The organism is Erythrobacter oryzae (genome assembly GCF_030271515.1).
Lineage (GTDB): Bacteria > Pseudomonadota > Alphaproteobacteria > Sphingomonadales > Sphingomonadaceae > Erythrobacter > Erythrobacter oryzae.
Map to the genome: position 1 here is coordinate 563,259 of NZ_JASCXI010000002.1, position 55,165 is coordinate 618,423.

56 protein-coding genes (2 of these 56 only partly in view) are annotated in these 55,165 nt (G+C 68.6%); 38 read left to right on the forward strand and 18 right to left on the reverse strand.

From position 1 onward, the window contains the following. From PFX90_RS07300 to PFX90_RS07310, 3 genes are all read left to right on the forward strand, one after another. Nucleotides 1-828 carry the 3' portion of an alpha/beta fold hydrolase gene (locus PFX90_RS07300; RefSeq protein WP_419180086.1) on the forward strand. The gene continues 147 nt to the left of window position 1, outside the view, so the window shows 828 of its 975 coding nt (coding positions 148-975); the start codon falls outside the window, past its left edge; its stop codon occupies nt 826-828. After that, nucleotides 825-1,934, forward strand: a complete 1,110-nt coding sequence (locus PFX90_RS07305; RefSeq protein WP_285711723.1) for an NAD(P)/FAD-dependent oxidoreductase — start codon at nt 825-827, stop codon at nt 1,932-1,934. Before PFX90_RS07300 ends, PFX90_RS07305 begins: the two co-directional genes overlap by 4 nt. Before the next feature lie 62 nt (nt 1,935-1,996). Next, entirely contained in the window at nt 1,997-2,173 is a 177-nt protein-coding gene (locus PFX90_RS07310; RefSeq protein ID WP_069309665.1) for a YegP family protein, read from the forward strand. Nucleotides 2,174-2,316: 143 nt separating this feature from the next. Here the strand turns inward: PFX90_RS07310 and rnhA are convergent, their stop codons facing one another. The 3 genes from rnhA to ispH are packed head-to-tail and all read right to left on the reverse strand — an operon-like array spanning nt 2,317 to nt 4,765. Next, nucleotides 2,317-2,775, reverse strand: a complete 459-nt coding sequence (rnhA, locus tag PFX90_RS07315; RefSeq protein ID WP_273982872.1) for a ribonuclease HI — start codon at nt 2,773-2,775, stop codon at nt 2,317-2,319. Between the two features lie 25 nt (nt 2,776-2,800). After that, nucleotides 2,801-3,772, reverse strand: a complete 972-nt coding sequence (locus PFX90_RS07320; RefSeq protein ID WP_285711725.1) for a homoserine kinase — start codon at nt 3,770-3,772, stop codon at nt 2,801-2,803. Nucleotides 3,773-3,787: 15 nt separating this feature from the next. Continuing rightward, complete coding sequence (gene ispH, locus PFX90_RS07325; RefSeq protein WP_285711727.1) at nt 3,788-4,765, reverse strand: 4-hydroxy-3-methylbut-2-enyl diphosphate reductase; 978 nt, start codon at nt 4,763-4,765, stop codon at nt 3,788-3,790. Nucleotides 4,766-4,837: 72 nt separating this feature from the next. On the opposite strand from ispH, the gene PFX90_RS07330 reads away from it, so the two are divergent. From PFX90_RS07330 to tatC, 9 genes are all read left to right on the forward strand, one after another. After that, complete coding sequence (locus PFX90_RS07330) at nt 4,838-5,488, forward strand: hypothetical protein (RefSeq protein WP_285711728.1); 651 nt, start codon at nt 4,838-4,840, stop codon at nt 5,486-5,488. A gap of 201 nt (nt 5,489-5,689) precedes the next feature. Further along, nucleotides 5,690-7,438, forward strand: a complete 1,749-nt coding sequence (gene argS / locus PFX90_RS07335; RefSeq protein ID WP_285711729.1) for an arginine--tRNA ligase — start codon at nt 5,690-5,692, stop codon at nt 7,436-7,438. A 28-nt stretch (nt 7,439-7,466) separates the two neighbouring features. Further along, nucleotides 7,467-8,192, forward strand: a complete 726-nt coding sequence (locus PFX90_RS07340) for an SPOR domain-containing protein (RefSeq protein WP_285712050.1) — start codon at nt 7,467-7,469, stop codon at nt 8,190-8,192. Between the two features lie 96 nt (nt 8,193-8,288). Beyond that, nucleotides 8,289-9,302, forward strand: a complete 1,014-nt coding sequence (gene nagZ / locus PFX90_RS07345) for a beta-N-acetylhexosaminidase (RefSeq protein ID WP_285711730.1) — start codon at nt 8,289-8,291, stop codon at nt 9,300-9,302. Then, on the forward strand, nt 9,299-10,084 hold the full coding sequence (locus tag PFX90_RS07350; protein WP_285711731.1) for a segregation and condensation protein A: 786 nt from the start codon (nt 9,299-9,301) through the stop codon (nt 10,082-10,084). The genes nagZ and PFX90_RS07350 overlap by 4 nt, the downstream gene beginning before the upstream one ends. Then, nucleotides 10,081-10,695: an SMC-Scp complex subunit ScpB gene (scpB, locus tag PFX90_RS07355; protein WP_285711733.1), complete on the forward strand. Its 615-nt coding sequence runs from the start codon at nt 10,081-10,083 to the stop codon at nt 10,693-10,695. Before PFX90_RS07350 ends, scpB begins: the two co-directional genes overlap by 4 nt. Nucleotides 10,696-10,806: 111 nt before the next feature. After that, nucleotides 10,807-11,058 (forward strand): twin-arginine translocase TatA/TatE family subunit, encoded by a 252-nt coding sequence (locus tag PFX90_RS07360; protein WP_285711734.1) that lies wholly within the window; start codon nt 10,807-10,809, stop codon nt 11,056-11,058. Nucleotides 11,059-11,102: 44 nt separating this feature from the next. Further along, on the forward strand, nt 11,103-11,516 hold the full coding sequence (tatB, locus tag PFX90_RS07365; protein WP_285711735.1) for a Sec-independent protein translocase protein TatB: 414 nt from the start codon (nt 11,103-11,105) through the stop codon (nt 11,514-11,516). Beyond that, on the forward strand, nt 11,509-12,318 hold the full coding sequence (gene tatC / locus PFX90_RS07370; RefSeq protein ID WP_285711736.1) for a twin-arginine translocase subunit TatC: 810 nt from the start codon (nt 11,509-11,511) through the stop codon (nt 12,316-12,318). Before tatB ends, tatC begins: the two co-directional genes overlap by 8 nt. On the opposite strand, the gene PFX90_RS07375 is transcribed toward tatC, so the two are convergent. Then, complete coding sequence (locus tag PFX90_RS07375; protein ID WP_285711737.1) at nt 12,319-13,968, reverse strand: amidohydrolase; 1,650 nt, start codon at nt 13,966-13,968, stop codon at nt 12,319-12,321. Between the two features lie 146 nt (nt 13,969-14,114). On the opposite strand from PFX90_RS07375, the gene PFX90_RS07380 reads away from it, so the two are divergent. The 4 genes from PFX90_RS07380 (at nt 14,115) to PFX90_RS07395 (ending at nt 23,001) form a co-directional block, all read left to right on the forward strand. Beyond that, on the forward strand, nt 14,115-15,377 hold the full coding sequence (locus tag PFX90_RS07380; RefSeq protein WP_285711738.1) for a threonine ammonia-lyase: 1,263 nt from the start codon (nt 14,115-14,117) through the stop codon (nt 15,375-15,377). Between the two features lie 223 nt (nt 15,378-15,600). After that, entirely contained in the window at nt 15,601-16,446 is an 846-nt protein-coding gene (locus PFX90_RS07385) for an arginyltransferase (RefSeq protein ID WP_285711739.1), read from the forward strand. A 43-nt stretch (nt 16,447-16,489) separates the two neighbouring features. Continuing rightward, entirely contained in the window at nt 16,490-18,784 is a 2,295-nt protein-coding gene (locus tag PFX90_RS07390) for an autotransporter assembly complex protein TamA (protein ID WP_285711740.1), read from the forward strand. Beyond that, nucleotides 18,784-23,001: a translocation/assembly module TamB domain-containing protein gene (locus PFX90_RS07395; RefSeq protein WP_285711741.1), complete on the forward strand. Its 4,218-nt coding sequence runs from the start codon at nt 18,784-18,786 to the stop codon at nt 22,999-23,001. Before PFX90_RS07390 ends, PFX90_RS07395 begins: the two co-directional genes overlap by 1 nt. An 18-nt stretch (nt 23,002-23,019) precedes the next feature. Here the strand turns inward: PFX90_RS07395 and PFX90_RS07400 are convergent, their stop codons facing one another. Further along, nucleotides 23,020-23,586, reverse strand: coding sequence for a lysozyme (locus PFX90_RS07400; protein ID WP_285711742.1), 567 nt, complete (start codon nt 23,584-23,586; stop codon nt 23,020-23,022). Between the two features lie 215 nt (nt 23,587-23,801). On the opposite strand from PFX90_RS07400, the gene PFX90_RS07405 reads away from it, so the two are divergent. Both PFX90_RS07405 and PFX90_RS07410 read left to right on the forward strand, forming a co-directional pair. After that, nucleotides 23,802-24,008 carry a helix-turn-helix transcriptional regulator gene (locus tag PFX90_RS07405; protein ID WP_285711743.1) on the forward strand — a complete coding sequence of 69 codons (207 nt, stop codon included), beginning with the start codon at nt 23,802-23,804 and terminating at the stop codon, nt 24,006-24,008. After that, the gene (locus tag PFX90_RS07410) at nt 24,005-24,661 is read left to right on the forward strand and encodes a hypothetical protein (RefSeq protein ID WP_285711745.1); all 657 of its coding nucleotides are present in this window, start codon (nt 24,005-24,007) and stop codon (nt 24,659-24,661) included. Before PFX90_RS07405 ends, PFX90_RS07410 begins: the two co-directional genes overlap by 4 nt. A gap of 78 nt (nt 24,662-24,739) precedes the next feature. On the opposite strand, the gene PFX90_RS07415 is transcribed toward PFX90_RS07410, so the two are convergent. Beyond that, a complete protein-coding gene (locus PFX90_RS07415; protein ID WP_285711747.1) occupies nt 24,740-28,135 on the reverse strand; it encodes an autotransporter domain-containing protein in 3,396 nt (1,131 codons plus the stop codon). A gap of 130 nt (nt 28,136-28,265) precedes the next feature. Next, complete coding sequence (locus tag PFX90_RS07420) at nt 28,266-29,225, reverse strand: calcium/sodium antiporter (RefSeq protein ID WP_285711748.1); 960 nt, start codon at nt 29,223-29,225, stop codon at nt 28,266-28,268. Between the two features lie 171 nt (nt 29,226-29,396). On the opposite strand from PFX90_RS07420, the gene PFX90_RS07425 reads away from it, so the two are divergent. Both PFX90_RS07425 and PFX90_RS07430 read left to right on the forward strand, forming a co-directional pair. Then, nucleotides 29,397-30,455, forward strand: coding sequence for a hypothetical protein (locus tag PFX90_RS07425; RefSeq protein WP_285711749.1), 1,059 nt, complete (start codon nt 29,397-29,399; stop codon nt 30,453-30,455). After that, on the forward strand, nt 30,436-31,119 hold the full coding sequence (locus tag PFX90_RS07430) for a hypothetical protein (RefSeq protein ID WP_285711751.1): 684 nt from the start codon (nt 30,436-30,438) through the stop codon (nt 31,117-31,119). The genes PFX90_RS07425 and PFX90_RS07430 overlap by 20 nt, the downstream gene beginning before the upstream one ends. A gap of 3 nt (nt 31,120-31,122) precedes the next feature. Here the strand turns inward: PFX90_RS07430 and PFX90_RS07435 are convergent, their stop codons facing one another. From PFX90_RS07435 to PFX90_RS07460, 6 genes are all read right to left on the reverse strand, one after another. Continuing rightward, on the reverse strand, nt 31,123-31,902 hold the full coding sequence (locus tag PFX90_RS07435) for an alpha/beta fold hydrolase (protein ID WP_285711753.1): 780 nt from the start codon (nt 31,900-31,902) through the stop codon (nt 31,123-31,125). A gap of 149 nt (nt 31,903-32,051) precedes the next feature. Then, a complete protein-coding gene (gene glnA / locus PFX90_RS07440) occupies nt 32,052-33,461 on the reverse strand; it encodes a type I glutamate--ammonia ligase (protein WP_285711754.1) in 1,410 nt (469 codons plus the stop codon). A gap of 64 nt (nt 33,462-33,525) precedes the next feature. Continuing rightward, on the reverse strand, nt 33,526-33,864 hold the full coding sequence (locus tag PFX90_RS07445) for a P-II family nitrogen regulator (RefSeq protein ID WP_066526030.1): 339 nt from the start codon (nt 33,862-33,864) through the stop codon (nt 33,526-33,528). A 218-nt stretch (nt 33,865-34,082) separates the two neighbouring features. Next, on the reverse strand, nt 34,083-35,006 hold the full coding sequence (gene argC / locus PFX90_RS07450) for an N-acetyl-gamma-glutamyl-phosphate reductase (protein WP_285711755.1): 924 nt from the start codon (nt 35,004-35,006) through the stop codon (nt 34,083-34,085). Between the two features lie 6 nt (nt 35,007-35,012). After that, nucleotides 35,013-35,375: a hypothetical protein gene (locus tag PFX90_RS07455; protein ID WP_285711756.1), complete on the reverse strand. Its 363-nt coding sequence runs from the start codon at nt 35,373-35,375 to the stop codon at nt 35,013-35,015. A 94-nt stretch (nt 35,376-35,469) separates the two neighbouring features. Then, nucleotides 35,470-36,855, reverse strand: a complete 1,386-nt coding sequence (locus PFX90_RS07460) for a leucyl aminopeptidase family protein (RefSeq protein ID WP_285711757.1) — start codon at nt 36,853-36,855, stop codon at nt 35,470-35,472. Between the two features lie 69 nt (nt 36,856-36,924). Between PFX90_RS07460 and PFX90_RS07465 the strand changes: the two genes are divergently transcribed. From PFX90_RS07465 to PFX90_RS07475, 3 genes are all read left to right on the forward strand, one after another. After that, the gene (locus PFX90_RS07465) at nt 36,925-37,773 is read left to right on the forward strand and encodes a DUF4163 domain-containing protein (RefSeq protein WP_285711758.1); all 849 of its coding nucleotides are present in this window, start codon (nt 36,925-36,927) and stop codon (nt 37,771-37,773) included. A gap of 32 nt (nt 37,774-37,805) precedes the next feature. Next, entirely contained in the window at nt 37,806-38,633 is an 828-nt protein-coding gene (map, locus tag PFX90_RS07470; RefSeq protein ID WP_285711759.1) for a type I methionyl aminopeptidase, read from the forward strand. A gap of 132 nt (nt 38,634-38,765) precedes the next feature. Beyond that, a complete protein-coding gene (locus PFX90_RS07475) occupies nt 38,766-39,119 on the forward strand; it encodes a hypothetical protein (RefSeq protein WP_285711760.1) in 354 nt (117 codons plus the stop codon). 49 nt (nt 39,120-39,168) lie between these two features. On the opposite strand, the gene PFX90_RS07480 is transcribed toward PFX90_RS07475, so the two are convergent. Genes PFX90_RS07480 through ccmA form a run of 3 tightly spaced genes read right to left on the reverse strand, consistent with a single transcriptional unit; the run spans nt 39,169 to nt 41,092 of the window. Further along, on the reverse strand, nt 39,169-39,831 hold the full coding sequence (locus PFX90_RS07480) for a hypothetical protein (protein ID WP_285711761.1): 663 nt from the start codon (nt 39,829-39,831) through the stop codon (nt 39,169-39,171). Further along, nucleotides 39,831-40,481, reverse strand: coding sequence for a heme exporter protein CcmB (locus PFX90_RS07485; RefSeq protein ID WP_285711762.1), 651 nt, complete (start codon nt 40,479-40,481; stop codon nt 39,831-39,833). Before PFX90_RS07485 ends, PFX90_RS07480 begins: the two co-directional genes overlap by 1 nt. Then, entirely contained in the window at nt 40,478-41,092 is a 615-nt protein-coding gene (ccmA, locus tag PFX90_RS07490; protein WP_285711764.1) for a heme ABC exporter ATP-binding protein CcmA, read from the reverse strand. Before ccmA ends, PFX90_RS07485 begins: the two co-directional genes overlap by 4 nt. Nucleotides 41,093-41,156: 64 nt before the next feature. On the opposite strand from ccmA, the gene PFX90_RS07495 reads away from it, so the two are divergent. After that, nucleotides 41,157-41,456, forward strand: a complete 300-nt coding sequence (locus PFX90_RS07495; RefSeq protein WP_285711766.1) for a 4a-hydroxytetrahydrobiopterin dehydratase — start codon at nt 41,157-41,159, stop codon at nt 41,454-41,456. A gap of 23 nt (nt 41,457-41,479) precedes the next feature. Continuing rightward, complete coding sequence (locus tag PFX90_RS07500) at nt 41,480-42,073, forward strand: hypothetical protein (RefSeq protein ID WP_285711767.1); 594 nt, start codon at nt 41,480-41,482, stop codon at nt 42,071-42,073. Nucleotides 42,074-42,083: 10 nt separating this feature from the next. On the opposite strand, the gene PFX90_RS07505 is transcribed toward PFX90_RS07500, so the two are convergent. Beyond that, entirely contained in the window at nt 42,084-42,887 is an 804-nt protein-coding gene (locus PFX90_RS07505) for an SDR family oxidoreductase (RefSeq protein ID WP_285711768.1), read from the reverse strand. A gap of 62 nt (nt 42,888-42,949) precedes the next feature. Beyond that, complete coding sequence (locus PFX90_RS07510; protein ID WP_285711769.1) at nt 42,950-43,567, reverse strand: DNA-3-methyladenine glycosylase family protein; 618 nt, start codon at nt 43,565-43,567, stop codon at nt 42,950-42,952. 106 nt (nt 43,568-43,673) lie between these two features. On the opposite strand from PFX90_RS07510, the gene PFX90_RS07515 reads away from it, so the two are divergent. The 13 genes from PFX90_RS07515 to murD form a co-directional block, all read left to right on the forward strand. Continuing rightward, nucleotides 43,674-43,991, forward strand: coding sequence for a 2Fe-2S iron-sulfur cluster-binding protein (locus PFX90_RS07515; RefSeq protein ID WP_285711770.1), 318 nt, complete (start codon nt 43,674-43,676; stop codon nt 43,989-43,991). A 24-nt stretch (nt 43,992-44,015) separates the two neighbouring features. Next, entirely contained in the window at nt 44,016-44,387 is a 372-nt protein-coding gene (locus PFX90_RS07520; RefSeq protein WP_285711772.1) for a DUF1905 domain-containing protein, read from the forward strand. 48 nt (nt 44,388-44,435) lie between these two features. Then, complete coding sequence (locus PFX90_RS07525; RefSeq protein ID WP_285711773.1) at nt 44,436-45,458, forward strand: cysteine synthase A; 1,023 nt, start codon at nt 44,436-44,438, stop codon at nt 45,456-45,458. Beyond that, nucleotides 45,455-45,877 (forward strand): hypothetical protein, encoded by a 423-nt coding sequence (locus PFX90_RS07530; protein WP_285711774.1) that lies wholly within the window; start codon nt 45,455-45,457, stop codon nt 45,875-45,877. Before PFX90_RS07525 ends, PFX90_RS07530 begins: the two co-directional genes overlap by 4 nt. After that, nucleotides 45,858-46,646 (forward strand): DUF4350 domain-containing protein, encoded by a 789-nt coding sequence (locus PFX90_RS07535; RefSeq protein ID WP_285711775.1) that lies wholly within the window; start codon nt 45,858-45,860, stop codon nt 46,644-46,646. The genes PFX90_RS07530 and PFX90_RS07535 overlap by 20 nt, the downstream gene beginning before the upstream one ends. A gap of 414 nt (nt 46,647-47,060) precedes the next feature. Beyond that, complete coding sequence (locus PFX90_RS07540) at nt 47,061-47,555, forward strand: division/cell wall cluster transcriptional repressor MraZ (RefSeq protein ID WP_285711776.1); 495 nt, start codon at nt 47,061-47,063, stop codon at nt 47,553-47,555. Next, complete coding sequence (rsmH, locus tag PFX90_RS07545; protein ID WP_285711777.1) at nt 47,555-48,499, forward strand: 16S rRNA (cytosine(1402)-N(4))-methyltransferase RsmH; 945 nt, start codon at nt 47,555-47,557, stop codon at nt 48,497-48,499. Before PFX90_RS07540 ends, rsmH begins: the two co-directional genes overlap by 1 nt. Next, on the forward strand, nt 48,496-49,047 hold the full coding sequence (locus PFX90_RS07550; protein WP_285711778.1) for a hypothetical protein: 552 nt from the start codon (nt 48,496-48,498) through the stop codon (nt 49,045-49,047). Before rsmH ends, PFX90_RS07550 begins: the two co-directional genes overlap by 4 nt. After that, nucleotides 49,044-50,813, forward strand: coding sequence for a peptidoglycan D,D-transpeptidase FtsI family protein (locus tag PFX90_RS07555; protein ID WP_285711779.1), 1,770 nt, complete (start codon nt 49,044-49,046; stop codon nt 50,811-50,813). The genes PFX90_RS07550 and PFX90_RS07555 overlap by 4 nt, the downstream gene beginning before the upstream one ends. Then, nucleotides 50,810-52,279 (forward strand): UDP-N-acetylmuramoyl-L-alanyl-D-glutamate--2,6-diaminopimelate ligase, encoded by a 1,470-nt coding sequence (locus tag PFX90_RS07560; RefSeq protein ID WP_285711781.1) that lies wholly within the window; start codon nt 50,810-50,812, stop codon nt 52,277-52,279. The genes PFX90_RS07555 and PFX90_RS07560 overlap by 4 nt, the downstream gene beginning before the upstream one ends. Beyond that, on the forward strand, nt 52,279-53,751 hold the full coding sequence (locus tag PFX90_RS07565) for a UDP-N-acetylmuramoyl-tripeptide--D-alanyl-D-alanine ligase (protein ID WP_285711783.1): 1,473 nt from the start codon (nt 52,279-52,281) through the stop codon (nt 53,749-53,751). The genes PFX90_RS07560 and PFX90_RS07565 overlap by 1 nt, the downstream gene beginning before the upstream one ends. Before the next feature lie 48 nt (nt 53,752-53,799). Next, on the forward strand, nt 53,800-54,870 hold the full coding sequence (mraY, locus tag PFX90_RS07570; RefSeq protein ID WP_285711784.1) for a phospho-N-acetylmuramoyl-pentapeptide-transferase: 1,071 nt from the start codon (nt 53,800-53,802) through the stop codon (nt 54,868-54,870). A 15-nt stretch (nt 54,871-54,885) separates the two neighbouring features. Then, nucleotides 54,886-55,165, forward strand: partial view of a UDP-N-acetylmuramoyl-L-alanine--D-glutamate ligase gene (murD, locus tag PFX90_RS07575; protein ID WP_285711785.1) — the start only. 1,088 nt of this gene lie beyond the right edge of the window; the window shows 280 of its 1,368 coding nt (coding positions 1-280); the start codon lies at nt 54,886-54,888; its stop codon lies off the right edge, out of view.

Sequence of the window (55,165 nt, forward strand, 5' to 3'; positions counted from 1 at the left end):
TCGATCCTGTTTCTCCCCGGTCGCGGCGATTTCTACGAGAAATATCTCGAAACGCTCGAGGAGTGGCACCGCGCCGGTTGGCAGGTGACCGGCTCGGACTGGCGCGGTCAGGCCGGATCGGGGCGGCTCGGCAAGGATGCGGTGACGGGGCACATCGAGGATTTCGGCATCTGGATCGACGATCTGGCGCTTTTGTGGGAGCGCTGGACCGCCGAGACGCCGGGGCCGCACGTCCTCGCCGCGCATTCGATGGGCGGGCATATCGTGCTGCGCGCGCTGGTCGAAAAGCGCATCGCCCCTGACGCCGTGGTGCTGAGCGCGCCGATGACCGGGGTCAACGGCCCGCCGCTGCCGCTCGCCATGCTCCACCGTGTGGCGCAGGCGATGTGCGCGGTGGGCGATCCCACGCGGCAGGCATGGAAGTGGAGCGAGAAGCCGGGCGAGGCGCCCTCGAAGCGCGTCAACCTCCTCACCCACGATCCCGAACGCTACGCCGACGAGATGTGGTGGCGCGAGCACCGCCCCGAACTCGTCATGGGCCCGGCCAGCTGGCGCTGGGTCGAGCGCGCCTATGCCTCGTGGATCATGCTCGAGGCCCCCGGCGCGCTCGAGGGCGTAGATGCGCCGGTGCTGATCGTCTCGACCGCGATCGACAAGCTGGTCAGCCACCCCGCCAATATCCGCGCCGCCGCGCGCCTGCCCAAGGGCGAGCTCCTCGCGCTGGGCGAGGAGGCACATCACGAGGTGCTGCGCGAGACCGATGCGGTGCGCGCCGGGATCATGGCGAAGATCGCCGATTTCCTCGACCGGGCGGCGCCGCAGCAATGATCCACGATATCGCCGTGATCGGCGCCGGCATGGCGGGCGCGAGCCTTGCTGCCGAACTCGCGCCCCATGCCCGCGTGCTGCTGCTCGAGGCCGAGGACGCGCCGGGCTACCACGCCACCGGGCGCTCGGCGGCGTTCTGGGAGGAGTGCTACGGCGGCCCCGGCGTGGTGCCGCTTACCCGCGCTTCGGGCGCATACCTTGCCGAGCACGGCTTTCTCACGCCCCGCGGTGCGCTCTATATCGGGCGGGAGGAAGACCGCGCGGCGATGGATGCCTTCCGCGCCAGCTATGACGGCACCGGCGTGGCGCTGGAACGGCTCACGCCCGCCGCGCTCGCCGACATCGTGCCGCATATCCGCCCCGCTTGGAGCGAGGCGCTGCACCAGCCGGCCTGTGCCGATATCGATGTGGCCAGGCTGCACCAGCATTACCTCGGCCTTGCCCGGCGCGGCGGGGTGGCAATCGCCTGCCGCGCGCGGGTCGCGGGGCTTGTGCGCGAGAGCGGGGCGTGGACCATCACCACCGAGCGCGGCGACACGCACCGCGCCGCCACCATCGTCAACGCTGCCGGGGCATGGGCCGACGAGATCGCTCGCGCCGCCGGGGTGCATCCTGTCGGCATCGCGCCCTTTCGTCGCACGGTAGCCGTGCTGCGGGTCGCCCCGCAGGCCCCGGCCGATCTGCCGCTGGTGATCGACGTGGGCGGCAGCTTCTATTTCAAACCCGACGCGGGCCGACTGTGGCTCTCGCCCCATGACGAGATTCCTTCCGAGCCCTGCGATGCCGCGCCCGAAGAACTCGATGTCGCCATCGCCATCGACCGCTTCCAGAATGTCACCGACTGGCGGATCGAAGCGGTCGAGCGCCGCTGGGCGGGCCTCAGGAGCTTCGCGCCCGACCGCATGCCGGTCTACGGCTTCGCGTCCGGGACCGAGGGCTTTTTCTGGTTCGCAGGGCAGGGCGGCTTCGGCATCCAGACCGCGCCTGCCGCCGCACGCCTGGCTGCGCAGCTGCTGCTGGGGCAGGGCGCGGACGCGATGACGGCGCGGATCGACGCCTCCGTCTATGCCCCCACGCGCTTTGCGGTAGCGCTACAATCGGCCTAGGCAAGCCGGCGCCCATCTGGCATTTCCCTAATGTGGATTAACCACGTCAGGAGGGAATACCGATGGCTCACACGTTCGAGATCTACAAGGATAACGCCGGCGAGTTCCGCGTGCGCTTCAAGTACAATTCGGAAGTGATGTTCTCGACGCAGGGCTATTCGAGCAAGGCGAGCGCTCAGAACGCGATCGATTCGATCAAGAAGAACGGCCCCGACGCCGCGGTCGAAGATAACAGCTGAGTTCCTCCCTCGTCATTGCGAGGAGCCGAAGGCGACGAAGCAACCCATGGCCTGAGCGCTCCGCCTTGGCGCGAGCCTGTTTCATGGATTGTTTGGCCAAGGCCAGCTTCGCTTCCGCTTCACTCGCAATGACGGGGGCAGGCCTAATGCCCGAAGGCGGACTTCGGATCGGCCTGCCGCACCGCTTCCTCGCTTGCCAGCGCATCGGCGCGTTCGTTCTCGGGATGGCCCGCGTGGCCCTTCACCCATTGCCATGAGACCTTGTGCGGCCGCACCGCCGCGATCAGCTCGCGCCACAGGTCCTCGTTGGCGACCGGCTTCTTGGCAGCGTTGACCCAGCCGCGCTTCTGCCAGCCGAAGATCCACTGGGTCATCCCGTCGATCACATAGCGGCTGTCGGTGTGGACGGTGACCGCGCAGGGTTCCTTCAGCGCGGTGAGGCCGCGCAGCACCGCGGTCATCTCCATCCGGTTGTTGGTCGTCTCGGGCTCGCCGCCGACCAGCTCCTTCTCGTGCCCGCCGCTGCGCAGGATCGCGGCCCAGCCGCCCGGGCCCGGATTGCCCTTGCACGCCCCGTCGGTGAAGATGTCGACCTGTTTCATCGCTGCCGCTTTGGCGGGCGCGGCCTCAGCCTGCAAGCAGGCCTGCGCCGTGCTGGTCGTAAAACTGCCAGCGCCTCGCGAACTGCATCGGGTCCTTGCGGGTGACGAGGGCATCGTCGGGCGTGTCGAGCCAGTCCTCGGCGCGACTGGCGACGAAGCGCAGGCACGCCCCCTTGGCGACATCGGCGAAGAGCGCGCGTTCCTCGGGTGTCAGGCGGCGGACCGACTGGTAGCCTTCGACCAGCGCCGCGCCGCAGTCCGCGCGATAGGCGTTCGCACCGTCGAAGCACCACGCGGCATGGGTCACCGCCAGATCGAGCACCATCGGGCCAGTGCAGGCGAAGTAGAAGTCGATCAGCCCCGTCACCCGGTCGCCCAGCATCAGCACGTTGTCGGGGAAGAGGTCGACATGGGTTTGCGATACGGGCAGCGCGGTCAGGTCGAGCGCGGCGGCGGCATGGGCCTCGGCGATCATGGCAGGCAGGCCCGCGTCGATCGTCGCCAGCGCGTCTGCCCCGCAGGTCTCGAGAATCGCCGCGCTCGCGGAAAAATCCATCGCGTTGGCGCGGGTGTGGGGGAAATCCTGCGCAGCCAGATGCAGGTTCGCCAACACCGCCCCGACCGCGCGCGCCTGCGCCGGAGTCGGACGGGTGGGCGAGACCCCGGGCAGAAACTCGATCAGCGCCGCCGCCTTGCCCTCGACCATCCGCCACGATGCGCCGCTCCGGTCGTGCATGGTGCGCGGCACCGGGCAGCCCTTGCCCGCAAGGTGATCGAGCAGGGCGAGGAAATAGGGTAGGTCGGCATAGTCGATCCGCCGCTCATAGAGCGTCAGGATGAAACGCGTGCCGGAATTGCCGGAGCCGGTCGTCTCGACCAGCCAGTTGGAGTTGGACACGCCCTCGGCGATGCCCTTGGCCATCACCAGATCGCCGACGTCATACTCGCCGATCAGCCGCGCGAGATCCTCCGCGCCGAGGTGCGTGTAGACGGCCATCCCCCCGCGAAACCCCTATTCGGTCAGCTGGCGCGGGAGCTTGAACACCATCTTCTCGACGGTGGCGGTGATTTCCTTCTCGTGGATCGTCCGGCGCTGGGCGAGCGCGGCGACCACTTCGCGCACGAGAACCTCGGGCGCCGAGGCCCCCGCGGTCAGCCCCAGCGTCTCGACGCCTTCGAGCCAAGCAAAGTCGATCTCGGAGGCGCGCTGGATCAGCTTGGCGGGGGTGCCGAGCCGCTCGGACACCTCGACCAGCCGCAGCGAGTTCGAGGAATTGGGCGCGCCGATCACCAGCACCAGATCGCAATCATGCGCGAGCTCCTTGACCGCCGCCTGGCGGTTGGAGGTGGCATAGCAGATATCCTCTGCCCGAGGCCCCGAGATGTTGGGATAGCGCCACTCCAGCGCCTGGATCACCTCGCGGGTGTCGTCCACCGACAGCGTCGTCTGGGTGAGGTAGGCAAGCTCCTCGTCGGAATCGAAGGGCAGCTTGTCGACGTCCTCGATCGTCTCGACCAGCGTCATCTGCCCGGGTTCGACCTGACCCATGGTGCCGATCACCTCGGGGTGGCCTTCGTGGCCGATGAAGATGATGTGGCGGCCCTTTTCGATCTGGCGTTCCGCCTGGCGGTGGATCTTGCTGACGAGCGGACAGGTGGCGTCGACATAGAGCAGCTTGCGGCGCTTGGCCTCGGCCGGAACCGCCTTGGGCACGCCGTGCGCGCTGAACACCACCGGCGCGTCATCCGGCACTTCGTCGAGTTCCTTGACGAAGATCGCGCCCTTGGCCTTCAGCTGCTCCACGACATATTTGTTGTGGACGATCTCGTGGCGCACGAAGACCGGTGCACCATACCGCTCGAGCGCCTTCTCGACGATCTCGATCGCGCGGTCGACCCCGGCGCAGAACCCGCGCGGGGCAGCGATCAGGAGGTTGAGGGGCGGCAGCTCGGCAGCCGGAGCGTCAGCGGCGGGAAAGGGCGCGTTCATGTCGCCCCCTCTAGCGCAAGCGCCGCGTCATCGCTAGGGCGCTCGGGATCGTTTAATTCGAGGACGGCTTTGATGAAGCTTCGCGCGCGCGCCCTTACTGCCCTTTCCGCCGTGGCGGCGCTGTCCGCCTGCTCGAACGAGGGCGAGCTGGTGATCGACCAGGGCGTCGGCATCGCCAGCGTGCTGACGCTGTGCCCGTCGGTCGGGATTCCCGACTACACCGGCGACGTCACCACCTTCAGGAACCCCGCCGACACCACCGTCGCCAGCCTCGATGTGAGCGCTTCGATGACGAACCTGCGCGCGACCTGCAACGACACCGCAGACAGGATCTATTCCGAGGCGACTTTCACCGTGAACGCCCGCCGCAGCGACACGCGCGGCGCGCGCACGGTCGAGCTCCCCTATTTCGTGACCGTCGTGCGCGGCGGGACCGCGGTGGTCTCCAAGCGTATCGGCACCGTCACGCTCGCCTTCGCCGACGGGCAGGAGTGCGCGACGGCGACCGGCAAGGCGGGCGGCTTCGTCAACCGCGCCGATGCGGCGCTGCCCGAGGACATCCGCCAGAAGATCACCAAGCGACGACGCGCGGGCGACGAGGAAGCGGCGCTCGATCCGCTCGCCGACCCCGAGGTCAAGGCGGCGATCGCGCGCACCCGCTTCGAGATGCTGGTTGGCTTCCAGCTGACCGAGGCGCAGCTGAAGTATAACGTGACGCGCTGATTGTTGCGGGGGCGCCTCCGCGCCCCCGTCCTCGGTGCTGTTCCTTCGCTGCGCTACGGGCACCTGCGGCTCGCGCGCGTGCGCTCGCGACGCCTCCGGCGTCGAACCGGTATTCCATTTTGCCGTCACCCCGGGCTTGACCCGGGGCTAGGCTTCCTTCTTTGCACGCGCGATCATCCGCGCCATCGCTACGAGAAACCGATGACCGAACCGAAAACCCTCTATGCCGCCTACGCGGCGCTGATCGAACAAGTGCTGACCGGGCTGGTCGGCGAAGGTCTGCTGCCCGCCGGCACCAGCTTCGCCAACGTCACGCTCGAGCCGCCGCGCGATGCCTCGCATGGCGACCTCGCGACCAACGCCGCGATGGTGCTGGCCAAGCCCGCGGGCCTCAACCCCCGCGCGCTGGCCGAGGCGATCACGGCCAAGCTCAGCCAGCACCCCGGCATCACCAGCGCCGCAATCGCCGGCCCCGGCTTCATCAACCTGTGCCTCGCCCCCGCTGCCTGGCTGAACGAGCTCGCCGCCATCGCCGCCCTTGGCGCCGAATATGGCCGCTCAGGGATGGGCGAGGGGCGGATGGTCAATGTCGAATATGTCTCGGCCAACCCCACCGGCCCCATGCACATGGGCCACTGCCGCGGCGCAGTGGTGGGCGATGCGCTCGCGGGTCTGCTCGAATTCGCCGGGCACCGGGTGACCAAGGAATACTACGTCAACGACGCGGGCGCGCAGGTCGATGTCCTCGCCCGCTCGGTGCACATGCGGTATCGCGAGGCGCTGGGTGAAGCGATCACCATCCCCGAAGGCCTCTACCCCGGCGAATATCTCAAGCCCGTGGGCGAGGCGCTCGCCGCCGAGTTCGGTGACAAATATGCCGCCGCGCCCGAGGCCGAGTGGCTGATCCTATTCCGCACCCGCGCGGTCGCGGCGATGATGGACATGATCCGCGAGGATCTGGCGACGCTCGGCATCAAGCACGACCTTTTCTCCTCCGAGGCCGAATTGCAGGCCTCGGGCAAAGTCGATGCGGCCGAGCAATGGCTGCGCGACCACGATCTTGTCTATGACGGCGTGCTGGAAGCCCCCAAGGGCAAGGCCCCGCCGGAAGACTGGGAGCCGGTCTCGCTCCCGCTGTTCCGCTCGACCAGGTTCGGCGACGATCAGGATCGCCCGATCAAGAAGTCGAACGGCGCGTGGACTTACTTTGGCGCGGATCTCGCATACCACTTCCAGAAGGCCCAGACCGCCGACGCGCTGGTCGACATCTGGGGCGCGGATCATGCCGGCACGGTCAAGCGCATCAAGGCCGCCGTCGCCGCGCTGACCAGCGCCGATGGCGCGGCGCCCAAGCCGTTCGAGGTCAAGCTGGTCCAGATGGTCCAGTTGATGAAGGGCGGCCAGCCGTTCAAGATGTCGAAGCGCGCGGGCAACTTCGTCACGCTCGCCGATGTGGTCGAGATGGTCGGCAAGGACGTGGTGCGCTTCACCATGCTGACCCGTAAGCCCGACGCGCAGATGGACTTCGACTTCGACAAGGTGGTCGAGGCCTCGAAGGACAATCCGGTCTTCTACGTCCAGTATGCCCACGCGCGCATCCGCTCGACGCTGAGGAAGGCCGCGGACTTGGGGATCACACCTTCGGACGCTGCGCTGGACAAGCTCGGGGCCGAGGAGCTGGCGCTGGTCGCCCGCGCCGCGCAGTTCCCGCGCGAGATCGAGGCGGCGGCCCGGGCGCGCGAGCCGCACCGGATCGCTTTCTACCTCTACGATCTCGCCGCCGACCTCCATTCCTACTGGAACCTCGGTAATGACCGCCCGGAAAAGCGCTTCATCGTGGAACAGGACGCGCAGCTCACGGCGGCAAGGCTTTTCCTCGGGAGCGCAATCGGGCAAGTGATCCGCAATGGTCTCGGCGTGCTCGGCGTCGAGGCGGTCGAGAGCATGTAGTCTGCCTTAGGGGGGCACCAGGTCCGTGATGGTCGATGCCGAATACGAAGAGCTGAACGAGGGTGAGGACGCGCTCGGCGACGAGCTCGGGCTCGGCGAACCCGACAGCCTGCCGTGGCTCGAATCCGACGAGGAGGACGAGGGTGCGGGCGGGGTCGACACCGGCCAGATCATGCTGTTCGCCGCGGGGCTGGTGGCACTGCTCGGCGTGGTGGTGGCGGGCGTATGGTACGTCAGCAACCGTGCGGCCAGCAGCGAGGTGGTCGCCGACGGCAGCGTGATCGCCGCGCCCGAGGGGCCGATCAAGACGCGGCCCGACGATCCGGGCGGCAAGACCTTCGACGGCACCGGCAATGTCGCCCCCGTGGTTGGCGAGGGCGGATCGCGCCCCGGCGTAGTGGCAGAAACCCCGCTTCCGGGCGCGACGCCCGCAGCAGGCCAGCCTGCCGCGCAGCCCTCAGCGGCGCCGACTAAGCCGGTGCCCGCCGCCTCGCCCGCTGCCGGGCAGGCACCCGCGACCGGCGGCGTCGGCGTCCAGCTCGCTGCCTACGGCACCCGCGCCCGCGCTGAGCAGGGCTGGAGCGACGCCCAGCGCCGCACCGATGCCCTGAAGGGCATCAAGTATCGCGTGGTCGAGGGCAAGGTCGACATCGGCACGGTCTACCGCCTGCAGGCCGTGGTCGGCAGCCGCGCCGAGGCCGACCGTCTGTGCGGTGCCCTGAAGGCCGACGGGGTCGATTGCCAGGTAAAGTGAACGGACTCGAAGTAGCTGGGGATTGGCGGGGGCTTTCTCCCGCCTTGCCCCACTGCCGCCCTTGCTAGCCCCCGCGCACGGTGCGACGTTACGCGCATGATTCCGGCGATCTTCGGCATTTCGGGCCCGCAGCTGACCGCGGACGAGCGCGCCTTCTTCCGCGACTGCGATCCGGCGGGCTACATCCTGTTCGGGCGCAATTGCGTCGATCCGGAGCAATTGCGCGCGCTCACCGATGATCTCAGGAGCCTCCACGGGCGTGACCGCCTGCTGGTCTCGATCGATCAGGAAGGCGGCCGCGTCGCGCGGCTGCGCCCGCCGCATTGGGCGGGCTATCCTGCGGGCGCGGCGTTCGAGGCGCTCTATGACATCGCCCCCGCCAGCGCGATCGAGGCGGCGCGTGCCAATGCCACGGCGATGGCGCTCGAACTCTCGGCGATGGGCATCACGGTCGATTATCACCCCCCGCTCGACCTGCGCGTCCCCGGCGCGCATGACGTGATCGGCGACCGCGCTTTCGGGAGCGATCCGATGCAGGTCGCCGCCTTGGGCCGCGCGGTGCTCGAAGGGCTGGCGGCGGGCGGGGTTGCGGGCTGCATCAAGCACATGCCGGGGCATGGCCGCACCGATGTCGACACCCACAAGGCGCTCCCCACGGTCACCGCGAGCGCCGAGGAACTTGAGGACGACCTCGCCCCGTTCCGCACCCTGAACCACGCGCTGATCGGCATGACGGGACACCTGGTCTTCACCGCCTGGGACGCCGAGAACCCCGCCACCCTGTCCGAAACGGTGATCCGCGACATCATCCGCGGGCAGATCGGCTTCGATGGGCTGCTGCTCACCGACGATATCGACATGGAGGCGCTGGGCGGCTCGATCCCCGAGCGCGCCGCGCGTGCCCATGCGGCGGGGTGCGACATCATCCTCAACTGCTGGGCGAAGATGGGCGACATGGAGGGCATCTGCAACGTGCTCCCCGCCATGCCCGAGGCGACCGCCGCGCGGCTCGACCGGGCACTGGCGGGCACCCGTATCGCCGAGAGCGTCGCTCCGCAAGCTGCCGAACTCCTCGCCAAGCGCGACGCTCTGCTGGCGCTGACCGCATGAACGCGACCGACCAGCCCTTCATGTTCGCGCCCGACGCCGGACGGCAGGACGCCGATGCGCTCTATCTCGAGCTTGACGGCTGGGAGGGCCCGCTCGACCTGCTGCTCGATCTGGCGCGGCGGCAGAAGGTCGACTTGCGCCAGATTTCGATCCTCGCGCTGGTCGACCAATACCTCAACTACATCGAGCGCGCGGGCGCGCTGAAGCTGGAGCTGGCGGCCGATTACCTCGTGATGGCCGCGTGGCTAGCCTACCTCAAATCGGCGATGCTGCTGCCCAAGGCCGAGCAGGAAGACCCCTCGCCGGAGGAGCTGGCGCTGCGCCTGCAACTGCGCCTGCAACGCCTTGGCGCGATGCGCGAGGCGGCCGGGCGGCTGATGGGCCGCGACCGGATCGGGCGCGACGTGTTCCTCAGGGGCGCGCCCGAGGGCCTGCGCACCGACCGCAAGACCGTTTGGCGCTCGGACCTCTTCAGCGTCATTCAGGCCTACGGGCAGGTCAAGGCGCGCACCGCCCCGCGCATCTACCACGTCGCCAACCGCCCGGTGATGACCCTCGATTCGGCATTGGAGCGGGTGTCCTCGATGCTCGGCGTGACGCTCGAGTGGATGGAGATCCGCGACTTCCTCCCGCCCCACGCCTCGCCGGCGTTGAAGCGCTCGGCGCTGGCGTCGAGCTTCGTGGCTGCGCTCGAGCTGACCAAGCGCGGGCGGGCGGAGATCGAACAGGACGGCGCCTTCGCCCCCTTGCGCATCCGCCGCCTGAAGGATGCGGCGGCATGAGTGAAGAGCCCGGCACGCTCGAACGCGCGGTCGAGGCGACGCTGTTCGCCGCCGAGACGCCGATGGGCGTCGAGGCGCTCGCCGCCCATCTCGGCGGGCTGGCGCCCGGCGATGTGCGCGAGGCGCTCGTGCTGCTCGAGGCGCGCTATCGCAATCGCGGCATCCACCTGGTCGAGCGCGGCGGGCGCTGGCATTTCGAGACCGCGCCCGATCTCGCCCACCTGCTGCGCCGCGAGAAGGAGCAGGTCCGCCGCCTCAGCCGCGCGGCGACCGAAGTTCTCGCGATCATCGCCTATCACGAGCCGGTCAGCCGCGCCGAGATCGAATCGATCCGCGGCGTGCAGACCAGCGCGGGCACGCTCGATGTGCTGATGGAGGCGGGCTGGGTGAAGCCCGCCGGCCGCCGCGAGGTGCCGGGGCGTCCGGTCATCTACGCCACCACGCCCGACTTCCTCGACCACTTCGGCCTCGCCAGCCGCCGTGACCTCCCCGGCATCGACGAATTGCGCGCCGCGGGCCTGCTCGATCCGGTCGACGAGGCGCTGGAGGCGGCGATGCAGTTCGAGCCCGACGAAGACAGCACGCCGGACGACGAGAATCTGGCGGACTGACTCGCAATTGCTGCAGAACGGGCCTAAATGGGCGCATAACGAACGCCGGGCCCCAAGCCTCGGCCTTGCGGCATTACCCCAAGCCCCCGCCGCAGTTCAGGAGTTGAGACAATGGGTATTGGTTCGCTGTGGCACTGGATCATCGTTCTCCTGATCGTGCTGGTCCTGTTCGGACGCGGCCGCATCTCGGAGATGATGGGCGATTTCGGCAAGGGCATCTCGAGCTTCAAGAAGGGCCTTAACGAGACCGAGGACACCGTCTCCAAGGCCGCCCGGATCGATCCGCCCGCCGCTCCGCCCGCTGCCCCGGTCGAGACCCCGGCCGCCGCTCCGGCCGAGAAGACCGACGGCACCGGCGCCTGAGCCAGCGGCCCTGACCTCCTGACGGCAGCCGAGGCGCCCATTCCATGTTCGATGTCGGCGCCGGAGAGCTGCTGGTCATCCTGATCGTCGCGGTGATCGTGATCGGTCCCAAGGACTTGCCGCTGGCGATGCGCACCGCCGGTCGCTGGATCGGCAAGATGCGGCGCGTCTCGGCCCATTTCCGCTCCGGCATCGACGCCATGGTGCGCGAGGCCGAACTCGAGGAAATGGAGAAGAAGTGGAAGGCGCAGAACGAGGAGATCATGCGCCGCTCCGCCGCGCTCACCGCCGCCGAGGCCGGCGCGCCGGTGATGACGGGCCCTCCGCCCGTGGAGACGCCGCCCGTGGAGCCGCCGCCGGTCGAGACGCCGCCGCCGCTCCCCTCCGAGACGCCCGCGACAACGGCCGCACCCGAGGCGCCCGAACCCGCCCCGAAGGGCTCCAGCGCCGATGTTTAAGGTCGACGACCTCGACGAGACCCGTGCGCCGCTGCTCGACCATCTGATCGAGCTGCGCACCCGCATCGTGCGCTCGCTGCTGGCGTTGGGGGTGGGCTTTGCGATCTGCCTCTATTTTGCCGACGAGATCCTCGGCATTCTGGTCCAGCCGCTCAAGGACGCCTTTCCGGAAGGCAAGGGCCAGCTGATCTTCACCAAGCTTCCGGAAGTGTTCTTCGTCGAGCTCAAGGTCGCGCTGTTTGCCGGCTTCATGGTCAGCTTTCCGGTGATCGCCAACCAGCTGTGGGCCTTCGTCGCGCCGGGGCTCTATGCGCGCGAGAAGAAGGCCTTCCTGCCCTTCCTTCTGGCCACCCCGGTGCTGTTCACCGCGGGCGCATCGCTCGCCTATTTCGTGGTGATGCCGGTCGCCTTTACCTTCTTCCTCGGCTTCGGCGGGATGACCGGGGGGCTCGACGTGCAGGCGCTGCCGAGTGCGGGCGATTACCTCAATCTGGTGATGCAGTTCATCCTCGCCTTCGGGCTGACCTTCCTGCTGCCGGTGCTGCTGCTGCTGCTCCACCGCGCCGGGATCGTGACGCGCGACCAGATGGTCGCCGCGCGGCGCTATGTGATCGTCGGCATCTTCATCATCGCCGCCGTGGTGACCCCGCCCGATCCGGGTTCGCAGCTGGTGCTGGCGATCCCGCTCTGGCTGCTGTTCGAGGCCTCGCTGGTGCTGATGCGCCTTCAGGAAAAGGCCGTCGCCGCCGACAAGGCCGCGCGCGAGGCCGAGGAAAACGCCGAGGCCGCGGCGGCGGAGTAGTTAATCCTCCCCGCGCACCTTCACCCCGCCGATCCACACCTGAAGCACCTTCGTCTCGCGCAAGCCCTCAGGCGAGGCGAACAGCGGGTCGCGGTCGACGAACAGGAAGTCCGCGCGCTCGCCCGGAAGCAGGCGGCCGAAGCGGCCATCGGCGAAGCCCGCAAAGGCGGCGTCGGCGGTGAACCCGGCAAGCGCCTGCTCGCGCGTCACGGTCTCCTCGGGGTGCCATCCGCCGAAGGGCTCGCCCCTGGCGTCGGTGCGGCTGATCGCAGCGGCCATCCCGGCCCACGGATTAGCGGGCTCGACCGGCGCGTCCGAACCGAAGGCGAGGCGTCCCCCGGCCTTGAGCACGCTCCGCCACGGATAGGCCCCCGCCAGCCGATCCGGCCCCAGCCGCGCCTCGGCCATCAGCCGGTCGGAGGTCTGGTGGAGCGGCTGCATCGAGGCGATCACCCCGTGCTGGCCGAGCCGCGCGATGTCCACCGGGTCGACGATCTGCGCATGCTCGATCCGCCAGCGCCGGTCGCCCTTGTAGCTTTCCGAAAGCTCCTCGATCGCGCCGAGCACCTCGGCATTGGCGGCGTCGCCGATGGCGTGGACCGCGGTCTGGAAGTTGTCCATCGCCGCGCGGCTCATGAGGTTCCTCAATTGCGAGGGGCTGAGCAGCGGTAGGCCCTTGGCGCCCGGATCGTCGTGATAGGGCGCCTTCAGCGCCGCCCCGCGCGATCCCAGCGCGCCGTCGAGATAGAGCTTGATCCCGCCCATCCGCAGCCGGTCGTCATAGAGCCACACGCTTGGCTCGGGCCCGGCGACGGTCTCGAGCGTCTCGATACTGTCGGCATAGGACATGATGCGGATCGCCAGCCGCCCGGTGTCGCCCGCACGGCGGAAGGTGTGCCAGTCGGCAAGGCTCGTCCCCATGTCGGCGACTGCGGTGACGCCGTAGCCGAGCAGCACCTCCTGCGCCTTGGCGAGCGCGAGATCGCGGTCCTCGGGGCGCGGGGCGGGGACTTCCTTCTGCACCAGCAGCGCCGCGTTGTCGACGAAGACGCCCGCCGGATTGCCCTTGGCATCGCGGATGATCCTGCCGCCGGCCGGGTCGGCGGTCTTGGCGGTGACGTTCGCGGCCTTGATCGCGAGGCTGTTGCCCCAGGCGGCGTGGCCGTCGACCCGCTCGAGCCAGACCGGCCGGTCGGCCACCACGGCATCGAGCTCGGCGGCGGTGGGGAAGCGTCCGAGGCCCCATTTCTCCTGGTTCCACCCGCGCCCGAGGATCCACGGGCGGCCCGCGTTCTCTTCGGCGAAGGCCTTGATCTTGGCGAGCGCCTCCTTGAGCGAATTGGTGTCCGACAGGTCGAGCGTCAGCGCGCCGAAGCCGATGCCCATCACATGGACATGGGCGTCGATCATCCCCGGCAGCATCACCTTGCCGCCGCCATCGACGAGGTAATCGGTCCGCGGGCGCTTGTCGGAGCGGTCGAGCACGGCGGTGATCGTCCCGTCGTCGTCGAACACCAGCCCGGAGAAGCGCTTGACCTTGCCCTCGGCGTCGATCGTCACCCCGTCGACATTGTCGACCAGCGTATCGGCCATCGCGGGCGCGGCAAGGGCAAGGGCGGAGACGGCGGCGAGAACGGAAACGAGGCGCATGGCGATCCCTGAACAGGCGTGAGGGCAAGCTGCCTATCGCCTTCCCGCGCGCTTGCCAACTTTCACCCCCAGACAGAATTCCTTGGGCGCCTGCGGGCCAAGCCGCATTGCCCTTGCGCGTGCAAGGTTCTAATCGCCTCGGCACCATGTTGACGCAAAGCCTCGCATCGAACCCCAAGGGCGCCGCCGCCACGCCGGCCGACCTTACCCTCGACGACGTCCGCGCCGCCGCCGCCCGGATTGGCGATGCGGTGGTCAACACGCCGATGATGCATTCGATCACGCTGTCGGAAATCACCGGCGCGGACATCTGGCTGAAGTTCGAGAACCTCCAGTTCACCGCCGCCTACAAGGAGCGCGGGGCATTGAACGCGCTGCTGCTGCTGACCGAGGAACAGCGCGCGCGCGGCGTGATCGCGGCCTCGGCGGGCAACCACAGCCAAGGGCTGAGCTACCACGGCACGCGGTTGGGCGTGCCCGTCACCATCGTCATGCCCAAGCCGACGCCGACCGTGAAGGTGATGCAGACCGAGAGCGTCGGCGGCAAGGTGGTGCTCGAGGGCGAGACGTTTGACGAGGCCTATGCGCACGCCCGCAAGCTCGAAGGCGAGCTTGGCCTCACCTTCGTCCATCCCTTCGACGATCCGCATGTCGCGGCGGGCGCGGGGACGGTGGCGCTCGAGATGCTGGCGGTGAAGCCCGATCTCGACTGCATCGTCACCCCCATCGGCGGGGGCGGGCTGATCTCGGGCATGGCGACCGTCGCCAAGGCGATCAATCCGAAGATCGAGGTGGTGGGCGTGCAGGCGGGCCTGTTCCCGAGCATGTTCGACCGCATCAAGGGTGCGAACCTGCCCTGCGGCGGCGATACCCTCGCCGAAGGGATCGCGGTCAAGGTGCCCGGCGACTTCACCTCCAAGGTGATCGCCGAGCGGGTCGACGACATCGTGCTGGTCGACGAGCCCGCGCTGGAAAAGGCCGTCGCGCTGCTGCTCCAGATCGAGAAGACCGTGGTCGAGGGCGCGGGCGCGGCGGGGCTGGCGGCGGTGCTGCGCAATCCGGCGCGCTTTGCGGGCAAGAAAATCGGCCTCGCGCTTTGCGGCGGGAATATCGACACGCGCCTGCTCGCCAACGTGCTGCTGCGCGATCTCGCCCGGCAGGGCCGCCTCGCGCGGCTTCGCATCACGCTCCAGGACCGCCCGGGCGCGCTGTTCCGGGTGATGCGCCTGTTCGACGAGCACAACGTCAACATCATCGAGATCTACCACCAGCGCATCTTCACCACGCTGCCGGCCAAGGGCCTGATCACCGACATCGAATGCGAGGCGCGCGACGCCGAGCAGGTCGAGCGGCTGGTCGAGGGCCTGCGCGCCAACGGCTATTCGGTGCAGCTGGTCGAACTCGGCTGATTTCCAGCACAATTCGGTGACGCGGGCCGGGGCCAATGTCCCGGTTTGCACCATTGCGGGCGCGGTTTGCCGCCGTCGCGCGCGCACCCATGTCGTTTTCGCGACATTTTCGTGGTTAAGGGACTTTTACCGGAGCGAAGGTGTGGGCATAAGATTTTCTTAACACTTTCGCCCACCCGCGATTCACGCGCGTGGCCATGGACACAAGGGACAGGCCCCACCCGTGACGGCACCGATCCGCTTCCCCCGCTTCTTCGTGACGAGCCCCGCGCCGTGCCCCTATCTGCCGGGCCGCAGCGAGCGCAAGGTGTTCACCGAGCTGAAGGGGCCGCATGCCGACCAGCTCAACGAGGCGCTCGGCCGGATCGGCTTCCGCCGCAGCCAGACGGTCGCCTATCGCCCGTCCTGCCTCGATTGCCAGGCCTGCGTGTCGGTGCGGGTGGTGGCGGGCAAGTTCAAGCCCTCCTCGACCCAGAAGCGCGACCTCAAGCGCAACAGCGACCTCATCGTCACCGAATGCCGCCCCTGGGCGACCGACGAGCAGTTCGAGCTGCTCGCCCGCTATCTCGGCCAGCGCCACCCCGATGGCGGGATGTCGGCGATGGACGAGCTCGATTATGCCGACATGATCGAGCACACGCCGGTCACCAGCGTCGTCACCGAATATCGCGAGCCGCTGCCCAACGGGAAGCCGGGGCGGCTGGTGGGTGCCTGCCTGACCGACCGGCAGGGCGACGGCCTGTCGATGATCTACTCCTTCTACGAGCCCGATCACCCGGAACGCGCTGGGCTCGGCAACTTTATTATCCTCGATCATATCCGCCGCGCCGCGGCTGAGGCATTGCCCTACGTCTATCTCGGATATTGGGTCGAGGGCTCGCCGCGCATGCAATACAAGGTTCGCTATCGCCCGCTCGAGCGTCTGACGCGCGAAGGCTGGCAGCTGATGGAGGAGGGCGAGCAGCATCGCCTGATCGCCGCAGCGACAGCGCCGCGCCGGCCGCAGGAGGAAAGCCTTGCCGGTGCGCGGGGCAAGGATGGCCAGCCTGTCAAGTTCCCCGCGACCTGAGGCGCACAAGCGTCTCTCGCTCGGTCTCGCCATTGCCGCAGGATTGGGTCACAGCGCGCTCGCGCTGAACGCCGCACCGCTGGCGGCGGCTTCGCTTGCCGCACAACCTGCCGCGCAGGAGGCCGACGAGGCTGACGAGGCAGCTCCGCCCGCTGCTGCCCCGCCGCCTGCTCCCGTTCTCGCACCCGAGCCCGAGCCCGAGCCCGTTCCCGATTCGCTCGACGCGCTGATCCCCGAAGCCGCGCTCGCCGATCCCGAGGGCTGGGCGGCCGGCGGCGTGGCCAACCCTGCGGGCGCGCCCGACACGCTCGACCCGCTGGCCGCCGCGCCCGATCCCGCCTTCGATGCCGCTTTCGGCGGGCTGGAGAGTGCACCCGACGGCGCGCCGCTGCCCGAGGGCGAAGCCGCGCTTGCCGAACTCGCCATCCCCGATCCCCAGCCGCTCCCGCCCGATCCCGAGCTCGAGGCGCTCGCCAGCATCGATGCCCCGGTGCTCGCCGCCGCGCCCGAGCTGGCCGAGACGCGGGTCAGCTCGACTTTGGTGCTCGCGCTCCCCGCCGACCCCGAGGCCTTCCCCGAGAAGGACGAATTTGTCGGCCGCTTCCGCGACCTCTCCACCCTGCGCGAGCTTGACGATGGCGAGGAGGCGATCCCGCAGGTCGCCGCGCGCGCCCGCGCCGACGAGGAACTGCTCGGCGATATTCTGCGCACCTACGGCTATTACGACGGCGAGATCGTGCGCCAGCTTTCGGGCGGGCGGCGCGCGGGTGAGGCGGCGGGCGAGGCCGAGGCCGAGGCCGCATCGCGCGAGCCGAGCGTGCGGTTCGACATCCTGCCGGGCCCGCGCTACCGCTTCGGGCGGATCGACCTCGGCGAAATTCCGGCGCTCCCCGAACCCGATGCCAGCCGGTTGATCGAGGCTTTCGGCATCAAGACCGGCGACCCGCTCTATGCCGACCGCATCGTCGAGCGCGAGCTGGAGCTGCGCGTCGCGCTCGGCGAAAGCGGCTATCCCTTCGCGAAGGTCGAGGAGCCGCAGCTGCTGATCGATCACGCGCGCGAGGAAGGCGATCTCACCCTCGCCGCGCGCCCGGGGGGCAAATATGTGTTTGGGCAAGTGGTCAGCAACGACCCGCGCTTCCTGTCGGGCAGGCATCTGGCGCGCATTGCCCGCTTCGATGCGGGCGACACCTTCCAGCAGAGCCTCGAGACCGACTTGCGCCGTGCGATCATCGCCACCGGCCTCGTCTCGAGCGTCACCGTCACCCCGCGCGAGACCCGCGCACCCTCGGAGGGCCAGCCCGGCGAAGTCGCGCTCGACGTGGAGATGGAGCGCGCGCCGCTTCGCACCATCGCGGGCGCGATCGGCTACGGCACCGAGGACGGCTTCAAGCTCGAGGGCCGGTGGGAGCACCGCAACCTCTTCCCGCCCGAGGGCACGCTGCGGCTGCGCGGCATCCTGGGCACGCGCGAGATGCTCGGCAGCGTCGGCATCCGCCGCAACAACTTCCTCGGCCGCGATCAGGTGCTGACGGTCGATCTCTTCGCCAGCGACATCACCACCCAGGCGGTGGATTCGCGCGGCGGCGGGGTGCGCGCGACCTTCGAGAAGGTCTCGAACATCCTGTTCCAGAAGGAGGTCAGCTGGCAGGTCGGCGGCGAAGTGATCTATTCCGACGAACGCAACCGCAATGTCCGCACCGCGCCCGGCGCGGTGGTGCCGCGTCAGGCCTATCTGATCGGCGGGCTGTTCGGCAGCATCACCCTCGACGAGAGCGACGACCTTCTCGACCCGAGCGAAGGCTGGCGCGCGACTGTGTTCCTCGCCCCCGAGGTCTCGCGCCAGGGCGGGGCGGAGAGCTTCTATCTGCGCGCGCAGGGCGATGCGAGTTACTACCAGTCGCTCGGCGATCTGGTGCTGGCGGGCCGTGTGCGCGCGGCGACCATTCAAGGTGCGGCAGTCGACAGCATCGCGCCCTCGCGCCGGCTTTACGGAGGGGGCGGGGCCTCGGTGCGCGGCTACGGGTTCCAGGGCGTGGGCCCGCGCGATACGCTCGGCAATCCCACCGGCGGGGCCTCGCTGGTCGAATTCTCGGCCGAGGCGCGCATTCCCACCCCGCTGTTCGGCGGCGCGATCGAGGTCGTGCCCTTCGTCGATGCAGGCTCCGTGAGCCGCGGCTCGACCCCGACCTTCGGCGACATCCGCTGGGGTGCAGGGCTGGGGATCCGCTACAAGACCACCTTCGGCCCGATCCGCGTCGACGTCGCCGCCCCGCTCAACCCGACCGAATTCGACAGCCCGGTGGTGGTCTATGTCAGCCTGGGGCAGGCGTTCTGATGGCCGAGGGGGCGCAGAGCGCGGTGCCTGCACCGGGGCGGCGGCGGCGCTGGGGCAAGCGCGTGGGCTGGGCGCTGGGCCTGCTGCTCGCGCCCTTCCTGCTCGCCGCGCTGTTCTTCGCCACCCCGATCGGCAAGCGTTTCATCGCCGATCAGATCGCAGCGGCCGCGCCCGCCTCGGGCTTGAGGTTCACCGTCGGGCGGATCGAAGGCGACATCTACGGGCAGGCGGTGCTCCGGCAGGTGACGGTGAGCGACCCCAAGGGGGCCTTCCTCACCATCCCCGAAGTGCGGCTCGACTGGCGGCCGCTCAATTGGCTGTGGAGCGGGCTCGACATCCGCGAGGTGACCGCGCGGCGCGGGCGGCTGGCGCGGCTGCCCGAACTCAACCCCGGCGATCCCGATGCGCCGCTGCTCCCCGATTTCGACATCCGGGTGGACAAGCTGGTGATCGAGGACCTGACCATCGCCAGGGGCCTCGCCACCCCGCGCGACGAGCGGGCGAACCTCAGCGCCAAGGTCGACATCCGCGAGGGCCGGGCGCTGGTGGATGCGCAAGGGCGGCTGGGCGCGCGTGACCGTTTCGCGCTGCTGCTCGATGCCGAGCCCGATGGCGACAAGTTCGAGCTTTCGGGCGACGCGCTTGCGCCTGCGGGCGGCGTGCTGGCGGGGCTCGCGAAGCTCGAGCGGGGATACTCGGCGCGGATCGTCGGCGACGGAACGTGGAAGCGCTGGCGCGGCGCGGCGGTGGCGCGGGCGGTCGACAGCGCCGCCGAGAAGCCGGTCGCCGCCTTCCGCATCACCAATGACGCGGGCCGCTATGGCCTGCTGGGCGAGCTGCGCGCGGGGCTCGGCGCCCAGACAATCACCGGCCGCGCGCTGGGCGACACCACCGCGCTGGCCGCCAGTTTCACCCTCGTCGACAGCGTGATCGAGGGCCGCGCGGCGGTCGTTTCCGACGGGCTCGACGCGCGGGTGAGCGGCGGGGCCGACCTCGCCGACAAGGTGGTCGATGGCGCGCGGGTGCGCCTCGCGCTTCGCAATCCCGATCTTTTCGGCGAGAGCCTCAGGATCGAGGGCGGAACGCTCGCCGCCAGCCTGACGGGGGCGTTCGACGATCTCGGGATCAAGCACGAAATCGCGGTGGGGCGCCTCGTCGCCACCTCCGTCACCGCCACCGGCCTCGCGCAGGAAGGCAGCGCGCGGCTCGAGGGATCGGTGCTGAGCCTGCCGCTCGCGCTCACCGCCGAACGGGTGACGACCGGCATCGCCCAGGCCGATCCGCGGCTGGTGAAGGGACGGGCGAGCGGCCTGCTCACCTACGATTTCGCCAAGGGCGTGCTCGCTGCCGACCGCACCGACATCACCTTCCCGGGCCTTGGCGCCCAGCTCAGCCTCCAGGGCGATATCCCCGCAGGCGCCTATGCCATCGCCGGGCCGGTCACGGCCAAGGGCCTGCGGGTCGAAGGTGCGGGCGAGGTCACCGCCAACGCCAAGATCCTCGCCAAGTTCGGCCCCGCGGTGCCGTGGAGCCTGCGCGCCAATCTTGCGGGCGTGCTGAGCCGGATCGGCAATGCCACCATCGTCAACCTCGCGGGCGAACAAGTGCGCTTCAAGGGCGAGCTCGGGATGGGGGCGGGCCAGCCGATCATCTTCCGCAACACCACCGTCACCGCCCCGCGTCTCACCGCGCGGCTCGACAGCAAGGTCGTGACCGGCGGCGGCGTAACGCGCACGGTGCTCGCGGGGCAGGGGAGGCAGGCGCAATACGGGCCCTTCCGCTTCGACGCCGAGATCGCCGCCGATGGCCCGCGCGCGGTGCTGGTGCTCGCCGATCCCTATCCCGCCGCGGGGCTGAAGGATGTCCGCATCGCGCTGGCGCCGAGCGAGGAGGGCTTCGGGCTGGACGTTGCAGGCCAGTCGCTGCTGGGCGAATTCGACGGCGCGCTCGAGCTGTTCCTGCCCGAGAACGCGCCGACGCGGATCGCGATCAACCGCCTCGACGTCTATCGCACCAATGTCACGGGCGAGGTCGTGCTGCTGGACGAAGGCGTCTCGGGCGATCTGAGGCTGGCGGGGGGCGGGGTCAACGGCACGGTGAACTTCCGGCCGCAGCCCGGCGACGCGATCGGCTTTGCGGTCGACCTCGCGGTGCGCAATGCGAGCTTCGGCGGGGCAACGCCGATCTCGATCGCCCGCGCCGATATCGATGCGACCGGCCGGATTGCGGGCGGCAGCGCCACGGTGGATGCCGACGTCACCGCGAGCGGCTTCGAATATGGCGGGCTCTACTTCGCCAACCTCACCGCCAAAGCGGCGGTGGCCAACGGGCGGGGCAAGGTCACCGGCCAGATTTCGGGGCGGCGCGCGGACCGCTTCGCGCTCAATTTCGACGCCAATGTCGCGCCCAGCCAGATCGCGGCGGCGGCGCGCGGGCAATATGGCAATGCCGAGATCACCATGCCGCGCCGTGCGGTCCTGACCGCGCAGGAGGAGGGCGGCTGGAGCCTCGCGCCGACCCAGATCGGCTTCGGCGGCGGCTTCGCGGTTGCCGAGGGGAGCTTCGGGGGCGGGGCGACCGTCCTCAACCTCCAGCTTTCGAAGATGCCGCTGCGGCTGCTCGACCTCGCGGGCGCGGACCTCGGGCTTGGCGGACGGCTGACGGGGATCATCGACTATCGTCAGGCGGGCCGCGAGCCGCCGACGGCGCGCGCGCGCGGGCGGATCGAGCGGTTCAGCCGCGCAGGGCTGGTGCTCTCGTCCAAGCCCGTCAATGTGCTCGCCGTGGTCGACCTGCGCGCCGACCGCCTCACCGCCGCCGCGCGCCTGTTCGAGGGCGAGGAGCGGCGCGGCGACGTCTCGCTCGCGGTGCTCGGCCTTGCCCCCGACGGCGCGCTGGCCGACCGCGTGATGCGCGGGCGCCTCGGCGCGCGGCTGCTGTTCGACGGGGCGGCCGAGACCCTCTGGCGCCTCGCCGCGGTCGAGGCCTTCGACCTGGCCGGCCCCGTCCGGATCGACGCACGCGCGACCGGCACGCTCGCCGATCCGCGCATCACCGGCAATGTCGCGAGCGACGACATGACCGTGCAGAGCGCGCTCACCGGCACCCGCATCACCGGGGTCAAGGCGCGCGGACGGTTCGCCGGATCGCGGCTCGAACTCGCCAGCTTTGCCGGGCAGACCCGCGGCGGCGGCACGGTCAGCGGCAGTGGCACGGTCGACCTTGCGCAGATGAGCGCCGCGCGCGGCCCCACGCTCGACCTGCGCGCCGCGGTGAAGGGAGCGCGCCTGCTCGATGCCAACGGGCTTCAGGCGACCATCACCGGCCCCTTGCGGATCGTCTCGAACGGCATCGGCGGCACCATTGCGGGCCGCGTGACGGTCGACCGCGCGCGCTGGGCGCTGGGCAATGCCGCCGAGGACAAGGCTCTCCCGCGCATCGCCACGCGCGAGATCAACGGCGAGGACGGGCGCGTGCGCGCGGAGGCCTCGGGCCGCGATGCAGTGTGGCGCTACCTCGTCAATGCCAGCGCGCCGGGGCGCGTTGCGGTGGAAGGGCTGGGGCTGGAGAGCGAGTGGGGCATCGACATCGCGCTGCGCGGCACGGTTGCCGATCCGCGCATCGGCGGCACCGCGCGGCTGGTGCGCGGCGACTACACCTTCGCGGGCACGCGCTTCGATCTGACCCGCGGGCGCATCCTGTTCGACGTGGGCGAGCCGATCAACCCGCGGCTCGATATCCTCGCCGAGACCGCCAAGAACGGCACCAATGTCGACATCGCGATCACCGGCAACGCCCAGTCACCCAGCATCGCCTTCTCGTCCGATCCCTCGCTGCCCGAGGAGGAGATCCTTGCGCGGCTGCTGTTCGGCGGGTCGGTCACCTCGCTCTCGGCGACCGACGCGGTGCAGCTGGCCGCGGCGCTGGCGGCCTTGCAGGGCGGGGGCGGGGGGCTCGATCCGATCGGCAGCTTGCGGCGCACGATCGGGCTCGACCAGCTGCGCATCGTCAGCGCCGACCCGCTGACCGGGCGGCAAACGGGCATCGCGATCGGCAAGAACATCACCCGGCAGATCTATGTCGAGCTGGTGACCGACGGGCGCGGCTACAGCGTGACCCAGGTCGAATATCGCATTACGAGCTGGCTCGCGCTGCTCGGCACGGTGTCGACCATCGGGCGCGATTCGGTGCTGGTGCAGGTGAGTAAGGATTATTGAGTTGGGGGTGCGAGGGGCTCAGCCACCCTCGCTCATATACAATTCCGCCTCGGCCGCCCGCCTGCGCACCAGCCCCTGCAACACCCGCCCGCCGGCCCTGGTCCAGCGCGAGAATTCGTGCGCCGCGCCGGCGTAGTCGCCCGCGATGTGCTTCTTCGTCAGCGTCGCGGTGCGGATCGCGCCGGTGTTGTAGTGGAAGCTGACCATCGCATCGAACTGGCTCTGGGTGGTCGGTGCCGAGCCGATCGCGACGGCGACATCGGCGGCATAGCGGACGAGGTCTTCCGCCAGCCGTGCATCGCACTGCGCCTGTGTCCAGCGCGTGCCGGGGCCGATGGCGGAGCCGCTGAATGTGTCGCGCCCGGTCGCGCCCCAGCCGATCGTCCACGGATCGCCCCCGGTGCCCGGATCGGGATAGGCCTCGACCGTCCCGTCACCGCGCAGCCGCGCGCAGCCCTCGAAACGCTTGATCAGCGCGATTCCCGCCGCACCGACGCAGCGCGTCGAGGACACGCGCGGGATGGCAGGGAGGGACGCAAGCCGCCGCAGATAGTCGAGCAGCGTTGGCGAGTGCGGGATGGACATGGGAGCCTCCGGTGATGCGTGAGGCGCAGCGATTCAGCACGTTTTGCACGTGTAGGAAAATGGTTTCGTGCAGGGCGGCAGCGAGGGGGTGACAAGAGCTCTTGACTGACAAGAGTTCTTGTCTGTAAAGAGATCTTGTCAGGCAGCGGGTGATTCGGACCGGATCGCGCCTCTGAGCCTGAAAGTAGTTCATCAACTTGTAGTCGGAAGCCACCGTGGAAAACCGTCTGAAACACTACCGCGACGCGATGGGCTGGAGCCAGGGCGAGCTTGCCCGGCGGCTCGGCGTCTCGCGGCAGACGATCAACGCGGTCGAGACCGACAAGTACGATCCCTCGCTCCCCCTGGCGCTGCGCATGGCGCGCCTGTTCCAGGTGGCGGTGCCGGATCTGTTCATCGATCACTGGGAGCCTGTAGAATGATGACCGACGAGAAATCCCCCGAGACCCCGAAGTGGGTGAAGAAGCTGCTGATCCCGGCGCTGTTCGGCGGCGTGGCGGGCTTCGCCACATCCATGGCGGCCATGCAGTTCATCGACAGTCCCGCGGTCGGCGGGCTCGGCAAGTCGGCCACCATCGCCGCGCTGGTGGGGGTGCTCTATATCCTCATCGGCCTTGCCGTTGCGGTCGGCACCGCCAGCCCCAAGGCGGGGGCGCGCTTCCTCAATGTCGAGGATGCCGACGAATTGCGCGAGCAGAAGAAGGTGCTGATCTGGTCGGGCGGCGGGATGGTGCTGAGCGGCCTCAGCCTCATCGCCCTCGCGTTGGCCGCGCCCGACGGGCCGGTGCCGCAGGCTCTGGCGCTGGCGCTGGGCGTGGGCGGCACGGTGGTGAGCATCCTCGTGTCGGTGGTGGTCTATCGCCAGTCCGACGAGCTGATGCGCGCGGTCACTCTCGAAGCGAGCGCGATCGGCTACGCGCTGGTGACGCTGGTGATCGGTGTGTGGGCGATGCTCGCGCACCTCGGCTATGCCGCCGCGCCGGCCCCGCTCGATCTGTTGACGCTGTTCCAGGTGCTGGTGCTGTTGGCGAGCTTCGTCGCCGCCGGGCGGCGCGGGATGCTGGCACCGCGCTGAGCCGGCCTCGGGGCAAAGCAAAGAAAAGGGGCGCCCGCCGGCTGGCGGGCGCCCCCTTCTTTTGTCCGTGAGCGGGGCTCAGAACTTGTAGGACGCGGTGGCGCGGATGACCTGCGCGTTGGCATCGCTGCGGGCGATGGTCGAATCGAACGCCGCGCCGATCTGGAACGGCCCGTTGCCAAGCGTGGCGCTGATGCCCACTTCGCCCCAGGTGCGGTCGTTCGCGCCGAGCACGAAGTTGGCGCCCGCCCCGGTGCCGGCGACGAAGTTCGCCCCCAGCACGGTCGGCCCCTGCTCGAGCTCGCGCACGATCTGGGCATTGGCGTTGAAGGTCACCTTCTTGCCCTGCTTCTCCCAGTCGAACCCGCCGCGCAGCTGCGTGCTCTTGTAGGTCTGGCGGTCGAGGCTCAGCGCCAGCGTGCCGCCGGTTTCCTGCACGCGGTCGAAATCGATGCTTGCATAGCGACCCTCGATCCCGGGCGAGATCGTGCCGAGCGAGGTCTCGAGGTCGTAGGACACCCCGAGCGCGCCGGTGAACAGCAGGTTGTCGGTGCTCGACTCGAGCGTCTGCGGCGTGCCGAGGAAGCTCACCCGCCGGGTGGTGTCGAAACCGACGCTGGCGAGGGTGACCTGACCGTCGATCACCAGACCGCTGTCGAAGTCCTGCCGCATGTAGAGCGAGGCACCGTAGGTGTCGTTCTCGACCTGCTGGCTGAGCGGCGTATCTGCATCGAGCGTGACATAGTGGCCGGCAATGCCCACCATCGTGTTGTCGCCGAGGAAGAACTCCAGGCCGCCCGACAGATACCAGCCCGAATAGTCGGTGGTGTCCGCCTGAAACACGCCGCCCGGCTGGGTGCCGGCGGTGTAGCCCGGAAGCGAGTCAGCGTCCCCGAAGATGTGGCCGCCCGAGAGGAACACCGCGACATTGTCGGGCAGGTTCGTCTCGGTGATCTCGGTCTCGCCTTCCTGCGCTGCCATCAGCGCGCTGCCGCCGAGCGGCTGCATGCCGGGCGCGAGGCCCATCTGCGCCAGATCGAGCGGGCGGCCGGTGACGGCAACCTTGCCGCCGGCGCTGTCCCGGTTCGATTCGCGCAGGCGCGCATCGTTGAGGTTCTGGAGCAGGTTGATCGACTGCGCCGCCAGCGAGCGCACCGCCTGTTCGTTGACCGGGGCGAGCTGCTGGAAGGTGCTGCGGATCGTGTCGGTCGAAGCGAAGTCGAGCGCGTAGAGCGTGCTCAGCGCGCCGTTCCCACGGTTCTGGTCGAACAGCCGGGCATAGGCGACCTGCACCGGATCATTGGCGTTGATCACGGTGTTGTAGCTCGCCGCGTTGACCTCCATCAGCACCGCGTTGGCTTGGTAGATGAAGTTCTGGCTCAGGAGCGGAGACAGGGCGCGCGCGGTGAAGGTGCCGGTGACGCCCTCGGCCGCGGTGAGGATGGTGTAGCGCTGGCCCTGGCCGTTGACCCGCTGGGTCACGCCGGTGCCGATGCTCACCACGCCGCCGATATTGGCCTCACCCGTGACCGCAAGACGGTCCGAGGTGGCGCCGCTGCCGAGGTCGACGAGGAAGTTCGTGCCCGAGGACATGACGAGCGTGCCGTCGATCGTCAGCGTGCCGGTGGTGCCCATGGTCGCGGGCGAGAAGACGCCCGTGATGCTGGTCAGGAACGGCGCGGTGACGGTGCCGGTGCCGCCGAGCATCCCGGCGAACAGGGTGTAGTCGCCCACCGACGCGAGGTTGCCGTTGACGTTCACGACGCCGCCGAACTGGTTGATGTCGATCAGCGAGGTGAGGTCGCCCGCAGCCGCCACGGTCAGCCCGGCCTGGCCGCGCACGGTCAGACGGTCGATGGTGACTTCGCTGCTGAGCGTGGTGGTGCCTGCCTGGCTGAGGGTCACGTCGAAGAAGCGCGGATCGACCCGGGTTTCTCCGTTGGTGACGGCATCGACGTTATTGGCAACGAAGCCGGTCGCGCCCGGCAGGCCGTTGGCGAGCGTCGGCGCGGGCAGGACGGCGCCTTCCGCGGCGGCCTGCGGGGCGACTTCCGAGGTCAGCTGCGCGCGCGGGTCGCCGGTGGTGGTCGCGGTGCCTTCGCCGTTGCTGACAGCGGCGAGGTTGAAGGTGGCGCCTTCGCCACCGATCACTTCGAGCGAAACCTGCTCGCGGCCGTTGGAAACGTCGCGCGTGTCTTGCTGCGGCGGCGCGGTGTCGATCTCTTCACCGGTCCGCTGGTCGACGCAGCCGTCACCGGGCGCTTCGAATTCGACGCAGATCTGGCCGAAATCACCGTCGGTGCCGTTCGGCCCGAGCTCGGGCGTGGTCGGCAGGCCGTTCACGACCTGGCCCTGCGCGTTGATCACGCGGTAGGCGGGGTCGAGCAGCGTCACCCAGCGGGTCGGGTCTTCCCAGTTGCCGTTGCCCGCGACCGTGCCGACATAGCGGTATGGGTTGTTGGCGGCGATATACTGCCAGTAGAGCGAGAGCGGCTGGTAGAAGCTGGTGGTGCCGATCGAGCTGAACGGCTGGCTGGCGCCGAAGAAGCGCGAACCGCCCGACAGCACGCCGATCACGAGGTCTTCGTTCGAGAGGGTGTTGTTCGCCGCATCGAGGATCAGCGGACCGCCCGAATCCCCGCCCGCGGTGGTGCCTTCGTTGGGAAGGGCTTCGTCGCGGTGGATGTTGATGTCGCGGACCGGAGCGCGGTCCTGCGAATCGAAGTCGAACTGGTAGAGGTTCTGCGGGAAGGTCGTCTCTTGCGGGCCGAACAGGACAGAGTTCTGGTCATCGAGCGAGAAGAAGCCGCCGAGCATGTTCTCGGCCGCGCGGCGACGGAAGTCGGCTCCGCCGCGCGGGCCCTGCACGGAGTTGCCGGTGCGGCCGTAGCCGACCATGTTGACGTGATAGCCGGTGCCGGTGACCGGATCGATGGTCTCGGGCGCGGGCAGGGTGGTGAACAGCAGCGCCCAGGTCGGGATGTCGGCCGCCGGGGTATCGAGCGCGGCGAGCGCGATGTCGGCCTGGATGAAGCCGAGCCCCAAGGGATCCTGCAGCGAGCGCTGGTCGTAGAAGATGCGGCTGATGTTGTAGACCGCAAGGTTCGGGTTGGACTGGAAGTTGTTGGCGAACCAGTTCTGGAAGCCGGGCAGCGCGTTGACGTTGAACGAGAAGGCGGCCGGGATGCCGTCTTCGGTGTCGGTGTTATAGGCCTCTTCGGGCAGGTCGTTGACGCAGTGCGCGGCGAAGATGACGGTGCGCGGGTTGATCAGCGTGCCGGAGCAGATGAAGCCGTCGGCGCGGAAGAACATGCCGACGCCGCGATATTGGTCATTGGTGTCGACGATCGCTTCGGAATTGGTGGTCTCGTTCGGGATGACCGCGTGCGCCGGCGTGGCGACGGCGGCAATCGCAAGTGCAGCAAGGGCCGAGCCCGCCAGGAACTGGCGGCGCGGGGCGGACAACGTCTTCATGGGCGTTCTCTCCACTGGGATTCGGTCGCGGGATCGACCGGCTGGCCGCATCCTAGGACCGCTTAAGCGCTTCCGACAATTGGGCTTTGCGAGTGTGGCTGCAAATGTATCCCACTGTTGCACAAATGTGTCAGCGTGTCGCAAGGATCAGCGAATATCCGATATACAAAGCAACCAGCAGCGCGCCCTCGATCCGCGACAGCCGCCATCCCGAACGCAGTTGCACCAGCAGCAGGGCAGTGACGCCGAGCATCACCCAGATGTCGAAAGCGGCGATCTCGGCCGGCACTTCGATCGGCTTGATCACCGCGGTGATCCCGAGAATGCCGAGGATATTGTAGATGTTGGAGCCGACGATGTTGCCCAGCGCCACATCCTCGTGCTTGCGCAGCACCGCGACGATGCAGGCGATGAGCTCGGGGAGGGACGTGCCGACCGCGACCACGGTGAGGCCGATGACGCTCTCCGACACCCCCGCTGCGCTCGCCAGCACCACCGCACCCTCGACCAGCCACCCGGCGCCGATGATCGCCGCCGCGAGCCCGGCGACGATCATCGCGCCGAGTGCCAGCGGGCCGGTGCCCGGCGGCACGGGGCGGTCCTCGGCCTCATGCTCGTGCCGCGCGCCCTCCGGGCATGGCGCGGCGCTCTCCGACTTGTAGGCCCACCAGATATACCCCGCGAGGGCCGCGATCAGGGCGATGCCGATGACCGGGCCGAGCACGCCGTAAACCACCGCTCCCGTGCACAGCAGCGCCGATCCGCCGAGCGCGATCGAGTCCCTCTGGAACGAGGCAGGGTTGACGCCGAGCGGCAGGATCACCGCCGAAAGCCCGAGGATGAACAGGATGTTGGCGATGTTCGACCCCACCACATTGCCCACCGCGATCCCCGGCGAGCCCGCCAGCGCGGCCTGCACGCTGGTCGCGAGTTCCGGGGTCGAGGTGCCGAAGCCGACGATCGTCAGCCCCGCAAGCAGCGGCGAGATGCCCAGCCGCGCCGCCATCCCCACCGCCCCGCGCACCAGCAATTCGCCGCCGAGCGCGAGCAGCACCAGCCCTCCGGCGACAAGCAGCAGCGATCCGGTCATTGGCGACGTCCTTCCTTGCGATACCTTGTATCCTCCTAGCGAAGGTCAGGCGCCAAAAGAAGAGCGGTCGCGCCCGCTTCGCGCCTGCGGGGGCTGTCGGGTTTTGCCAAGGATGGGGGGAGCACCCGGTGGTAAATGACCGAGGGGATGCACTGGAACCTAGGGGGGGACATGGGCGGAAGCGATTGGGATCGGCGGTCGGTGCTGCACGGCGGCATGGGCGTGATGGGGGCACTGGCGACAGGCGGATTTGCGGCCAGTCCGGCGCAAGCAGCCGACCGGATGGTGCCGCTCGCTGGAATGAGCGCCAAGAACTACTTCCAGACCATGGCCAAGGTGCTGGCGCGGACCGACCGGATTGCGGTGCCGTCCTACCGGTTCGGGCTGGTGATGCGCAACGGCATGGGGGCGAGCGGCGGGTCGGGCACGACCAAGGTCGATCTCACCGCCGATCTGGTGGGCGTCGATCCGGCGATGATGCGCCAGCTTGCCCATCTCGTCTTCAGCGACTTCATCGAGCGGCTGCGCGCCACGGGCCGCACCGTGCTCGGCTGGAACGAGATCAGCGCGAGCGAGGGCTTCAGGAAGCTCGAGCCGACGCCCGCTCCGTTCCTCAAGAAGCCCTTCGCGGATTCGCGCACCGTGGCGGTGGTCAGCCCCGAATATCTGCCCCTGCTGACGATCGGGCCCGAAGCCCCCCTGTCCGACCGCTCGCCGTTCAATCTCAAGAACGCGCGGGCAATCAATGCCATGTCGGCCGAGCTCAAGTGTCTGGTGATGACGCCGAGCCTGGTGCTCGATTTCGCGGCGCTCTCGGGCAGCGGGCACAGCGTCTATGGCGACGGCGCGAATGTCGACATCAAGCCCGGGCTGTTTCTCGTGCCGCTGTTCACCCATTTCAACTTCTACCACGCCAAGATCGCGCTGGCGGGCGAGGGCGGGCGGCTGATCCTTGAAGACCGGGTGGCGGTCGGGCAGGCGGGGCAACTGGTGCAGACCAGCAATTTCAACAACAATGCCGAGATAGAGGAGTGGAACGCCTATGTCCGCTCCAACGCCTGGTGGACCGAGCCGAACATGGCGGCCCCGTCGCGCCCGACGCTCGGCTACAATTATTCCACCTACCAGTACCGCGTCGATCCGCCGCTGTTGCAGGCCGCCGTGATGGATGCGGCGCGCGCGACGCACGGCCTTTACATGGGAGTGATCAATGCCAATCGTCCGGCCTAGTCTTGCCGTCGTAGCCGCGCTGATGGCGCTGACAGCGCCAATCGCCGCGCAGACCAATCCGCTCGCAGGCGATACCCAGGCGCCCCAGGCGGCGGTGATCACGGATGCCTTCGGCGGCCTGATCATTCCGGCCGAGCAGCGCGGGCAATTGCGACCCGATCCCGCTTCGGCCGACACGGGCGGCGTCGCCTTCGCCGACGAGCTGGGATGGTACCGCTTCACCATGGCCGACGGCGGCACGACCAGCCTCCAGGGCACGATGCGCAAGTTCGAATTCCCCGCCGGGACGATTCCCACCACCTGCTTTGCCGTGCGGGTGCCCGATGCCTCCTTCGCCAGGTTTCCGCTGAGCCAGATCCAGGCCGAGCTCGACACGCTCTACACGCCCTTCGATCCGCTGATCGTCAATGCCGGCTTTGCCATCGAGGCCCGCCAGACGCTGGTGCTCGACGCCCCCGGCCAGCGCAGCGCCGCGCCGCTCAAGCTGCTCGGCTGGGATACGCGCAACGCCGATGGCCTGCGGGCGACGTGGACGCTGATGCCCTCGCAGGTGGGCAACCTGCTGTTCACCTGTTCCGGCGCCGAACCGGCGCACCAGCGCGAGGTGATCCAGCGCTACCTGCGGATCGGCTCGGCGATGACCTCGGGCGGCGCCGGCAAGTAAGGGTCAGCGCCGCAGGCCGAGGAACTCGGCGATCAGGGCGTTGAATTCGTCCGGCTGCTCGAAATAGGGCGAGTGGCCGGCCTCCGGCACGATCACCATGCGGCCGTCGGCGAAGTGCGGGAGGATCCCGGCGAGGGCGGCAGGTGGCCAGATCGGGTCGTTCTCCCCTGCGATCATGAGCATCGGCGCGGTGATGGTCGCCAGCGCAGCGGGGGGGACGAGCACCTCGGGGGTGAACAGCCGCGCGGCGGCGGCGGGGTCGGCATGCGGGTTGAAGGCGCCGAGCTGGCGGTAGATCGAGGCCTTGAGCGGATTGGCGGCGATGAAGTCCTCGGTCAGCCCGAGCGCCGCCGGGCCGCGCGTGCCCATCAGCTTGCGCGCCTCGGCGAAGGAGGCAAGGCCCGGGGGATGGGCGATGCCGCCCAGCGTGCAGGCGAGCACCAGCTGCTCGACCAGATCGGGCCGCGCGAGCGCAAGCCGCACCCCCGTCCACCCGCCGAGCGACTGGCACACCACCTTGGCGCGGGTCGCTCCGGCCGCGGCGAGGACGTCGACCGCGGCGGCGATTGCCTGCTCGACCAGGTGCTCGGCGTCCGCCGCGTCGGATTCGCCGAAGCCGCGCAGGTCATAGGCGATCACGTGATGCGATGGCGCGAAGGCCGCGAATTGCTGCCACCACGCCGCGCGGTTGGCGCCCGCGCCGTGGATGAACAGAAGGCTCGCCTCGCCCTCGCGCGCCTGCCCTTGGGCAGACCAGCGCACGCCCCCTGCAATGCCTTCCATGATTGCTTAGTTCCCCGTCCGTATTCTCGGCCCCGCGCCGCAGATTCGTAGCGAGTGCTACACTATCGCGCGGCCAAGGCAAGCCCAAGCAAAAGGGCGGAAGGATTGCTCCTCCCGCCCCTGCGTGTTCGAACGATGCCGCCTTGCGGTTACATCGAATAGTACATGTCGAATTCGACCGGGCACGGCGTGGTTTCGGTGCGGATCACCTCTTCCCACTTGATCTCCATGTAGGCCTCGATCTGGTCCTTGGTGAACACGTCGCCCTTGAGCAGGAAGTCGTGATCGGCAGCCAGCGAGTCGAGCGCCTCGCGGAGCGAACCGCACACGGTCGGCACTTCGGCGAGTTCGGCCGGGGGCAGATCGTAGAGGTTCTTGTCCATCGCCTCGCCGGGGTGGATCTTGTTCTCGATCCCGTCGAGACCCGCCATCAGCAGCGCCGAATAGGCAAGGTAGGGGTTGGCCATCGCATCGGGGAAGCGGAATTCCACGCGCTTGGCCTTCTCGCCCGCACCATAGGGGATGCGGCACGAGGCCGAACGGTTGCGCGCCGAATAGGCCAGCAGCACCGGCGCCTCGAAGCCCGGCACCAGACGCTTGTAGCTGTTGGTGGTCGGGTTGGTGAAGGCGTTCAGCGCCTTGGCGTGCTTGATGACGCCGCCGATGTAGTAGAGGCACATTTCCGACAGGCCGGCATATTCATTGCCCGCGAACAGCGGCTTGCCGTCCTTCCAGATCGACATGTGGGTGTGCATGCCGCTGCCGTTGTCGGCCTTGATCGGCTTGGGCATGAAGGTCGCGGTCTTGCCATAGGCCTGCGCGACCATGTGCACGACATACTTGTAGATCTGCATGCGGTCGGCGGTCTGCACCAGCGTGCCGAAGGTCAGGCCGAGCTCGTGCTGCGCGGCGGCGACTTCGTGGTGGTGCTTGTCGCAGGGCAGGCCCATCTCGAGCATGGTCGAGACCATCTCGGCGCGGATGTCGACGGCGCTGTCGACCGGCGCCACGGGGAAGTAGCCGCCCTTTGCGCGCGGACGGTGCGCGAGGTTGCCCGCGTCATATTCCTTGCCGGTGTTGGTCGGCAGCTCGATATCGTCGATCGAGAAGCCCGAGCCCGAGTAGCCATCCTCGAAGCGCACGTCGTCGAACATGAAGAATTCGGCTTCGGGGCCGACATAGACCGTGTCACCGAGGCCGGTCGACTTGAGATAGGCTTCCGCGCGCTTGGCGGTCGAGCGGGGGTCGCGCGAATAGAGTTCGCCGGTCGACGGCTCGACGATGTCGCAGTTGATCACCAGCATCGGTGTGGCGCTGAAGGGATCGACCCAGGTCTCGGTGAGATCGGGCTTCAGGATCATGTCGGATTCGTTGATCGCCTTCCAGCCGACGATCGAGGAACCGTCGAACATCAGGCCGTCCTCAAGCTCGTCTTCGCCCATCACGCCCGCGACCATGGTGAGGTGCTGCCACTTGCCCTTGGGATCGGTGAAGCGCAGATCGACCCACTCGATTTCCTCGTCCTTGATCTTCTTCAGGACGTCTTTTGCTTTCGACATTTCGGTATTGCCTCCAAGTATTTGGTGCCGGCCCGCCCCCGTGGCAGGCTGGAGAGGAAAGGGGTCAGATGGCGTCGTCGTTGGTTTCGCCGGTGCGGATGCGCAGCGCGCTCTCGATCGCGGTGACGAAGATCTTGCCGTCGCCGATGCGCCCGGTCTGGGCGGCGCTGGCGATGGCTTCGACCACGCGCTCGGCCTGATCGTCGGCGACGACCACTTCGAGCTTTACCTTGGGCAGGAAGTCGACGACATATTCGGCGCCGCGGTAGAGTTCGGTATGGCCCTTCTGGCGGCCGAAGCCCTTGGCCTCGGTGACGGTGATGCCGGACACGCCGATTTCGTGCAGTGCCTCCTTCACCTCGTCGAGCTTGAAGGGTTTGATGATCGCTTCGATCTTTTTCACGTGGTCCCCATCCGCGCCTGGCTGATTGCTGACCGATTCTTAACAAGAATCGTGCCAAGCCCTAAGGTGATGGCCTTGAACGATCCTTGCCGCTTGAAGACTCAAGGGGCGGGATGTCTTTCGCCGATGAGGGGCGGTTAGCAACATTATGGTGCACTGCGCAATGGTGCACAGCATCTGATCCTGCCATGCCTAAATTTTAAGCAATTGCGCCGCGATTATAGGCGAAGGCCCGTAGTCTCGGACAGGCCGCACATGATGTTGAGGTTCTGGATCGCGGCCCCCGAAGCGCCCTTGCCGAGGTTGTCGAGCCGGGCGATGAGCCGCACGTGCTCAAGTCCCTCGCTGATTGCGACAAACAACTCCATTCCATCAAATGGTGCGACGTCGCTGGAAAGCAGCAGTTCGGTCGGCAATTCACGCACAACCTTGACGACAGGCGATGACGCGTATGTCATCGCCAAATACTCCAAGAATTCCCACGGTGTTGCTGCCTCACCCATCGGAGATAGGTTAATGGGGACTTCGACAACCATGCCGCGATGGGCCGGGATCACGCTTGGCGAAAACACCGGAGCAAAGTCTAGCCGCGCGTATTTCTGCATTTCGGGCAAATGCTTGTGGCCCATCGATAATCCGTAGGCGCGAAAAGCGATCTCCGGATGATCGTGGAAGCGGTCTATCAAAGCAGTCCCACCGCCCGAAAATCCGCTTACCGCGTTCACGGTGAACGGCCACGCCGAGGATAGCAGCCCCGCGCGCACCAGCGGCGCGACCAGCGCGAGGAAGCCCGTGGGGTAGCACCCCGGATTGCTCACCAGCCGTGCATTGGTGATGGTGTCGTGCCCGACCAGTTCGGGAAAGCCGTAGGTCCAACCCTCGGCGACGCGGTGCGCGCTCGAGGCGTCGATGATGCGGGTGGCGGAACCTTCCGCCAGCTTCACGGCCTCTTTCGCCGCCTCGTCCGGCAGGCACAGGATCGCGATATCGGCGGCGTGGAGCGCGTCGCGGCGGGCGGCCTCGTCCTTTCGCTGGGCATCGTCGAGGACGATCAGGTCGAACTCGCCGCGTCCCTGCAAACGCTCGCGGATTTCGAGGCCCGTCGTTCCGGCCGCGCCGTCAATGAACAGGCGGATCGCCACCGCGCCTCAGGCCTCGGCAGGAGCGAGTTCGCTCGTCCGGCACCAGCCCGCGGGGCCTTGCGGGCCGGGGCAGCCCCAGGCCCACTCGCCCGCCACGTCGAGCAACTCGAACCGGCTGCCGGCGGCGAGCGTGGCGAAGACCTCGGCATCGGCGCGGGGGGTCAGGCGCAGGCTAGCCCCGGCCGCGCCCACGGTGTGGACATGCGGGATGACGTAATGCGCAGCGAGGTGCGTGCCCGCCAGCGCCATATGCGCCAGATCCCCGCGCAGCGGCAGCGTGCCGGGCGCGGGCTTTTCGACCGGGCCCTTCAGACCCAGCACGCCCTCCGGCACTGCGTAATCACCAACAATGCGCGTAGCGCCGCTCATCTGCGTTCCGTGGCCCGATTGTTCGTTATGCCGCAGCCTCTCCCCGGACGCGACGTGGCAGGCCCGTTAGCGGCAAGCGGCCCCGAGGGCAAGCTCAGCTCCCATAGCGGCTGCGGATCGCGTGCCAGCTCGCGCGCAGGCCCAGCCCGCGCCCGCCCCTTGCGCGGCCGGGCTTGGGGGCGGGGCTCCAGGCGAAGGTGTCGAAGTGCACCCAGTCGATCCCCTCGCCCACGAAGCGGTCGAGGAACAGCCCCGCAACGCTCGCGCCCGCAAAGGGGTTGGGCGCCGAGTTGGCCATGTCGGCCACATCCGAGGCGAGGTATTCGCGGTAGCCCTCGTGCAGCGGCAGGCGCCAGGCGGCATCGTCGTTGGCCTTGCCTGCGGCGAGGAATGCCTCGGCGGTCTCGTCGCGGCGGGCGAAGAGCGCGGGGAGATCAGGGCCGAGCGCCACCCGCGCCGCGCCGGTCAGCGTGGCGAAGTCGACGATCAGGTCGGGGTTCTCCTCCGAGGCACGCGTCAGCGCGTCGCCGAGGATCAGCCGCCCTTCCGCATCGGTGTTGTCGATCTCGACCGACAGGCCCTTGCGGGTCTTGAGGATGTCGCCGGGGCGGAAGGCATTGCCGGAGATGGCGTTCTCGACCGCCGGGATCAGCAGATGCAGCCGCACCTTGAGCCGCGCGCCCATGATTAGCCCCGCCAGCGCGATGGCGTGGGCCGCGCCGCCCATGTCCTTCTTCATCAGCCGCATGCCGGAGGGCGGCTTGATGTCGAGGCCCCCGCTGTCGAAGCACACCCCCTTGCCGACCACCGCCAGCACCGGATGGGCCGGATCGCCCCACTGGAGGTGCATCAGCCGCGGCGCATGATGCCGCGCCGCCGCGCGCCCGACGGCGTGGACCATCGGGTAGTCCTGCTCCAGCTGGTCACCGCGCACCACGTTGAGCTCGGCCTTGTGCGCCTTGGCGAGGCGTTCGCACTCGGCCTCGAGCGCGGCTGGCCCCATGTCCTCAGGGGGAGCGTTGACGAGGTCGCGCAGCAGGCATTCTGCTTCCGCTTCAATGACATAGGAGTCAATCTGCCCGACCTGCCCGGTCAGCAGAACCCGAGGCCCCTGCGACTTGTCCTCGCTCTTGTAGCGACCAAAGCGATACTGCCCCGTCACCCACCCGAACATCGCCGGGCCGGGCTCCGCGTTGGCCACCCGATAAGTCCCCTCGGGCAGCTCCTCGGCGAGCTTGGCGAGGCACCAGGCGCTCAGGCTCTCCGGGTTCGCGACCCCGCCGACCGCGAACCACCCGTCGCCCTCGGGCACGATCGCGGTCTGATAGCCGCCGCCCTCGAACTTCTGCGCCGCAAGGCTCGCGCGCTGGACGGGCGAGAGCGCCTTGGCGAAGGCCTCGAAGCCGTCCTTGTTGACGAGGTGGATGGCGGTTGCGGGCTCGCCGCGGTCGGGACGGATCAGGGCTTTGGCTTCGCTCATGCTGCGTCCATAATCGCAAGGCTAGCAATGTCACCAGCGGATTCGCGCAGCGGCAGAGGGAGAGGCCGAATGAGTGTTCACGAAATGTTTCACGTGAAACATTGGACCGTCCGGACTGCCATGACGGCGTTGGCGCTGGCGCTCGCGGCCTGCTCCTCGCCCGACGAGATCGCCGCCAAGGCCGGAACCGCCACCGCCGAGGCACCGCCCACGCCGCCTTCGCCCCCCGCTCCCGCGCCCGGCAAGGTCGCCTTCGAGGACAACGCCAAGAAGGGCGAGGCCACCCGCGACTTCGCCTATTCCTGGCCCGCCGAGGTCAGCGCGATTCCCGAACTCGCCGCCCGCCTCACCGCCGACCGCGACAAGACGCTCGCCGAGCAGAAGTCGGATTGGGAGGAATCCCTGCGCGAGTTCTCGGACAGCGACTGCACCGGCTGCGTCAACCGCGACTATGCGATGGCCTGGGACGTCGTCGCCGACCTGCCGCGCTTCCTCTCGCTCTCGGGCGCATGGAACGCCTATACCGGCGGGGCGCACGGGAACTATGCGTGGGAGGCGCTGGTGTGGGACCGCGAGGCGAAGAAGGCCTTCGATCCCAAGACCATGTTCACCTCGCCCGCCGCCTTGCAGGATGCACTGGGCGAAGGATGGTGCAAGGCGCTCAAGGCGGCGCGGGTCGAGAAGGGCATGGCGCCCGAGGACGACGACGGCATCTTCCCCTGCCCGCCGATCGCCGACCTCACAGTGCTTGTAGGATCCTCCGACCGCAAATCCTTCAACCGCATCGGGTTGATCGCCGCGCCCTACGTGGCGGGCTCCTATGCCGAAGGGGAATACGAGGTAACGCTGCCGGTGACGCCGAAGCTGCTCGCGGCGGTGAAGCCCGAATACAAGGCGGCCTTTGCTCTCGGAAAGTAGCAATCCGGGCGAGGGCGCGCTATGTAGGACCCATGCACGATTATCAACTCGTTGACGGCGACACCACCGTCTACCGCGATGGCTCCATCAAGCTCCACACGGCCGCAGGGTTCGAGGGGATGCGCAAGGCCGGGCGCCTTGCCGCCGAAATCCTCGACGCCTGCGTGGAGCTGGTGAAGCCCGGCGTCACCACTGGCAGCATCGACGATGCGATCCGGGGCATGATGCTCGATGCGGGCGCGGTCCCCGCGACGCTCGGCTACCGCGGCTATGCGCATTCGAGCTGCATCTCGATCAACCATGTGATCTGCCACGGGATTCCGGGCGACAAGGTGCTGAAGGATGGTGACATTCTCAACATCGACGTCACGCCGCTGGTCGATGGCTGGCACGGCGACACCAGCCGGATGTTCTACGCCGGCGAGCCGCCGCTCAAGGCGCGAAAGCTGGTCGAGGTGACCTACGAATGCCTGATGCTCGGCATCCAGGCCGCCAAGCCCGGCGCGCGGCTCGGCGATATCGGCGCGGCGATCGAGGCGCATGCGAACCAGTTCCGCTATGGCGTGGTGCGCGAGTTCTGCGGCCACGGCCTCGGCAAGCTGTTCCACGACGCCCCCGAGGTTGTCCACGCCGCCCGTCCGGGGACAGGGCCGGAATTGAAGCCCGGGATGTTCTTCACGATCGAGCCGATGATCAACCTCGGCAAGCCCTGGGCCAAGGTGCTCGGCGACGGCTGGACCGCGGTGACGCGGGACAAGTCGCTCTCTGCGCAGTTCGAGCATTCGATCGCGATCACCGAGACGGGGAACGAGATTTTCACGAAGAGCCCGACGGGACGTGATTGCCCGCCTTATGTTTGACGGGGCGAGGTGAACCCTTCGTCCCTTGGGGTCTTGATGATCAGATCACGCGTCTTCCGTCTGACCCTTCTTGCGTCCTTATGCGCCTTGTCGGGTGCGGGCGCGAACGGACGCCCTGCTCAAGAAGAGAGCATGCTGATCGGATCGGTGACTGAAGAAGAGGCCTCAGCCACCTTTGATGGCGTGCAGGAAGGCTATCAGCTGGTCTATTCCGTAAGCGTCGAAAGAACCTACGGGTCGTCCGGCCTGAAACGGAAGCTGGCCGGTCGCAAGCAGGTCAAAATTCTGAATATCAACCAATTTTTTCTGACGGATGGTCGGGAAAGATGCCTGATTGATGTCGGTTCGCAATATGCGTTTTTTGTGCAGCCGATGAGCCGGCTGGATGTCCGGATGGATGGCGTCGATTACTTTATCACCCGTTGCCCCTCGGCGATATCGGAAGTCCCGGTCGGCCCTGCGGCAAGTCCGGGAAGTCCGCGCTAGGCATCGGCAAGAAGCGGGGCCCCGGCTCAAGGCCGGGGAGACGAAGGAGTCAGAGGAAAAGAGCCGCCGGCACCGCGCTCATCACCACCACCAGCCCCACTGAAAACCCCAGCATCGCCAGCACCGGCTTTGTCACCCGCCCGTGCAGCACCCAGTCATAGCCCGCCGAGACCAGCACCGTAATCGGCACCTGCACCGCGATCGCGACCGGATCGGGCAGGCCCAAGACCTGCACCACGCGGGCATAGGCGGGAGTCATCAGCGCGAGGGTCGCGATCAGCATCGCTTGCCGGTGGACGGCGATGTCGCGGCGGCGGGCGTAGTGAACGGCCAGGAAATACAAAGGGATGAAGGTCGCAAAGGCCGCGAGGTTCACCACCGTCACCTCGGGGCGCCCCAGCTCCAGCCCGATGCGCCACGAGATCACCCCGCCGCTTACCAGCATCGCCGCGACGAGCGCCAGCGAGGCGCGCCCGGTCGCGCGGTGCGCCGCGAGGCGGTATTTCGCCGCGAGGAAGCTCTGGCTCGCGAGCAGGATCAGCCAGGCGATCATGCTCCCCGCATGAAACACCACGATGGGGGTATAACGCGCCTGCACCGCCGGATGCGCCACCGCCTTCAGCGCGAAGGCGAAGAGCGTGAAGGCCAGCAGCCCCAGCGCGATCCGTCCCATCAGCAGGTGCCCGCGAGTGTGGCTTTCTGGCGCTCTCACTAGTTCTCTCTGGCTGCGCGGATCGCGGCCCCGGCGGCGAAGGGCGCGATCGCGACCAGCCCGAGGCTTATCGCTCCAACGAAGCCGAGGCTGACGGGATCCAGCCTTGCGAGCGCACCCGCTCCGAAAATCAGGATGGGGAGCGCCAGCGGGATCAGCAGCAGCCCCGAAAGCGCCGCGCCTGCGCGCAAGGAGGCGGTGAGCGCGGCGATCATCAGCCCGATGGCCGCCAGCCCCGGCGTGCCCGCCAGCAGCCCCAGCAGGAGGATCGAAAAACTCTCGCCCTCGATCTTGAGCAGCGCGGACGAAGGGAAGGTCGCCAGCAGCAGCGGGGGGCCGAAGCTCAGCCAGTGGGCGAGGAGGCGCACCGCCATCATCGCCTCTTCCGTGACGCCCCGCAGCCGCAGCTGGTCGAAGAAACCCAAGGCGATGTCGCGCGCCACCAGCTTTTCGAGCGGCAGGATCGCCGCCAGCAGCGCCGCGATCCACACCACCCCGCCGCCGGTCCTGGCCATCAGGTTCGCGTCCGGCCCGACCGCAAAGGGGAAGAGCATGGCGACCGCGACGAAGAACACCACGGGCAGCGCCGCACCGCTGCCGGTGAAGGGAAAGAACTGCGCCAGATCGCGGCGGAGCAGGGCGAGGATCATGCGTAATCCTCTTCCGTCTCGGCGGGCGCGAAGTCCTCGATGGCAAAGCTCGTCATGTCCGGCACATCCAGCGGCTGGTGCGAGGCGATCAGCGCGATCCCGCCCTCGGCGCAATGCGCGCGCACCAGTTCGCTGACGAGGCCTTGCGAGGCGGTGTCGAGCCCGCTCAAAGGCTCGTCGAGCAGCCACACTGGAGCGGCCTGCCCCAGCACCCGGGCAAGCGCGGCGCGCTTCAACTGGCCGGTCGAAAGATAGCGCACCGGCACCTCGGCAAGGCCCGAGAGCCGAAGCTGCGCCATCATCGTCTCCGGGTCGGCCACACCGTCCAGAGCGAACCAGAAGGCCAGCGCGCGGCCCAGCGGCAGGTCGGGATCGAGCCCCGTGCGCTCGGCCAGCAGCGCCAGCTTCCCCAAGCGCCGCACCTCGCCCGCATAGGGTGTGGTGAGCCCCGCCAGCGCGCGGATCAGCGTCGTCTTGCCTGCCCCGTTCGCGCCCGTCACATGGCACGCCGCGCCGGCCTCGAGCCGGAAGCTGAGCTTGCGGAACAGCAGCCGCTCGCCGCGCCGGCAGGCGAGGTTTTCGGCCGCGAGGATGGGGGAGGGCGCTTGCATTGGGCCGCAGCGTTAGGGAAAAGGCGGGCAGCAAACAAGCGACCCTTGCGCGAGGAAATGCCCGATGTCCGTCCCCGAACTCACCCCCGAAGAAGCCGCCGCGCTCCTTGAGGCACACCCCGAATGGACGAGCGCACGCGACGGCAAGGCGATCGCGCGCACCTTCCGCTTCAAGGATTTCTCCGAGGCCTGGGGCTTCATGAACCGCGTCGCCTTGCTCGCCGAGGCGCAGGACCACCACCCCGAGTGGTTCAACGTCTACAACCGCGTCGAGGTGACGCTCACCACCCATGACGCCGGGGACAGCGGCGGCCTTTCGGCGCGCGATGCCAAGATGGCCGCCAGCATCGACGCGCTGGTGTGATGCGAGGGGCCGCGTTCGCTCTGTTGGCCTGTGCCCTGGGCTCGGCCGCGCAGGCCCAGCAAAGCCGTCAGCCCGTGTGGGACTGCGACGTTTCGGTGCACGAAGGCAACCAGTGGTGGGATGTTGACCGCACCTCGGCGCGCTGGACATTCGTCAGCGAAAACCGCGCCATGCTGACGCTGAGCGTGCTGACTTATGACCCGCATTACAAGCACCACTTCATCACCGAGGGCGCTTTCTCGCAATGGGCGAATGCCTATCTGGTCGTCTCGCCGCGCACGATGCGCACCAAGGGCAAGCTGTGGGCGAGCATTGAAACGCAGGGCAAATCCTTGCCCGGCCAAAGGGTTCGCGCGAGCCGAGGGTTCTATTCGGCGACGAGCTTCAAGCTCTATGACCTGATGCCATATCTTGCCGAGGGGCAGTCGGTCACAGCCCGCTTCTACGACAAGCGCGCCGTCGAAGCCGACCGTATCGAGGTGCCGCTGGCGATGGTGCGAAGCGCGGCCGAGCGGCTGGTGCCGCTGATGGCCGAATATGACCGCCGCATCGCTGCGCCAAGCGCAGAGGTTTGCAAGGACAACAGCGAGGAAAACGCGATTATCTTTGCTCCCTAGCGCCCGGCGCTTACTGCCCCAGCGGCCTGAGGCTCGCCCTCAGCTGCTTCCGCACCCGCCCGGGCATCCAGCGCTTGGCGAAGGCCATCCGCTTGGCGGTCGCGCCGATGTAATAGTCGAGCTTGTCGCCGTGCACCGCGTCCCAGATCGCCTGGGCAACGTGCTCCACGGGGGTGATCTCCAGCCCCGCGGCCTGCACCCGCGCGCGGATCGGCTCGTTCGATTTGCGATTGCCGGTGCCGTTGAGCAGCGGGGTCTCGATGAAGCCGGGGCATACCGAGGCGACTGTGATCCCGTCCGCCACCCATTCGGCATCTAGGCTTTCGGAGACCGCGCGCACGCCGAACTTGGTGGCGCAGTAGACGCTCATCCCCGCAGAGCCGACGATCCCGGCGGCGCTGGCGATATTGATGCAGGCCGAGCCCGGGCCGCTCTTTTGCAGGTAGGGATAGGCCGCCTGCGCGCCGTAGAGCACGCCCTTGAGGTTGATGTCGAGGCAGCGGTCGATCTCTTCGGGGTCGAGCTCGGACAGGGATCCCCCGGTGCCGATCCCGGCATTGTTGACCAGCACGTCGATCCGGCCCCCGGCGGCTGCGGCGAATTCAGCCAGCGCTTCGTCCCAGCGCGTGCGGTCGCGCACGTCGAGGCGGCCCGCCCACTTGGCCTCGCCGGCGATGAGCGCGAGGGTCTCGGCCATCCCGGCCTCGCTGATGTCGGCGACGCCCACGAACCAGCCGCGCGCGGCAAAATGCAGCGCCGTGGCGCGCCCGATGCCCGAGCCGCCGCCGGTGATGAAGATGCTGCGCTGTGTCATGGGATCCCTCTCCGATTGCTATTTGCAACCCGTCTAGAGGGAACTGACACGCTTGTCAGCAGCTACAGCGCCGGGTTGGCGTAGAAATGCCAGGTGAAGATCGCCATCGCCCCGCGTTGCGGCGACCACGGTTCGGCGAGCGCGCGAGTGGCCTTCTCCGCGGGGCGCTGGTCGAGGCCGAGCAGCCGCTTCACCCCCTCCTGCACCGCAAGGTCGCCCGCGGGCCAGATGTCGGGGCGGCCTTCGGCAAACAGGAGATAGATCTCCGCCGACCAGCGGCCGATGCCCTTGATACGGGTGAGGAGTTCGATAGCTTCCTCGTCGTCGGCAGGCAGGCTTTCGAAATCGAGCTCGCCTGCCTCGACCAGCTCGCACAGCGAGCGGGCATAGCCCTGTTTCTGGCGCGAGAGGCCGCAGGCGCGCAGGGTGTCGAAATCGCGCTTCAACAGGCAGCCGGGCGTGAAGCCTTCGCCCAGCTCGCCCTCGAGCTTGCGCCACATCGAGGCCGCCGCCGCGACCGAGACCTGCTGGCCGACGATGGTGCGCAGCATCGTCACGAAGCCGCGGTCGCGCAGACGCGGTTCGGGGTAGCCGATGCGCTGCAATTCGGCCGCCAGCCGCGGCTCGCGCGCCGCCACCGCATCGAGGTCCTCACGCAATTTTTCCGCTGTCAGCCCCACTGCCACTTTCCTCATCTTGCCTTGCGCGCGAGACTACCTTAGCAGCGCCCTCGAACCTCTTACAGCGCAGCGTCTTGCGCCCAAGCCCAAAAAGGAACTCCGATCCATGCCCAGACTGGTCGTCACCAACCGCGCCGGCGCCACCAGCGAGATCGAGGTCGCCGATGGCCTCACCGTGATGGAAGCGATCCGCGACAACGGGTTCGACGAGCTGCTGGCGCTGTGCGGCGGGTGCTGCTCCTGCGCGACCTGCCACGTGGTGGTCGACCCTGCCTTCGCCGACAAGCTCCCGAAGATGAGCGAGGACGAGGACGACCTGCTCGAATCCTCCGATCACCGCGCGGCGACCTCGCGCCTGTCGTGCCAGATCCCGTTCACGAGCGATCTCGACGGGCTTCACGTCACCATCGCTCCCGAAGACTGATTTTTCCGGAGAGGGGCGAGACCAGTGGACGCTGACCTCGCCCGGTTCCTGCGTGACGAGTTGGGGGTTGCGCCCGAGGGTGAGGCGGCCGGCCCGTGGACGGTGCGCGGCCCGGTGTGGCTGTGGAAGGGCTCCGGCGGCGAACCGGCCAAGGGGGCGTTCTTTTTCCTCACCATCGCCGGCGAGACGGCGCAGGCCATCAAGACCGCCGCTTCCAAGGCCGACGCCTGGGGCTCGGTGCGGATCGAGGCGACGATCGGCGGCACCACCTGGCGCACCTCGCTGTTCCCCTCCAAGGCCCACGGTGGCTGGCTGCTGCCCTTGAAAACGGCGGTGCGCAAGGCCGAGAAGATTGCCGAGGGCACGCTGGTCGAGGCAGTGCTGGCGCTCGCGTGATCGCCTTCGCCGTTGCGGCGCGGCTCCCGAACGCCTAACTCTCACGGCATGAACATCACCCGCCCCTTCGGCGACACGCTCGCCCTGATCGGCAATACTCCCCTCGTCCGCCTCGCCGGGCCCAGCGCGGCGGCTGGCTGCGACATCTGGGGCAAGTGCGAATTCGCCAACCCCGGCTCCTCAGTGAAGGACCGCGCGGCCTTGTGGATGATCCGCGATGCCGAGCAGCGCGGCGAGCTCAAGCCGGGTGGCACGGTGATCGAGGGGACCGCGGGCAACACCGGCATCGGTATCGCGCTGGTGGCCAATGCGCTGGGCTACAAGACGATCATCGTCATGCCCGACAACCAGTCCAAGGAAAAGATGGACACGCTGCGCGCGCTGGGTGCGCAGCTGGTGCTCGTCCCGCCGACCAAATATTCCGATCCCGGCCATTTCCAGCACGTCTCGCGCCGCATGGCCGAGGAGACGCCGGGGGCGGTCTGGGCCGGGCAGTTCGACAATGTCGCCAACCGCAAGGCGCATATCGAGGGCACCTCGCAGGAAATCTGGGAGCAGACCGAAGGCCGCGTCGACGGCTTCACCTGCGCGGCGGGCACCGGCGGGACCATCGCCGGGGTGGGCATGGGGCTGAAGGAGAAGAACCCCGAGATCCGCATCGCGCTCACCGACCCGCATGGGGCGGCGCTCTACAACTACTACGCCAAGGGCGAATTGCTGGCCGAGGGGTCTTCGGTGGCCGAGGGGATCGGGCAGGGGCGGATCACCGCCAACCTCGAAGGCGCGCCGATCGACACGCAGTACCGCATCTCCGACGAGGAGGGCCTGGTCTGGGTCGAGCGGCTGCTGCGCGAAGAGGGCCTGTGCCTCGGCCTCAGCTCGGGCATCAATGTCGCGGGTGCGGTGGCGCTGGGCCGCGAGCTGGTCGCCGAGGGGCGCGCGAACCCGCAGGTCGTCACGATCCTGTGCGACACCGGCTTCCGCTATCTCTCGACGCTCTACAATCCCGAATGGCTGGCGTCGAAAGGCCTGCCAGTGTTCGACTGGCTCAAGCAGGGAGAAGCGGCATGAGCGGGCTTTCGTGGCGCGAGCGGATGCGGCGGATGAACCAGCGCAGCCTGTTCCGGCCCGCGGGCGCGCCCAGCGAGGTGCCCGGCACGCCCGACGATCTGCCGCCGCCTGCCACCGTGCGCGCCGAGGCGATGCAGCGTTTGCAGGTGGGGGTGTTCGGGATCGGGTCGATGGTGCTGCTGGTGGGGCTTGCGAGCATCATCGGCGGTCAGGCCGAGCGCAACGACAAGATGGCCGTGCCCGAGGCCGCGCCCACGACCGAGCCGAGCGCCGCGCCTGCGCAGGCCAATCCGCTGGCCGATGCGGGCGTGGTGCCCGATATCGCCGCCGAACCGAGCCCCTCGCCGAGCGTCAAGCCGCTCGATCTGCCGCCCCCGCAGGGTCAGCGCGCGCCGGGCAATGCCGCGCCGCAGAACTAGCGCGCTTGCCGCGGCGCTGCTCGCGCTGCTCGCGCTGCTGGCGGCCGGGTGCGAGCGCGCGCCTGCCGCGCCCGCTGCGGCCGAAACCGCAGGGCCGCGAGAGAAACTCGGGCTGATGACCAGCCTGCCGCTCTACTGGCCGCTCGGCGCGGGGGTGGAGGAGATCGCGGCGGGCCGCGCCCCGCCGCCGTGGCAGCGGGTGGCGCTCGAGGCAGCCTATGCAATCGAGCCGCTCGACAGCCTCGCCCCGATCCCCGGCCTTACGCCCGATGCGCCCGCGACCGACCCGCTCGCCGGACTGACCCGGCTGGCGGTGATCCAGCCGCGCGGGCTTTCGCCTGCCGACAACGTCGCGCTCGATGCGTGGGTGCGCGGCGGCGGGCGCTTGCTGCTGGTGCTCGATCCGGCGCTGACCGGGGAATATGACCTCGCGCTCGGCGATCCGCGCCGTCCGGCGGAGTCGGCGCTGATCCCGCCGGTGGTCGCGCGCTGGGGGCTGGCGGTGCGGTTCGACGAGGCGCAGGATTCCAAGATCGTCGACACCGCGTTCGGGGACACGTACCTGCCGCTTGTGCTCGCGGGAGAAGTCGCGGTCACCGATCCTTCCGCCGCCGCCTGCACGCTTGCCGCAGGCGGCGCGGCGGCGCGCTGCACGGTCGGCAAGGGCGAAGTCACCCTCATCGCCGACGCTGCCCTGTTCGAGCACCATAATCTTGCGGGCGAGGGCGAGATCCACCTGCGCCGCCTTGTCGCCGAGGTGCTCGGATGAGCGGATCGGGGAAAATGCGGGAAGCGGGGACTCGGAGTCGCGGACAGCCACGGGAAATCACGGGCAAACCACGGGAAGGACACGGTTTGTTCCGCAAAAATCAGGCGGTTGGCGGGAGGATCCGCTCTGGCGCATGACCTAAGGGATTACACAAAAGACATATAAATAAACGACTTAACTAGTTTTCCCGTAAAATCCCCGAAAAATCCCTTCCATCCCCACGCCTTCCCCGATAAGACCGGGGTCCATCAGACATGCCTGTATGTCTCGCGTCCGCCCGGTGGGGGCCGGACGACCCGCTCGCGTGCGCGCGGTCGGGAGCGGGAGAGGCGTGTCCGGGGGAATTGAGCGCGTCATTGGCGCGGACGGGTCGCAAGGCCGCGTCCGCTTGGGGTTAGAGGGGAACGCAGGCACGTGTCTGCTTTTGCGGGATATAACGGCCAGGATTTCTCTCGCGCAGGCGAGAAGGGCCGCTTTGTCCTGCCTTCCGAGTTCCGCAAGGCGGTCAAGGAAAGCTCGGGCGGCAACCGCATCCTGTGCCTTGCCAGCCACGGCAAGTTCGACTGCCTGATCGGTTTCGGCCTGTCGCGCCGCGAGAAGCTCGAAGCGCAGCTCGACCGCGAGGAAGAGCGCGCGATCCGCATGGGCGACACCAGCTTCGACCGCGACGTGCGTGCAGGCCAGCTGTTCATCTTCTCGCAGATTCCCTTCGACGACAGCGGTCGCTTCGTCATGCCCGAGCACCTGCGCGATCTTGGCAAGGTGACCGACGGGCTGTTCTTCCAGGCGGCGGGCGACTTCTTCTTCCTGTGGGCGCCCGAGCAGCTGATGCGCATGGGCCCCGAATGGAAGGCCGCGCAGGCGGCCTGCGAAACGCTGATGGCAGCGGCCAGGAAGGGGGCGGCGTGATGGCGCAGGATGCACCCCACATCCCCGTGCTGCTCGACGAGGTCGTCGCCGCCCTCCAGCCGCGCCCCGGCATGACCATCGTCGATGCGACCTTCGGCGCGGGCGGCTATTCGGTGGCCCTGCTCGAAGCGGGGGCGAGCGTCCACGCCTTCGACCGCGATCCCGATGCGATTGCGGCGGGGCAGGCGCTGGTCCTGCGCTATGGCGGCCGCCTCGCGCTCCATTTCGCGCGCTTTTCGGCGATGCGCGCCGAGCTCGCTGCAATCGGCATCACCGAGGTCGATGCGGTCGTCATGGACATCGGCGTCTCCTCGATGCAGCTCGACCAGGGCGAGCGCGGGTTCGCCTTCATGCACGACGGCCCGCTCGACATGCGCATGAGCCAGGATGGCGAGAGCGCGGCGGACTTTCTCAATACCGCCGACGAGGAAGCGATTGCCAACGTGCTCTACACCTATGGCGAGGAACGCCAGTCGCGCCGTGTTGCCCGCGCGATCGTCGCCGCGCGCCCGCTGACGACCACCGGCGAGCTTGCCCGCGTGGTGCGCCGCGCGCTGGGCTACAAGCCCCACGACAAGAAGGACCCCGCCACCCGCACCTTCCAGGCGGTGCGCATCCATGTGAACGACGAGCTGGGCGAGCTCGAGGCCGGCCTTGCCGCCGCCGAGGCGCTGCTGACCGAGGGCGGGATCCTCGCCGTGGTGAGCTTCCACAGCCTCGAGGACCGGATCGTCAAGCAGTTCCTCAAGACCGCCTCGGGCGCGGGCCGCGCGGTTTCGCGCCACCTGCCCGGGGAAATCCCGGGGCCGCCCCCCACCTTCGCGCAGGTTTCCAAGGCTATTCGTCCCACCGAGGCCGAAATCGCCCGCAACCCGCGCGCCCGTTCGTCCACCCTGCGCCATGCCACCCGCACTGGCGCGCCGCCGAGGAGTCTCGCCGCATGATGACCAGCACTCAGGCCCGTTCGCTCGGCTGGGCCGCTATCCTTGCGATCTGTCTCGCGGCGGTGGTGGTGCTGAGCTTCAAGGTGCACGCGGTGCGCAGCGAGGTGCTGCTCGCCGAACGCCAGCTGATCGCGCTCGAGCGCGAGACCCTGCTGCTCGAGACCGAGTTCGAGACCCGCGCCAGCCAGCGCCAGCTCGCCGAATGGAACGCGGTCGAATTCGGCTATGCGGCCCCGCGCGCCGGCCAGTTCCTCGATGGCGAGCGCCAGCTGGCGAGCCTCGGCGAAGTGCGCGGCCCCGATGCGCCCGCGCCGATCCGCCTCGCCAGCGCCGATGCCGCCGATGCCGCCGCCGCTGACGCGCCGATGCGCTCGCCGGTTTCGGGCGAGAAGGTGACGCTCGCCTCGGCTTCATCCGAGAAGGATGCGGGCGCGGTCTTCGCCGATGCCTTCGGCGACTTCCTGATCGAGGCCTCGCCGATCCGTCCGGCCCGCGCCGAGACCCCGGCGCGTAGCGTCAAAGCTGCTGCCAAGGGGACGGGCGAATGAACGCGATTGCGGCGCGCCCCCTTTTGTCGGGCCTTTCCGCCCCGCTGCGCAGCGCTCACGCCGCAACCCCCGTCATCCCCGCCGGGCGCCTGCCCGGCGCTGGCATTCGCGCGCAGATGCTGTGGTCGGCGCGGCTGAGAGTGCTGTGGCTGCTCGGCGGGTTCGGCGCGATCGCGCTGATCGCCCTGCTGCGCATCGCCACGCTGGGCCTCGGCGGCAATGCCCCGCAGCGCACGAGCCTCGAAGAAGCCCTGCTGCCCCCGCGCGGCGAGATCACCGATCGCAACGGCGCCCCGCTGGCGCGTGCCTTCCCCGCCTATGCCATGTGGTTCAATCCCAAGGCGATGGGCGATAGCGGCAGCCCGCTGGTGCGCTCGCCCGCCGAGGTCGCGCGCGCATTGAAGGAAATCTTCCCCGACATCGACGAGGCGCGCATGGCCAAGCGCCTCGCCTCGGGGCAGGCCGGATACCTGCGTCGCCGCCTGCTGCCCGAGGAGGCCAACCGCGTCTTTGCGCTCGGCGAGATCGCGCTCGAAATCCCGCGCGAGACCGATCGCTACTACCCGCAAGGCACGCTCGCTGCGCATGTGCTGGGCTATGTGGTCGAGGACCAGGGCGGCAAGCTGGGCATGGAGGAGGTGCTCGAAAAGCGCCTCAGCAACCCTGACCTGCGCACCGAGCCGGTGGCGCTGTCGCTCGACCTGCGGGTGCAGGGCGCGCTCGAGGACGAGCTGCGCAAGGGCATGCTCGCGACCAACGCGCTGGGCGCGGCGGGGATCGTGCTCGATGTCGAGACCGGCGAGGTGATGGCGATGGCCTCGCTCCCCGAATTCGACCCCAACACCGCCGGCGCTGCCGGGGCGGTCAATGTTTTCAACCGCGCCACCAACGGGGTCTACGAGCTCGGTTCGACCTTCAAGCCGCTGACCGTCGCCGCCGCGATCGACGCGGGCGTGGTGCGCGATCTCGGCCGCCAGTGGAACGCCGCGCCGGTGCCGGTGGGCAGCCGCACGATCAAGGATTCGCACGCGATGGGGCCGAGCCTCAACGTGCCGCAGGCGCTGGTCCATTCCTCCAATACCGTGACCGCGCGGGTTGCCGATGAACTCGGCCCGGAACGCCTGCGCCGGGCGATGATTGATCTGGGCATGGACCGCCGCCCGTTCATCGAACTGCCCGCCAAGGGCAAGCCGATCTGGCCGCAAGGCGCTTGGAGCCGCGTCACCAACATGACGGTGGGCTTCGGCCACGGCCTCGCGGTGACGCCGCTGCACCTCGCGAGCGCCTATGCGGCGATGGTCAATGGCGGCATCTGGCGCCCAGCGACGCTGATGCGCCTCGCGCCCGCCGATGTGCCGCGCGGGCGCCGGGTGTTCAAGGAATCGACCTCCTCGCGCATGCGCCAGCTGCTGCGGATGATCTCGCTCTACGGCACCGGCAAGAGCGCCGATGCCCCCGGCTACCGCGTCGGCGGCAAGACCGGCTCGGCCGAGAAGGCGGGCGTGGGCGGTTACAACAAGACCGCGCTGGTCTCCTCCTTCGCCGCCGCCTTCCCGATGGACGCGCCGCGCTATGTGGTGGTGGTGGTGGTCGACGAGCCCAAGGGCACGATGGCCTCGAGCTTCCAGCGCACCGCCGCCTTCACCTCGGCCCCGATCGTCGGCAAGCTGGTGCCGCGCATCGGCCCGATGCTGGGCGTCCAGCCCGACGACAGCCGCGATGTCGACATCTCGGACCTGCGTTATCTGGTGGACAAGGGCGAATGAGGCTGGCGGACCTCTTGCGCGCGGCGGGGCTGGCGGGTGACAGTGACCAGACCGTCACCGGCTTTGCCATCGATCACCGCAAGGTCGCGCCGGGAACCATTTTCGGTGCCTTCCAGGGTGCCACAGTCAATGGCGAGGATTTCATCCCCGCCGCAGTTGGAGCGGGCGCGATTGCCGTCGTTGCCCGTCCTGAAGCCCGCGTCGAGGGTGCGCTCCACCTTGCCGACGTCAACCCCCGACGCGCCTTTGCGCGCCTCGCCGCGGGCTTTTTTTCTCCCTACCCGGCCACCGTCGTTGCGGTGACGGGGACCAACGGCAAGACCTCGACGGTCGAGATGACGCGCCAGATCTGGCGCATGGCGGGCGAGCGCGCGGCGAGCATCGGGACGCTGGGCGTCACCACCCCCGACGGGAGCGTCTCGACCGGGCTGACGACGCCCGACATCGTCACCTTCCTCGCCAACATGGCGGGGCTGGCACGCGAGGGCGTGAGCCACGTGGCCTACGAGGCTTCGAGCCACGGGCTCGACCAGTATCGCGGCGAGGGGCCCAAGGTTTCGGCCGCAGCCTTCACCAATTTCAGCCGCGACCATCTCGATTACCACAGCACGATGGAGGCCTATTTCGCGGCCAAGATGCGGCTGTTCACCGAGGTCGTCGCGCCCGGCTCGCCGGTGGTGATCCACGATGCAGGGGACGGGTCGGAGTGGACCGCGAAGGCGGTGGCGCAGGCCGAGGCGCGCGGGCTCAAGGTGCTGACCGTGGGCGAGGGCGGCGCTTTCCTCAAGCTGATCGGCCGCGAACCCGGCCAGTTGGGGCAGCTTCTTCACATCGAACATGAAGGCGCTGTCCGCAAAATCAATCTGCCGCTGATCGGGGCCTATCAGGCAGCCAACGCGCTGGTCGCGGCGGGCCTCGCGCTGGCTACCGGCGTTCCGGCGAGCGCGACCTTCGATGCGCTCACCCGCCTCCAGCCGGTGCGCGGGCGGCTCGAGCGCGCGGCGCTCAATGCGGCGGGTGCGCCTGCCTATGTCGACTATGCCCACACGCCCGACGCGCTTGAGGCCGCCATCGCCGCGCTGCGCCCGCATGTCGCGCCGGGCGGCAAGCTGATCGTGGTGTTCGGCGCAGGGGGCGACCGCGACGCGGGCAAGCGCCCGCAGATGGGCGAAGTCGCCGCGCGTGCCGCCGATATCGCCATCGTCACCGACGACAACCCGCGCTCCGAAGACCCTGCGGCTATCCGCGCGGCTATCATGGCAGGCGCGGGGGCGAACACGCGCGAGGTCGCGGGCCGCCGCGAAGCCATCGCCGCCGCAATTGGGGAAGCCGGTCCGCGCGACATTGTGCTGATCGCGGGCAAAGGGCACGAGCAGGGTCAAATATTCGGGTCTGGAGATACCATGCGGATCGAAGCTTTCGACGATGTCGAAGTGGCGCGCGAATGCGCCGGAGGGGCGTGCTGATGAATATGCCGCTCGCTCACCCCATGCTGCACCAGTGGCCCGTCACCCCGCGCGATGCGCTCCCGCTCGCGCTGTGGACCGCCGCCGAGATCGCCGCGGCCACTGGCGGCACCGCCAGCGCCGACTTCCAGGCGAGCGGGGCCGAGATGGACTCGCGCGATGTCAAATCGGGCGATCTTTTCATCGCCTTGAAGGGCGAAGCGATGGACGGGCACAGGTTCATCCCCCAAGCCTTTGAGAAAGGCGCGGTTGCCGCGATCGTCGACCGCCCGGTCGATTATCCGCACGTGCTGGTCGCCGACACCACGCAGGCGCTCCACGATCTCGCCCACGCCGCGCGCGACCGCGCCATCGAGGCGGTGCGGATCGGGATCACCGGATCGGTCGGCAAGACCGGCATGAAGGAGGCGATTTTCGCCTGCCTCGACCGCGCCAGCCGCGGCGCCGCGCACCGGAGCGTGCGCAGCTACAACAACCACGTTGGCGTGCCGCTGAGCCTCGCGCGGATGCCCGTCCGGGCCAAGTTCGGCGTGTTCGAGATGGGCATGAACCACGCGGGCGAAATCGCGCCGCTCGCCGCCCATGCCCGCCCGCACGTCGCGCTGATCACCACCATCGCGCCCGCGCATATCGAGAACCTCGGCAGCCTCGAGGCGATCGCCGACGAGAAGTCGCAGATCTTCACCGGCCTTGTCGAAGGCGGCGTCGCGATCATCCCGGCGGACAGCGAATGGGCCGAGCGCATGATCGGCCATGCCAAGGCCTGCGGGGCCAAGGTCGTGACCTTCGGCCGCGCCAGGACCGCCGACGTGCGGCTGCTCGACGCGATCCCGGCGGCAGGCGGCGGCTCGCTGGTGACCGCCGACCTCGGCGACCGGCGCATCTGCTACACCATCGCCGAGCCGGGCGAGCACTGGATCGTCAACTCGCTGGGCGTCATGGCGGCAGTCCGCGCGGCGGGCGGCGATCTTGCCAGCGCCGGCCTCGCGCTCGCCGAGATGGGCGGCCTCAAGGGGCGCGGCGCGCGGCACACCATCGCGGCCAAGGGCGGCACCGCCCTGTTGATCGACGAGAGCTACAACGCCAACCCCGCCTCGATGCGCGCGACCCTGAAGGCGCTCGCCGCCACGCCTGCGGCGCGGCGTCTCGCGGTGCTCGGCTCCATGAAGGAACTGGGCGATTTTGCCGACGCCTTCCACCGCCAGCTCGCCGAGCCCATCGCCGAAGCAGGCGTGACCCACGCGATCCTCGTCGGCCCCGAGATGGCCGCGCTGGCCGAGGAGTTGGGGAAAGCTGCGACGCCGTCGCTTGGCAAGCCCCTCACCTTCGCCCATTGCGAGGGGCCTGCCGAGGCGATTGTGCTCCTCGGGCAGTTCGGCCTCGCTCATGGGGATGCGGTGCTGGTCAAGGGGTCCAACTCGGTGGGGCTCGGCAGGCTGGTGTCACATTTTATCGAGAATGCCCGCGCGTAAGGCGCATCCGGAAGCTCAGGCCCGGTGACGGGCGCGAGGAAAGACTGAATGCTCTACCTGCTTGCCGAATGGCTTGGCTTTGAAGGCATCCTCAATCTGGTGCGCTACCAGAGCTTCCGTGCGGGCGCGACGCTGATGACCGCGCTGGTGATCGGCCTGTTGATCGGCGAGCGCTTCATCAACTTCCTCCGCGTGCGGCAGGGCAAGGGCCAGCCGATCCGTCTGGACGGCCCGCAATCCCACCTCGAAAAGCGCGGCACGCCGACGATGGGCGGGCTGATGATCCTCGTCTCGCTGACCTGCGCGCTGCTGCTCTGGATGGACCTCACCAGCCCCTTCGTCTGGGCGTGCCTTGCGGTGACGATCGGCTTCGGGGTGATCGGCTTCCTCGACGATTACGACAAGGTTTCCAAGAACAGCCATGCGGGCGTGCCTGCACGGGTGCGGCTGCTGGGCGAGTTCGTCGTAGCGGGCGTCGCCAGCGCGCTGATCGTCAGCCAGATCAACACCAATGTCTATCTGCCCTTCACCTCCGATCTCGTGATCCCGCTGGGGCCGGCCTATTACGTCTTCGCCGCCTTCGTGATCGTGGGCGCGGGCAATGCGGTGAACCTCACCGACGGGCTCGACGGCCTTGCGACCATGCCGGTGATCATCGCGGCGGGCACCTTCGCGATCATCTGCTATCTGGTCGGCCGGGTCGATTTCAGCTCCTATCTCGGCATCCCGCATGTGCCGGGCGCAGGCGAGCTGGCGATTTTCTGCGCCGCGATCATGGGGGCGGGGCTCGCCTTCCTGTGGTTCAACGCCCCGCCTGCTGCGGTGTTCATGGGCGACACCGGCTCGCTTGCCCTTGGCGGAGCGCTGGGGGCGATCGCGGTCGCCTCGCACCATGAAGTCGTGCTCGGCATCGTCGGCGGGCTGTTCGTGCTCGAGGCGGTGAGCGTCATCGTGCAGGTGTTCTGGTACAAGCGCACCGGCCGCCGCGTGTTCCGCATGGCCCCGATCCACCACCACTTCGAACAGCTCGGCTGGAAGGAGAGCAAGGTCGTGATCCGCTTCTGGATCATCGCCATCGTGCTCGCGCTGATCGGGCTGTCGACGCTGAAGCTGCGATAGGGAGGGGTGCTGGCCGTGATCACCTCCCCCGCCTTCAAGGGCAAGCGTTACGCGGTCCTCGGCCTCGCCCGTTCGGGCGCGGCAGCGGCCGAGGCGCTGCTGGCGAGCGGGGCGGAGGTGATCGGCTGGGACCGCCAGCCCCACGCGCGCGCGCCGTTCGAGGGGCGTTGCCGGCTGATCGACCCGCTCGAGCTCGACCTTACCGGCTTTGCGGGCGTGGTGGTCTCGCCCGGGGTGCCGCTGAACTCGCACCCCATCGGGCCGCGCGTGTGGCAATATGGCCTGCCCGTGATCG

Coding starts and splice junctions, on each gene's coding strand:
- PFX90_RS07475 (WP_285711760.1), top strand. CDS start 38,766: ATGCTGATCGGATCGGTGACTGAAGAAGAGGCCTCAGCCACCTTTGAT.
- PFX90_RS07455 (WP_285711756.1), bottom strand. CDS start 35,375: ATGAGCGGCGCTACGCGCATTGTTGGTGATTACGCAGTGCCGGAGGGC.
- PFX90_RS07560 (WP_285711781.1), top strand. CDS start 50,810: ATGAGGCTGGCGGACCTCTTGCGCGCGGCGGGGCTGGCGGGTGACAGT.
- PFX90_RS07330 (WP_285711728.1), top strand. CDS start 4,838: ATGAAGCTTCGCGCGCGCGCCCTTACTGCCCTTTCCGCCGTGGCGGCG.
- PFX90_RS07415 (WP_285711747.1), bottom strand. CDS start 28,135: ATGAAGACGTTGTCCGCCCCGCGCCGCCAGTTCCTGGCGGGCTCGGCC.
- tatC (WP_285711736.1), top strand. CDS start 11,509: ATGTTTAAGGTCGACGACCTCGACGAGACCCGTGCGCCGCTGCTCGAC.
- PFX90_RS07340 (WP_285712050.1), top strand. CDS start 7,467: ATGGTCGATGCCGAATACGAAGAGCTGAACGAGGGTGAGGACGCGCTC.
- PFX90_RS07310 (WP_069309665.1), top strand. CDS start 1,997: ATGGCTCACACGTTCGAGATCTACAAGGATAACGCCGGCGAGTTCCGC.
- PFX90_RS07360 (WP_285711734.1), top strand. CDS start 10,807: ATGGGTATTGGTTCGCTGTGGCACTGGATCATCGTTCTCCTGATCGTG.
- PFX90_RS07515 (WP_285711770.1), top strand. CDS start 43,674: ATGCCCAGACTGGTCGTCACCAACCGCGCCGGCGCCACCAGCGAGATC.
- PFX90_RS07555 (WP_285711779.1), top strand. CDS start 49,044: ATGAACGCGATTGCGGCGCGCCCCCTTTTGTCGGGCCTTTCCGCCCCG.
- PFX90_RS07565 (WP_285711783.1), top strand. CDS start 52,279: ATGAATATGCCGCTCGCTCACCCCATGCTGCACCAGTGGCCCGTCACC.
- argS (WP_285711729.1), top strand. CDS start 5,690: ATGACCGAACCGAAAACCCTCTATGCCGCCTACGCGGCGCTGATCGAA.
- PFX90_RS07495 (WP_285711766.1), top strand. CDS start 41,157: ATGTCCGTCCCCGAACTCACCCCCGAAGAAGCCGCCGCGCTCCTTGAG.
- PFX90_RS07375 (WP_285711737.1), bottom strand. CDS start 13,968: ATGCGCCTCGTTTCCGTTCTCGCCGCCGTCTCCGCCCTTGCCCTTGCC.
- PFX90_RS07535 (WP_285711775.1), top strand. CDS start 45,858: ATGCCGCGCCGCAGAACTAGCGCGCTTGCCGCGGCGCTGCTCGCGCTG.
- PFX90_RS07425 (WP_285711749.1), top strand. CDS start 29,397: ATGGGCGGAAGCGATTGGGATCGGCGGTCGGTGCTGCACGGCGGCATG.
- scpB (WP_285711733.1), top strand. CDS start 10,081: ATGAGTGAAGAGCCCGGCACGCTCGAACGCGCGGTCGAGGCGACGCTG.
- PFX90_RS07305 (WP_285711723.1), top strand. CDS start 825: ATGATCCACGATATCGCCGTGATCGGCGCCGGCATGGCGGGCGCGAGC.
- PFX90_RS07460 (WP_285711757.1), bottom strand. CDS start 36,855: ATGAGCGAAGCCAAAGCCCTGATCCGTCCCGACCGCGGCGAGCCCGCA.
- PFX90_RS07550 (WP_285711778.1), top strand. CDS start 48,496: ATGATGACCAGCACTCAGGCCCGTTCGCTCGGCTGGGCCGCTATCCTT.
- PFX90_RS07320 (WP_285711725.1), bottom strand. CDS start 3,772: ATGGCCGTCTACACGCACCTCGGCGCGGAGGATCTCGCGCGGCTGATC.
- PFX90_RS07350 (WP_285711731.1), top strand. CDS start 9,299: ATGAACGCGACCGACCAGCCCTTCATGTTCGCGCCCGACGCCGGACGG.
- PFX90_RS07420 (WP_285711748.1), bottom strand. CDS start 29,225: ATGACCGGATCGCTGCTGCTTGTCGCCGGAGGGCTGGTGCTGCTCGCG.
- PFX90_RS07400 (WP_285711742.1), bottom strand. CDS start 23,586: ATGTCCATCCCGCACTCGCCAACGCTGCTCGACTATCTGCGGCGGCTT.
- ccmA (WP_285711764.1), bottom strand. CDS start 41,092: ATGCAAGCGCCCTCCCCCATCCTCGCGGCCGAAAACCTCGCCTGCCGG.
- PFX90_RS07485 (WP_285711762.1), bottom strand. CDS start 40,481: ATGATCCTCGCCCTGCTCCGCCGCGATCTGGCGCAGTTCTTTCCCTTC.
- PFX90_RS07530 (WP_285711774.1), top strand. CDS start 45,455: ATGAGCGGGCTTTCGTGGCGCGAGCGGATGCGGCGGATGAACCAGCGC.
- PFX90_RS07525 (WP_285711773.1), top strand. CDS start 44,436: ATGAACATCACCCGCCCCTTCGGCGACACGCTCGCCCTGATCGGCAAT.
- mraY (WP_285711784.1), top strand. CDS start 53,800: ATGCTCTACCTGCTTGCCGAATGGCTTGGCTTTGAAGGCATCCTCAAT.
- nagZ (WP_285711730.1), top strand. CDS start 8,289: ATGATTCCGGCGATCTTCGGCATTTCGGGCCCGCAGCTGACCGCGGAC.
- rsmH (WP_285711777.1), top strand. CDS start 47,555: ATGGCGCAGGATGCACCCCACATCCCCGTGCTGCTCGACGAGGTCGTC.
- PFX90_RS07435 (WP_285711753.1), bottom strand. CDS start 31,902: ATGGAAGGCATTGCAGGGGGCGTGCGCTGGTCTGCCCAAGGGCAGGCG.
- PFX90_RS07430 (WP_285711751.1), top strand. CDS start 30,436: ATGCCAATCGTCCGGCCTAGTCTTGCCGTCGTAGCCGCGCTGATGGCG.
- PFX90_RS07380 (WP_285711738.1), top strand. CDS start 14,115: ATGTTGACGCAAAGCCTCGCATCGAACCCCAAGGGCGCCGCCGCCACG.
- glnA (WP_285711754.1), bottom strand. CDS start 33,461: ATGTCGAAAGCAAAAGACGTCCTGAAGAAGATCAAGGACGAGGAAATC.
- PFX90_RS07505 (WP_285711768.1), bottom strand. CDS start 42,887: ATGACACAGCGCAGCATCTTCATCACCGGCGGCGGCTCGGGCATCGGG.
- map (WP_285711759.1), top strand. CDS start 37,806: ATGCACGATTATCAACTCGTTGACGGCGACACCACCGTCTACCGCGAT.
- PFX90_RS07410 (WP_285711745.1), top strand. CDS start 24,005: ATGATGACCGACGAGAAATCCCCCGAGACCCCGAAGTGGGTGAAGAAG.
- ispH (WP_285711727.1), bottom strand. CDS start 4,765: ATGAACGCGCCCTTTCCCGCCGCTGACGCTCCGGCTGCCGAGCTGCCG.
- PFX90_RS07395 (WP_285711741.1), top strand. CDS start 18,784: ATGGCCGAGGGGGCGCAGAGCGCGGTGCCTGCACCGGGGCGGCGGCGG.
- tatB (WP_285711735.1), top strand. CDS start 11,103: ATGTTCGATGTCGGCGCCGGAGAGCTGCTGGTCATCCTGATCGTCGCG.
- rnhA (WP_273982872.1), bottom strand. CDS start 2,775: ATGAAACAGGTCGACATCTTCACCGACGGGGCGTGCAAGGGCAATCCG.
- PFX90_RS07465 (WP_285711758.1), top strand. CDS start 36,925: ATGAGTGTTCACGAAATGTTTCACGTGAAACATTGGACCGTCCGGACT.